This is a genomic window from Amycolatopsis sp. NPDC006131 (genome assembly GCF_040614175.1).
Lineage (GTDB): Bacteria > Actinomycetota > Actinomycetes > Mycobacteriales > Pseudonocardiaceae > Amycolatopsis_E > Amycolatopsis_E tucumanensis.
Map to the genome: position 1 here is coordinate 220,830 of NZ_JBEXTX010000002.1, position 54,994 is coordinate 275,823.

Annotated in this window: 53 protein-coding genes and 2 tRNA genes; 33 read left to right on the forward strand and 22 right to left on the reverse strand. The window is 71.0% G+C overall.

The window, feature by feature from the left end:
- Positions 1 to 775: 775 nt before the first annotated feature.
- From ABZ215_RS02175 to ABZ215_RS02195, 5 genes are all read left to right on the forward strand, one after another.
- Complete coding sequence (locus ABZ215_RS02175; protein WP_354947113.1) at positions 776 to 2,581, forward strand: rhodanese-like domain-containing protein; 1,806 nt, start codon at positions 776 to 778, stop codon at positions 2,579 to 2,581.
- Positions 2,582 to 2,714: 133 nt separating this feature from the next.
- Positions 2,715 to 5,012, forward strand: coding sequence for a molybdopterin-dependent oxidoreductase (locus ABZ215_RS02180; RefSeq protein ID WP_354947115.1), 2,298 nt, complete (start codon positions 2,715 to 2,717; stop codon positions 5,010 to 5,012).
- A gap of 183 nt (positions 5,013 to 5,195) precedes the next feature.
- Entirely contained in the window at positions 5,196 to 6,443 is a 1,248-nt protein-coding gene (locus tag ABZ215_RS02185; RefSeq protein WP_354947117.1) for a histidine kinase, read from the forward strand.
- The gene (locus ABZ215_RS02190; protein WP_354947119.1) at positions 6,440 to 7,090 is read left to right on the forward strand and encodes a response regulator transcription factor; all 651 of its coding nucleotides are present in this window, start codon (positions 6,440 to 6,442) and stop codon (positions 7,088 to 7,090) included. Before ABZ215_RS02185 ends, ABZ215_RS02190 begins: the two co-directional genes overlap by 4 nt.
- A gap of 256 nt (positions 7,091 to 7,346) precedes the next feature.
- The gene (locus ABZ215_RS02195; RefSeq protein ID WP_354947121.1) at positions 7,347 to 8,033 is read left to right on the forward strand and encodes a hypothetical protein; all 687 of its coding nucleotides are present in this window, start codon (positions 7,347 to 7,349) and stop codon (positions 8,031 to 8,033) included.
- A 794-nt stretch (positions 8,034 to 8,827) separates the two neighbouring features.
- On the opposite strand, the gene ABZ215_RS02200 is transcribed toward ABZ215_RS02195, so the two are convergent.
- The 3 genes from ABZ215_RS02200 to ABZ215_RS02210 form a co-directional block, all read right to left on the reverse strand.
- The gene (locus tag ABZ215_RS02200; protein WP_020416486.1) at positions 8,828 to 9,232 is read right to left on the reverse strand and encodes an SsgA family sporulation/cell division regulator; all 405 of its coding nucleotides are present in this window, start codon (positions 9,230 to 9,232) and stop codon (positions 8,828 to 8,830) included.
- Between the two features lie 152 nt (positions 9,233 to 9,384).
- Positions 9,385 to 9,861: an Lrp/AsnC family transcriptional regulator gene (locus ABZ215_RS02205; RefSeq protein WP_027935626.1), complete on the reverse strand. Its 477-nt coding sequence runs from the start codon at positions 9,859 to 9,861 to the stop codon at positions 9,385 to 9,387.
- A gap of 37 nt (positions 9,862 to 9,898) precedes the next feature.
- Positions 9,899 to 11,008, reverse strand: coding sequence for a winged helix DNA-binding domain-containing protein (locus tag ABZ215_RS02210; RefSeq protein WP_237338248.1), 1,110 nt, complete (start codon positions 11,006 to 11,008; stop codon positions 9,899 to 9,901).
- 120 nt (positions 11,009 to 11,128) lie between these two features.
- Between ABZ215_RS02210 and ABZ215_RS02215 the strand changes: the two genes are divergently transcribed.
- Complete coding sequence (locus tag ABZ215_RS02215) at positions 11,129 to 12,136, forward strand: beta-ketoacyl-ACP synthase III (RefSeq protein ID WP_237338247.1); 1,008 nt, start codon at positions 11,129 to 11,131, stop codon at positions 12,134 to 12,136.
- Here the strand turns inward: ABZ215_RS02215 and ABZ215_RS02220 are convergent.
- The 6 genes from ABZ215_RS02220 to ABZ215_RS02245 form a co-directional block, all read right to left on the reverse strand.
- Positions 12,133 to 13,614 carry an adenylate/guanylate cyclase domain-containing protein gene (locus ABZ215_RS02220; RefSeq protein WP_020416490.1) on the reverse strand — a complete coding sequence of 494 codons (1,482 nt, stop codon included), beginning with the start codon at positions 13,612 to 13,614 and terminating at the stop codon, positions 12,133 to 12,135. The two genes, ABZ215_RS02215 and ABZ215_RS02220, sit on opposite strands and share 4 nt — an antisense overlap.
- 567 nt (positions 13,615 to 14,181) lie before the next feature.
- Entirely contained in the window at positions 14,182 to 15,171 is a 990-nt protein-coding gene (locus tag ABZ215_RS02225; protein ID WP_020416491.1) for a Ku protein, read from the reverse strand.
- Positions 15,171 to 16,112 (reverse strand): non-homologous end-joining DNA ligase, encoded by a 942-nt coding sequence (gene ligD, locus ABZ215_RS02230; RefSeq protein ID WP_237338245.1) that lies wholly within the window; start codon positions 16,110 to 16,112, stop codon positions 15,171 to 15,173. Before ligD ends, ABZ215_RS02225 begins: the two co-directional genes overlap by 1 nt.
- 41 nt (positions 16,113 to 16,153) lie before the next feature.
- Complete coding sequence (locus tag ABZ215_RS02235; RefSeq protein ID WP_354947124.1) at positions 16,154 to 16,960, reverse strand: SigB/SigF/SigG family RNA polymerase sigma factor; 807 nt, start codon at positions 16,958 to 16,960, stop codon at positions 16,154 to 16,156.
- Positions 16,957 to 17,391 (reverse strand): ATP-binding protein, encoded by a 435-nt coding sequence (locus ABZ215_RS02240; protein ID WP_354947126.1) that lies wholly within the window; start codon positions 17,389 to 17,391, stop codon positions 16,957 to 16,959. Before ABZ215_RS02240 ends, ABZ215_RS02235 begins: the two co-directional genes overlap by 4 nt.
- 118 nt (positions 17,392 to 17,509) lie before the next feature.
- The gene (locus tag ABZ215_RS02245) at positions 17,510 to 18,565 is read right to left on the reverse strand and encodes a Vms1/Ankzf1 family peptidyl-tRNA hydrolase (RefSeq protein WP_354947128.1); all 1,056 of its coding nucleotides are present in this window, start codon (positions 18,563 to 18,565) and stop codon (positions 17,510 to 17,512) included.
- 54 nt (positions 18,566 to 18,619) lie between these two features.
- Between ABZ215_RS02245 and ABZ215_RS02250 the strand changes: the two genes are divergently transcribed.
- The gene (locus tag ABZ215_RS02250; protein ID WP_354947130.1) at positions 18,620 to 19,384 is read left to right on the forward strand and encodes a sulfite exporter TauE/SafE family protein; all 765 of its coding nucleotides are present in this window, start codon (positions 18,620 to 18,622) and stop codon (positions 19,382 to 19,384) included.
- On the opposite strand, the gene hisC is transcribed toward ABZ215_RS02250, so the two are convergent.
- Positions 19,374 to 20,426 (reverse strand): histidinol-phosphate transaminase, encoded by a 1,053-nt coding sequence (gene hisC / locus ABZ215_RS02255; protein WP_354947132.1) that lies wholly within the window; start codon positions 20,424 to 20,426, stop codon positions 19,374 to 19,376. The genes ABZ215_RS02250 and hisC overlap by 11 nt on opposite strands.
- A 104-nt stretch (positions 20,427 to 20,530) precedes the next feature.
- Here hisC and ABZ215_RS02260 point away from each other — a divergent pair, with 104 nt between their 5' ends.
- The 7 genes from ABZ215_RS02260 (at position 20,531) to ABZ215_RS02290 (ending at position 26,543) form a co-directional block, all read left to right on the forward strand.
- Complete coding sequence (locus ABZ215_RS02260; protein WP_020416498.1) at positions 20,531 to 21,157, forward strand: dienelactone hydrolase family protein; 627 nt, start codon at positions 20,531 to 20,533, stop codon at positions 21,155 to 21,157.
- Positions 21,158 to 21,169: 12 nt separating this feature from the next.
- Complete coding sequence (locus ABZ215_RS02265; RefSeq protein WP_354947134.1) at positions 21,170 to 23,137, forward strand: acetoacetate--CoA ligase; 1,968 nt, start codon at positions 21,170 to 21,172, stop codon at positions 23,135 to 23,137.
- Between the two features lie 24 nt (positions 23,138 to 23,161).
- The gene (locus ABZ215_RS02270) at positions 23,162 to 24,868 is read left to right on the forward strand and encodes a phosphatidylglycerol lysyltransferase domain-containing protein (protein WP_354947136.1); all 1,707 of its coding nucleotides are present in this window, start codon (positions 23,162 to 23,164) and stop codon (positions 24,866 to 24,868) included.
- A 62-nt stretch (positions 24,869 to 24,930) separates the two neighbouring features.
- Positions 24,931 to 25,020 (forward strand) — tRNA-Ser (locus tag ABZ215_RS02275).
- 42 nt (positions 25,021 to 25,062) lie between these two features.
- Positions 25,063 to 25,135: transfer RNA gene (locus ABZ215_RS02280), tRNA-Arg, on the forward strand.
- 211 nt (positions 25,136 to 25,346) lie between these two features.
- Positions 25,347 to 25,730 carry a hypothetical protein gene (locus ABZ215_RS02285; RefSeq protein ID WP_354947138.1) on the forward strand — a complete coding sequence of 128 codons (384 nt, stop codon included), beginning with the start codon at positions 25,347 to 25,349 and terminating at the stop codon, positions 25,728 to 25,730.
- 300 nt (positions 25,731 to 26,030) lie between these two features.
- A complete protein-coding gene (locus ABZ215_RS02290) occupies positions 26,031 to 26,543 on the forward strand; it encodes a lysyl oxidase family protein (RefSeq protein ID WP_354947140.1) in 513 nt (170 codons plus the stop codon).
- A 4-nt stretch (positions 26,544 to 26,547) separates the two neighbouring features.
- Here the strand turns inward: ABZ215_RS02290 and ABZ215_RS02295 are convergent, their stop codons facing one another.
- A complete protein-coding gene (locus tag ABZ215_RS02295) occupies positions 26,548 to 27,138 on the reverse strand; it encodes a hypothetical protein (protein ID WP_354947142.1) in 591 nt (196 codons plus the stop codon).
- A 143-nt stretch (positions 27,139 to 27,281) separates the two neighbouring features.
- On the opposite strand from ABZ215_RS02295, the gene ABZ215_RS02300 reads away from it, so the two are divergent.
- Complete coding sequence (locus ABZ215_RS02300; RefSeq protein ID WP_354947144.1) at positions 27,282 to 27,902, forward strand: hypothetical protein; 621 nt, start codon at positions 27,282 to 27,284, stop codon at positions 27,900 to 27,902.
- Positions 27,903 to 27,906: 4 nt separating this feature from the next.
- Here the strand turns inward: ABZ215_RS02300 and ABZ215_RS02305 are convergent, their stop codons facing one another.
- The 3 genes from ABZ215_RS02305 to ABZ215_RS02315 form a co-directional block, all read right to left on the reverse strand.
- A complete protein-coding gene (locus ABZ215_RS02305) occupies positions 27,907 to 29,478 on the reverse strand; it encodes an AMP-binding protein (RefSeq protein ID WP_354947146.1) in 1,572 nt (523 codons plus the stop codon).
- A 66-nt stretch (positions 29,479 to 29,544) separates the two neighbouring features.
- Complete coding sequence (locus ABZ215_RS02310; protein ID WP_354947148.1) at positions 29,545 to 30,585, reverse strand: LLM class flavin-dependent oxidoreductase; 1,041 nt, start codon at positions 30,583 to 30,585, stop codon at positions 29,545 to 29,547.
- A gap of 32 nt (positions 30,586 to 30,617) precedes the next feature.
- Positions 30,618 to 31,757 (reverse strand): cytochrome P450, encoded by a 1,140-nt coding sequence (locus ABZ215_RS02315; RefSeq protein ID WP_354947150.1) that lies wholly within the window; start codon positions 31,755 to 31,757, stop codon positions 30,618 to 30,620.
- Positions 31,758 to 31,846: 89 nt separating this feature from the next.
- Here ABZ215_RS02315 and ABZ215_RS02320 point away from each other — a divergent pair, with 89 nt between their 5' ends.
- The 7 genes from ABZ215_RS02320 (at position 31,847) to ABZ215_RS02350 (ending at position 37,602) form a co-directional block, all read left to right on the forward strand.
- Positions 31,847 to 32,926, forward strand: a complete 1,080-nt coding sequence (locus tag ABZ215_RS02320) for a helix-turn-helix domain-containing protein (RefSeq protein WP_354947152.1) — start codon at positions 31,847 to 31,849, stop codon at positions 32,924 to 32,926.
- Positions 32,923 to 34,413: a DHA2 family efflux MFS transporter permease subunit gene (locus ABZ215_RS02325; RefSeq protein WP_354947154.1), complete on the forward strand. Its 1,491-nt coding sequence runs from the start codon at positions 32,923 to 32,925 to the stop codon at positions 34,411 to 34,413. Before ABZ215_RS02320 ends, ABZ215_RS02325 begins: the two co-directional genes overlap by 4 nt.
- Positions 34,414 to 34,437: 24 nt before the next feature.
- On the forward strand, positions 34,438 to 34,560 hold the full coding sequence (locus ABZ215_RS02330; RefSeq protein WP_020416524.1) for a ribosomal protein bL36: 123 nt from the start codon (positions 34,438 to 34,440) through the stop codon (positions 34,558 to 34,560).
- A gap of 77 nt (positions 34,561 to 34,637) precedes the next feature.
- Positions 34,638 to 35,330 (forward strand): SDR family oxidoreductase, encoded by a 693-nt coding sequence (locus ABZ215_RS02335; protein ID WP_027935633.1) that lies wholly within the window; start codon positions 34,638 to 34,640, stop codon positions 35,328 to 35,330.
- 37 nt (positions 35,331 to 35,367) lie between these two features.
- On the forward strand, positions 35,368 to 35,697 hold the full coding sequence (locus ABZ215_RS02340; RefSeq protein ID WP_020416526.1) for an antibiotic biosynthesis monooxygenase family protein: 330 nt from the start codon (positions 35,368 to 35,370) through the stop codon (positions 35,695 to 35,697).
- Entirely contained in the window at positions 35,694 to 36,875 is a 1,182-nt protein-coding gene (locus tag ABZ215_RS02345; RefSeq protein ID WP_020416527.1) for a CaiB/BaiF CoA-transferase family protein, read from the forward strand. The genes ABZ215_RS02340 and ABZ215_RS02345 overlap by 4 nt, the downstream gene beginning before the upstream one ends.
- 226 nt (positions 36,876 to 37,101) lie before the next feature.
- Positions 37,102 to 37,602: a hypothetical protein gene (locus ABZ215_RS02350; protein WP_237338214.1), complete on the forward strand. Its 501-nt coding sequence runs from the start codon at positions 37,102 to 37,104 to the stop codon at positions 37,600 to 37,602.
- A 152-nt stretch (positions 37,603 to 37,754) separates the two neighbouring features.
- Here the strand turns inward: ABZ215_RS02350 and ABZ215_RS02355 are convergent, their stop codons facing one another.
- Both ABZ215_RS02355 and ABZ215_RS02360 read right to left on the reverse strand, forming a co-directional pair.
- The gene (locus ABZ215_RS02355) at positions 37,755 to 38,345 is read right to left on the reverse strand and encodes an ImmA/IrrE family metallo-endopeptidase (protein ID WP_237338213.1); all 591 of its coding nucleotides are present in this window, start codon (positions 38,343 to 38,345) and stop codon (positions 37,755 to 37,757) included.
- Positions 38,342 to 38,716, reverse strand: a complete 375-nt coding sequence (locus ABZ215_RS02360) for a helix-turn-helix transcriptional regulator (RefSeq protein ID WP_017986264.1) — start codon at positions 38,714 to 38,716, stop codon at positions 38,342 to 38,344. The genes ABZ215_RS02355 and ABZ215_RS02360 overlap by 4 nt, the downstream gene beginning before the upstream one ends.
- A gap of 119 nt (positions 38,717 to 38,835) precedes the next feature.
- Here ABZ215_RS02360 and ABZ215_RS02365 point away from each other — a divergent pair, with 119 nt between their 5' ends.
- Positions 38,836 to 39,057 (forward strand): DUF2188 domain-containing protein, encoded by a 222-nt coding sequence (locus tag ABZ215_RS02365; protein WP_020416530.1) that lies wholly within the window; start codon positions 38,836 to 38,838, stop codon positions 39,055 to 39,057.
- Positions 39,058 to 39,153: 96 nt separating this feature from the next.
- On the opposite strand, the gene ABZ215_RS02370 is transcribed toward ABZ215_RS02365, so the two are convergent.
- Positions 39,154 to 39,765: an SIS domain-containing protein gene (locus ABZ215_RS02370; protein ID WP_354709182.1), complete on the reverse strand. Its 612-nt coding sequence runs from the start codon at positions 39,763 to 39,765 to the stop codon at positions 39,154 to 39,156.
- Positions 39,766 to 39,787: 22 nt separating this feature from the next.
- Complete coding sequence (locus ABZ215_RS02375; protein WP_354947157.1) at positions 39,788 to 40,948, reverse strand: MFS transporter; 1,161 nt, start codon at positions 40,946 to 40,948, stop codon at positions 39,788 to 39,790.
- A gap of 83 nt (positions 40,949 to 41,031) precedes the next feature.
- On the opposite strand from ABZ215_RS02375, the gene ABZ215_RS02380 reads away from it, so the two are divergent.
- Positions 41,032 to 41,571: a TetR/AcrR family transcriptional regulator gene (locus ABZ215_RS02380; protein WP_237338210.1), complete on the forward strand. Its 540-nt coding sequence runs from the start codon at positions 41,032 to 41,034 to the stop codon at positions 41,569 to 41,571.
- Positions 41,572 to 42,107: 536 nt separating this feature from the next.
- On the opposite strand, the gene ABZ215_RS02385 is transcribed toward ABZ215_RS02380, so the two are convergent.
- On the reverse strand, positions 42,108 to 42,389 hold the full coding sequence (locus ABZ215_RS02385; RefSeq protein WP_017986268.1) for a metal-sensitive transcriptional regulator: 282 nt from the start codon (positions 42,387 to 42,389) through the stop codon (positions 42,108 to 42,110).
- Positions 42,390 to 42,543: 154 nt separating this feature from the next.
- Between ABZ215_RS02385 and ABZ215_RS02390 the strand changes: the two genes are divergently transcribed.
- From ABZ215_RS02390 to ABZ215_RS02410, 5 genes are all read left to right on the forward strand, one after another.
- The gene (locus ABZ215_RS02390) at positions 42,544 to 43,608 is read left to right on the forward strand and encodes a HoxN/HupN/NixA family nickel/cobalt transporter (RefSeq protein WP_354947192.1); all 1,065 of its coding nucleotides are present in this window, start codon (positions 42,544 to 42,546) and stop codon (positions 43,606 to 43,608) included.
- Positions 43,601 to 43,810, forward strand: a complete 210-nt coding sequence (locus tag ABZ215_RS02395; RefSeq protein WP_017986270.1) for a heavy-metal-associated domain-containing protein — start codon at positions 43,601 to 43,603, stop codon at positions 43,808 to 43,810. Before ABZ215_RS02390 ends, ABZ215_RS02395 begins: the two co-directional genes overlap by 8 nt.
- A 4-nt stretch (positions 43,811 to 43,814) precedes the next feature.
- A complete protein-coding gene (locus tag ABZ215_RS02400; protein ID WP_354947159.1) occupies positions 43,815 to 46,010 on the forward strand; it encodes a heavy metal translocating P-type ATPase in 2,196 nt (731 codons plus the stop codon).
- 66 nt (positions 46,011 to 46,076) lie between these two features.
- Positions 46,077 to 47,105 (forward strand): NAD(P)/FAD-dependent oxidoreductase, encoded by a 1,029-nt coding sequence (locus tag ABZ215_RS02405; RefSeq protein ID WP_354709178.1) that lies wholly within the window; start codon positions 46,077 to 46,079, stop codon positions 47,103 to 47,105.
- Positions 47,106 to 47,115: 10 nt separating this feature from the next.
- Positions 47,116 to 48,258, forward strand: coding sequence for a CoA transferase (locus ABZ215_RS02410; RefSeq protein ID WP_354947161.1), 1,143 nt, complete (start codon positions 47,116 to 47,118; stop codon positions 48,256 to 48,258).
- Here ABZ215_RS02410 and ABZ215_RS02415 read toward each other — a convergent pair.
- Positions 48,255 to 50,042, reverse strand: a complete 1,788-nt coding sequence (locus ABZ215_RS02415) for a thiamine pyrophosphate-requiring protein (protein WP_237338413.1) — start codon at positions 50,040 to 50,042, stop codon at positions 48,255 to 48,257. The genes ABZ215_RS02410 and ABZ215_RS02415 overlap by 4 nt on opposite strands.
- Before the next feature lie 10 nt (positions 50,043 to 50,052).
- Complete coding sequence (locus tag ABZ215_RS02420) at positions 50,053 to 51,081, reverse strand: Ppx/GppA phosphatase family protein (protein WP_354947164.1); 1,029 nt, start codon at positions 51,079 to 51,081, stop codon at positions 50,053 to 50,055.
- A 52-nt stretch (positions 51,082 to 51,133) separates the two neighbouring features.
- Here ABZ215_RS02420 and ABZ215_RS02425 point away from each other — a divergent pair, with 52 nt between their 5' ends.
- From ABZ215_RS02425 to ABZ215_RS02440, 4 genes are all read left to right on the forward strand, one after another.
- A complete protein-coding gene (locus ABZ215_RS02425) occupies positions 51,134 to 51,496 on the forward strand; it encodes a hypothetical protein (protein WP_020416541.1) in 363 nt (120 codons plus the stop codon).
- 27 nt (positions 51,497 to 51,523) lie between these two features.
- Complete coding sequence (gene cutA, locus ABZ215_RS02430; RefSeq protein WP_020416542.1) at positions 51,524 to 51,847, forward strand: divalent-cation tolerance protein CutA; 324 nt, start codon at positions 51,524 to 51,526, stop codon at positions 51,845 to 51,847.
- A gap of 88 nt (positions 51,848 to 51,935) precedes the next feature.
- Positions 51,936 to 53,195: a family 1 glycosylhydrolase gene (locus ABZ215_RS02435; protein ID WP_354947194.1), complete on the forward strand. Its 1,260-nt coding sequence runs from the start codon at positions 51,936 to 51,938 to the stop codon at positions 53,193 to 53,195.
- Between the two features lie 10 nt (positions 53,196 to 53,205).
- Entirely contained in the window at positions 53,206 to 54,285 is a 1,080-nt protein-coding gene (locus tag ABZ215_RS02440; protein WP_237338411.1) for an MBL fold metallo-hydrolase, read from the forward strand.
- Positions 54,286 to 54,418: 133 nt separating this feature from the next.
- Here ABZ215_RS02440 and ABZ215_RS02445 read toward each other — a convergent pair whose 3' ends face one another.
- Positions 54,419 to 54,964, reverse strand: a complete 546-nt coding sequence (locus tag ABZ215_RS02445; RefSeq protein WP_020416545.1) for a hypothetical protein — start codon at positions 54,962 to 54,964, stop codon at positions 54,419 to 54,421.
- Positions 54,965 to 54,994: the final 30 nt, after the last annotated feature.

Genomic DNA, 54,994 nt, shown 5'->3' on the forward strand with positions numbered 1-54,994 from the left:
GTCCCTGTCCCTGTCCCTGTCCCTGTCCCTGTCCCTGTCCCTGTCCCTGTCCCTGTCCCTGTCCCTGTCCCTGTCCCTGTCCCTGTCCCTGTCCCAGCCTCTGCCCCTGCCCCCGCCCCCGCCACCGGCCACCTGCCTCAGCCCAGCCACCGACCCCGGCGCCAGCCCGCAACCGACCCCGGCGCCAGCCCGCAACCGACCCCGGCGCCAGCCCGCAACCGGCCCCGGCCGCATCCCCAGCCCCGGCCACCGGCCACCCACCGGCCGCATCCCCAGCCCCGGCCACCGGCCCCGGCCCTGTCTCCGCCTGTTCCGGTGCCTCCGTCTCTGCGTCTGCTTCTGCCCGTACCTCCCTGGCCAGCGTCCGTGCGTGCGCCCTGCACTGGGCACCCACGCCTCATGCTCACGCCGCGCCCAGCGTCGGCGCGGAGCCCAGCGGCCCGCGGCCCGCGGCCGTGCGCTGCGCCGTGCACCTTGTGCCCAATGCCCGGGCCCCCGCGCCCGCACCCAGGGTTCGGCGCTGGGCTCCACACCCGCGCCCGCACCCAGCGGCCGCGCCCAGCGTGCGGCGCCCGCCCCAATGCACCCCACCGGCGCCCCAAGCCCGCCCCATGACTCGCGCCCGGCGCCTCGCATCCACGTCCCACGACCAGCGTCCCGTGCCCACGCCCCAGTCCTCAGGGCAGAGTCCCGGCCTCCAGGCGCGTCCTCGGCGCGAGTCCCAACCCGCGGAAGCACCGAGACCCTCAGCCCGCCGCTCGGGCACGATGGCCCCATGCGCTACGTCATCATCGGAGCGGGCGCGGTCGGCTCGACCGTCGCCGCTCAGCTGCAACTCGCCGGCCTTCCGGTCGTGCTCATCGCGCGCGGCGAGCACGGCGCCAAGATCCGCGAACAGGGGCTGCGGTACTTCCGGCCCACCGGCGAGCAGCTCGTGCGGGTACCCGTCGCCGGGAGCGCCGCCGACGTCGAACTGACCTCGTCGGACGTCCTCGTCGTGGCCACCAAGACCCAGGACACCGAGTCGGTCCTCCAAGAGTGGTCGTGGCGCCCGGCCGGCTCCGGCCTCGCCGCCGACCTGCCGGTCGTGATGCTGCAGAACGGCCTCGAGAACGAGCGCGCGGCACTGCGTCGTTTCGCCACCGTGTTCGGCGCGTCGCTGTGGATGCCGGTGTCCTACATCGACCCGGGTGAGGTGAGCGCCCAGGGCGCTGAACTGCCGGGCATCCTGTGGCTGGGGCAGTTCCCGTCCGGTGACGACCCGCGCCTCAGCGCGATCGCGGCCGACCTGCGCACAGCCGGCTTCGGCGTCCAGCTCGTGCCGGACCTGCTGCGCTGGAAGGCCGGCAAGCTCCTCGCCAACCTCGGCAACGCCGTCGACGCGCTCTTCGGGCACGACGAGCGCACCGCGTCGTTGAGCCGGGACCTGCGAGCCGAGGGACGTCGAGTGCTGGCCGCCGCAGGGATCGAACCGGTCGATCTACGCGAAGCGTCCGAAATAGACGCCTCAGCCGCGGACGCGGCCGAGATCCCTGGACGTCCACGCGCCGGCAGCTCCACCCGCCAGAGCCTGGCCCGAGGCGCCGGATCCGTCGAAGGCGATTACCTCAACGGCGAGATCGTCCTGCTCGGACGGTTGCACGGCGTCCCAACACCGTTCAACGCCGCGGTGCAGCGCCGCCTCGCGCTGGCCGCCTCGCGTGGCGAAGCGCCGGGTTCGGCCGACCCGGCGGAACTCGACCTGCCGCGGCCACCGGTCCTGATCACCGCCGACGAACTCCAGCGGCAGCTCGACTCGTCCGCCCCACCCGTCCTGCTGGACGTGCGCTGGGCTTTGGGCGACCCGAACGGGCACCGCCACTACCTCGACGGCCACCTGCCGGGCGCGGTGTACGTGGACCTCGACACCGAACTGGCCGCGCCGCCGTCCCCCGCAGAGGGACGCCACCCCCTGCCAGACCTCGACGCGCTCCAAGCCGCCGCCCGCCGCTGGGGTATTCGCGAGGGCTCGTCCGTCGTCGTCTACGACAACAGCGGGAACCTGGCCGCCGCACGCGCCTGGTGGCTGCTCCGCTGGGCGGGCGTCGCGGACGTCCGGCTCCTCGACGGCGGGCTCGCCGCGTGGGGCGACCGGCCTCTGGAAACCGGTTTCGGCCGGAACCCTGAGCCGGGCGACATCGTCCTCAAACCCGGTCACCTGCCCGTCCTCACCATCGACGAAGCAGCCGCGCTGCCTGGTAAGGGCACGCTGTTCGACGCCCGCGCCGGCGAGCGCTACCGGGGCGAGCAGGAGCCGATCGACCCCCGCGCCGGCCACGTCCCCGGTGCCATCAGCGCGCCGACCGGCGAGAACCTCACCACCGAGGGTCGGTTCCGCTCGCCCGAGCAGCTCGCCGCCCGCTTCCGCGAGCTCGGCGCAGCCGAAGGCCCGGTCGGGGTGTACTGCGGCTCTGGTGTGACGGCGGCTCACGAGATCGCGGCCCTCGCGATCGCCGGCATCGACGCGGCCTTGTACCCCGGTTCGTGGTCGCAGTGGTCGAACCAGCCCGACCGTCCCGCGGCGACCGGCCCGAACCCGTAGCGAAGCGACCACGTGCTGCCCGGGTCGGTTGCTTCACGCAGGGAGCCCAGCCCGGGCAGCGCGTGCCCGGACATGTCCACGCTCACTTCTCACCACACGGTCGCGCACCTTCCTTCCTGGTAGTTGTAGACGTATGCGCTTGCGGCCGAGCACCTCGCACTGGGGAGCCTTCTCAGCCGGACTAGACGAAAACGGGCACCTTCAGGTCGCCGCGCACCCAGAAGACCCGGCGCCGTCACCGTTACTCGGCAACCTGCCGAGCGCCCTGACGGACCCCAACCGGATTGCGGCGCCGGCAATCCGACGGGGGTGGTTGGAGCGCGGGCCGGGGCCGGATCCGAAACGCGGTCACGAGGACTTCGTCGAGGTCAGCTGGGACGAGGCCCTTGATCTGCTTTCCGCCGAGCTCCGACGGGTCCGGGCCGACCACGGGAACGAGGCGATCTACGGCGGCTCCTACGGCTGGGCGAGTGCTGGCCGCTTTCACCACGCCCAGAGCCAGTTGCACCGGTTCCTCAACGCCTTCGGTGGTTTCACCTCCTCTCGCAACACCTACAGCAACGGCACCAGCTCGGTGGTGCTGCCGCACATCGTCGGCACCGCCAACGATGTCCTCCGCAATGGTTCGAGCTGGCCGACGATCGTGGCGAACACCGAACTACTCGTGGCGTTCGGCGGAGTCCCCGAGAAGAACGTCTTCGTCACACCCGGCGGAGTCACCCGGCACCACACACCCGGGTTCCTCGCCCAGCTCGCCGACCGCGACGTCGAGGTCGCCCTGATCAGCCCACTCCGCGCTGATCTCCCCCAGCGGCTGGCCGCGCGGTGGTATCCCATCCGCCCCGCGACGGACACCGCACTCATGCTCGCGCTCGCGCACACCCTCGCCGCGGAAGGGTTGCACGACCGCCACTTCCTCGACCGCTATTGCACCGGCTACGACGCGTTCGAGCGCTACCTCTTCGGCGCCGACGACGGAACTGTCAAGGATGCCGCCTGGGCCAGTGCCCTGACCGGCATCTCGGGCGCGGACATCGTCGACCTCGCCAAGCGCATGGCCACCCACCGCACCTTCATCACCGTCACCTGGAGCCTCCAGCGCATCGAGCACGGTGAGCAACCCGTGTGGGCCGCCATCGCCCTCGCCGCCATGCTCGGCCAGATCGGGCTGCCCGGGGGCGGCTTCGGGCACGGATACGGCTCCATGGGAGACAGCGGCGACATCGGCCCGAACTTCCAGGTGCCCTACCTGTCCCAGGGGATCAACCCGGTCAAGCAGTTCATCCCGGTTGCCCGGATCGCGGACATGCTCCTCAATCCCGGCACCCCCTACCAGTACGACGGCACCGAACGCACCTATCCGGACATCCGTCTCGTGTACTGGGCCGGTGGCAACCCCTTCCACCACCACCAGGACCTGAACCGCCTACGAAAAGCGTTCGCCCGTCCTGACACCGTCGTCGTGCACGAACCCTTCTGGACCGCCACCGCACGGCACGCCGACATCGTTCTGCCTACCACGACAGCACTGGAGCGTGAAGACTTCGGCTCCGGCCGCCGTGACACCCACCTCGTCGCGATGCACCGGATCGCCGAACCCCGCGGGCAGGCCAGGGACGACTACGCGATCCTCGCCGGACTGGCTGCCCGGCTGGGGATCGAGGAGCGGTTCACCGAGGGCCGCACGGCGCGCGAGTGGCTTGAGCACCTCTACGGCACCTGGCGGCAGCGCCTGGCCGGCAAGGGAATCTTCGTGCCGTCCTTCGAGGAATTCTGGGAAGAGGGCGGCTTCCGGTTGCCGAACACGGAGACCGACCGGACGCTCTGGGCCGACTTCCGGGCCGACCCCATAGCCAACCGGCTCGCGACCCCGACCGGCCGAATCGAGATCGTCTCCGAGAAAGTGGCTTCGTTCGGTTACGACGACTGTCCTGGTCATCCAGCCTGGCTGGAACCCGTCGAGTGGTCCGGCGGTGAGCGGGCCGCTCGTTTCCCGTTGGTCCTCATCGCCAATCAGCCCCACACCCGGCTGCACGGTCAGCTCGACGGCGGTGCGGTCAGCCAGGCGGCGAAGGTCGCCGGCCGGGAGGCCGTCCGCCTGCACCCGGACGACGCGGGTCCGCGGGGAATCAGCGACGGAGACGTGGTCCGCATATTCAACGACCGCGGCGCTTGTCTGGCTGGGGCCGTGCTCAGCACCGATCTTCGCCCTGGCGTGGCACAGCTGCCGACCGGCGCCTGGTTCGATCCGGCGGGATCCCTGTGCGTGCACGGCAACCCCAACGTGCTCACCGCGGACGTCCCGTCGTCACGACTGTCCCAAGGGTGCACGGGGCAGCACGTGCTGGTCGAAATCGAGCGCTTCGCGGGTGAACCACCTGGCATTGTCGTGAATCGACCACCGGTCACCTCGCGCACACGCGAGGTGTAGCTGGAGATGGTGGGCAGGGCGTAGCGCATGGAAGCTCCTTGTCCTCGATTTTGCTTGCACCGCAGCAGATCCGGTGGTCTCGCGGTCTGCGGTGTCTTCGACAGTACACCAGAATCGAATTCAGTCTCTAACCCAATCGATCTAATCGTTCTCGCGATCCCGACAATATCTTCCTTTTGGTAGATGGTGCTCGCGAACCAGTTCGTGCATTCTCCTATCACCGCCACTTCCGAACGAGGAGAAGACATGAGCACCACGACCGGCGTCGGCCGAAGGATCAAGGCAGAACTGGGCTGGCCTGTCCCAGTTCTCGGGGCGGTGTGCACGGTGCTCGTGGCGATGCCCGTCGGCACCGTGCTCGCCACCGCGTCTTCGTTGGCGGTTCTCCTTGCCGCGCTGGGCATCGCGATGCAACGCACCCGCAGGTCCACGGTCATTGCTGCGGCGTCCGGGGTTGCAGCCGTGAGCTCGCTGATGGCGACGTTCTGCGACGGCGAAGCGGCGGATCAGAGCCTCGCTTCGTGGCTGCTGTTGGAGACCGCTTTCCTGCTGTGCGTCCTCGTGCAGGTGGTCCGACAGGCGAAGGGGCGGGGTGCGCCGTTCTCCGCCGGGTTGCTCATGAGCGCGGTGGTTCTGGCGCCACTGCGACTCACGGCCGGTTCGCGTGCGTCTCCGCCGACTGGTTCGGCAAGCGAGTGGTGCTTCGGCTGGGCGTTGTTGGCAGCATGTGCTGTGGCGGTTGGTCTGTACCTGAGGTCTCTCGACCAGAAGCGCGAGGAGTCCGTTCGCGCCGCGCGCCGCGAGCAGCGCATGCAACTGGCGAGCGACTTGCACGACTGGCTGGGGCACGAGGTGACCGGGCTGGTGCTGGAGGCTCAGGCTGCGCGGGTTCCCGGCCGTGCCCCGGGCGATGCGCATCGTGCGCTGGAGCGCATCGAAGAGGCTGGCGTTCGCGTGCTCGACTCGATTGACAAGGCGCTGTGCTGGCTTCGACATGGCGAGAACGCGCCCGGAATGGCCGACGTTGAGCGGTCACGCTGGCCCCCAGACCTGCCAGCCCTGGTGCAACGGTTCGAGGCGCTCGGACCCATCCGGGTGCGGCTGGAGTTGGATGAGCGAGCGGAGGAAGCGCGGCCTGAGATCGCGGGCACGATCCGCCGCGTGGTGCTGGAAGCTCTCACAAACGTACGGCGCCATGCTCCAGAGGCGCGTCAGGTGTCGGTGGCGGTACGCCGCAACGGTGCGCACCTGCTCGTCCGAGTGGTCAACGACGGTGTGCGAAGGCAGGGATTGCTCAAGCGGGCTCGCGCCGGTGGGTCGGGCTTGCGCGGCTTGGCAGAACGAGTCGTCGCGCTCGGCGGGACAGCGTGGGCGGGTCCGGTGGGGCAGGCGGGCTGGGCCGTTCACGTGGTGATCCCGGTGGTCTCGTGACGACGACCCGGATTCTCATCGCAGACGATCAGGAGGTGGTCCGACGCACTCTGCGCCAGATCTTCGAGGCTGAGGACGATCTCGAGGTGGTCGGCGAGGTGGCTGATGGGGAATCGGCCGTGCAACGGGCTCGTGAGTTGAGGCCGGACGTGGTGCTGGTCGACGTCCGGATGCCGGGACGCGACGGGTTGTCGGTGACCCAGGAACTTGCTGGACCGAAGGTGGCGGATCCACTACGGGTCATCGTGATCACGACGTTCGAACTCGACGAGTACGCGCGAGTTGCGCTCCAGAACGGTGCTTGCGGGTTCCTGTTGAAGCGGTCCGGGCCTGGGTTGCTGGTCGAAGGTGTTCGCGCTGCCGTGTCGGGCGACATGCTGATCAGTCCACAGATGACCATGCGCCTCTTCCGGCAGATGGGCCTACCGGCCGTCGGTGGTCGCCGGCCGGCGGTGTTGACCGACCGGGAATGGGAGATAGCGCGTCTCGTCGCGGAGGCGAAGACGAACCTGGAGATCGCCGAGGCTCTGGGAATCACGGCAGGGACGGTGAAAACGCACTTGAGGAGCATCCAGCGGAAGCTGGGCCTGTGTAATCGGGTCGCGATCGCCGCTTGGGCGTGGGAAACCAGCGCTGAGGGGAGGTGAATGGTCAGAAGGTAACGACAGGTCGAGCGAGCAGGAGAGGGCGGTGACTACGGACCGCAGGATTGTGCACTTGATCATCACCCGATGGAGTTATCTTTCTCCATGATCAGGGAAAGTGAGAGTCTCTCGGCATCGATGAACTCATCGCGCTGGTAGCTTTTCCCGAGCCGCAGCTGGTTCTGTGGGGTGGTCGAGTGACGCCCGGCGAGCGGCGAAGTAGTGGGGACAGTCCACGCCGTGCCGATGGAGGGTGTTGATGGCGCGCACGATCCTGCGTGACAGGTCGGATGACCTCGTGTGGAGCGTGCAACTGGCGGACCGTACGGGAATCGTTGCGGCGAGCGCGCCCAAGCCAGTCGAAGACGACGAGCCCACGGTTGCCGACTTCCCGCCGGTGTCCGGCGAGCTCGCCCTCGCCCCGGTGGTGGTTGATCTGCCCGGCGCCGTGGAGAAGCGGCGGTTGCTCCGGCAGGTCCGTCGCAACCTGCTGGTCGCAGCTGCGGCTGTTGTCCTCGTGGGTGTGGGCTGGATCGCGGGTGGCGCCTTCGGTCCCGGCCAGGATGCGGAGACTGCACCCGCGGTGGCCGCTGGGGTCGTGCCGAACGCGGGTGTCAATCAGCCGGTGCAACCGGCTCCGAACACGAGTTCCGTTCCCCAGGTGCCGGTGACCACCGCACCGCCAGTGGCGCCGCCGACGGCCAAGACCTCTGCGCCGGTGCAGAAGAAGCCGACCACAACCAAGAAAACGGCCACCGACCGCGGCGAGGCGCGTACCGGTCCGGTCGAGGAGACCACGGAGCAGGGCAAGCCGCTCGGCCAGACGCTCGACGAGCAGATCAAGCAGCTGTTCGAGGTTTGGACGTGGAACCAGATCGACCCGCGCGGTGACTTCGACGAGGAGCAGGACCGGTCTCCGAGGTCCTTCGGGCCGCTCGGTCGCTGACGCTCTCGGTCGGTGCCGGCCAAGGAATCGTCGGCGAAGCTGCCGGCTGGGTACTGGGCGTTGACCCGATGGGCAGGTGGGCCGGGGCCAGGATTGGCTGCGCAGGCTTGAGGCGGCTGTTCCCCGTGGGCGGGCTGGTGGCGGAATCAGGTCGGCCGGAGCGCCGACGTGCCGAGATGTCGAGTCGAGTGACGCGCCGGATGCTGAGTTGCTGAGTCACCGACTGCAGGGTGTCGAGGCGACGCAGGGTGTCGAGGCGACGACGTGGAGGGGAGCCGAGGCGGCGCCACGCTGCGGTTCCGAGGCGGCGACCTGCTGAGGTGCCGGGTTGTGTCGACGTGCGGAGAGCTGCCGTGTCGAGTGCAGGGGGCCCGGGCGGCGTCCCGCTCTGGTGCCGAGGCGGCGTCCCGCTTTGATGCCGAGGTGTCGGCCTGCTGTGGTCCGAGCCGGTGCCCTGCTGTGGTGGCGAGCCGGCGCCCTGCTGTGGTGGCGAGGTGTCGGCGTGCGGGGAGCCGTTGTGTCGAAAACGCCCAGCCGCCGAGTAGCCGAGGTGCCGGCTTGCCGACGGGTCGAGCTGGCGGGCTGTCGACGCGTCGGCTTCTCGAGACGTCGACGTGCCAATGCGTCGGCGGTGCCGGGTGTCGGCTTGGTGACGTGTCGAGCCGTCGGGTGTCCCACCCGCTGAGCTGGTCGCGTGGGCCAGCCGAGCGCTGGGGGTGGCGTTGGGGTGCGTCAGCCTCGTGCCTGGCGTCCGCCGGGGGTGACCCCGGCGCCGCGAGGTTGCGGTGCCAGGGTCAGACGTTCGTGATCTCGTCGATGAAGGCGTCCACGTCGAAGCGGTCGCTCTCCGTGCCCAGCGGGACGAGTTCCGTAGCGGCGTCCAGGAAGCGCTCGACGTCCTCGCGCTCGATTTCCACCAGCGCGTAGCCGTCGGGGGACTCGATCTCCAGGATGAGGATGCCCTCGTCGGTCGACAGGTCGGGGCGGACTCGCACGTCGCCGATGCCGGAGGGCTCGCGCAGGCCCGTGACGAGCAGCTCCCGGGCGAAGGTCCACTCCACCCAACGGCCACGCTCCGTCCGGAAGGCGATGTTCACGGCGAACGGCTCGCTCGCGACGTACGACAGTCGAGACAGGACTGGAGCACTGGAGCCGTTGAGTGACACGAACTGGCTCTGGGTGACGGTATCGGTGTTCACGTGCCACCTCTCGCGGTCTTGTTCGCGCTCCCGGCGCGAACGGGTCGGACAGCGATGAGATGTAAGCGGAGCCCGAAAATGATGCGTCGCGGGCGACTTTCACGCGATCGGTTGCAAAATCTTCGAACCTGTAACACGCGGGACCGTCGTGATCAGCCGCCGTTCAGGGGAACGGTCAGGCCCACCTTGACGCGGTCCATCGCGACGCTCGTCGTGAAGTGCCGCACCTCGCCGTTGTCGAAGAACATCCGCCGCGTGAACGCCTCGAACTCCCCCATGTCCCGGCACTGCACCACCAGGATGAAGTCCGCCGACCCCGTAACGTAGTAGCACTGTTGCACAGCGGAATCAGCCAGCACCTGCTTCCGGAACGCGTCCAGCACCTCCAGCCGCTCGCGCTCCATCTCCACCATCACGATGAACGTCATGTGGACCCCGACCGACGGCGGATCGATCACCGCGACCTCGCGCGAGATCACGCCGGCGTGCCGCAACCGCTTGATGCGGCGCTGCACCGCGGCAGCCGACAGGCCCACCTCGGCGCCGATCGTCTCGGCGATCGTCCGCGAGTCGTCCTGCAGGCGTCGCAAAATCTCGTAGTCGAGTTTGTCCAGGTCAACGGCGGGCACCACCGCATCGTAACCAAAACCGGGTGTGCGACGCGGCTCACGCAAGGGGTGCGAAGCGGATGTCGCAGGCATCTTCGCCGACAGCGAAACGCACCAGCCGCGCCCCCGCGCTCTCCAGCGCCTCCCGGTCCTTTTTGGAGACACGCCCGTACGGCTCGATCTCCAGCGCCGCCCCAGCTTGCGACCGCGTGATCCGCCAGCTGCCGCGCACCAGCCCGTCGACCAGGACCGTTCCGGGGAACACCCCGTTCGGCACCCCGAACACCCGCTTGCGCGCGTCCTCCGGCAGCACCCGGGTCCGGTCGGCGTGCGACAACAGCAGGTTGTCGAACTCGGCGATGAACCGCGGCGGCGCGGGCGTGGCCGGGTCCGGGCGCGGCGCATCGGGCAGGTCGAACACCTCGCGGCCCTGCTCGGTCCGGAACACCCGCAGCCGCGGGCGCAGCCGGTCCACCACCTCGCCGAGCCGCGTCAGCCCGCTCCACGTCTGCACGTCCGCGACGCTCGCCGGCCCGAACGCCGCCAAGTAGCGCAGCACCAGGTCGTCCAGCGAGGCGTTCCGCTCCAGCGGGCGCCCGAGCCAGTCCTCCGCCGTCGCGAGAGTCGTCCGCCCGCTGCGACCCCACACCGCGCGCGGCGGGACCTGCACGAGCGGGAGCAAGCCGCGGGCGGCGTGCGCGAGCGCCGACGCGGGCGTGTCCGGCCACACCCGCGCAAGCTGTTCGCCCAGCGCGGCCGGGGTGCGCGGCTCCTCCGCCAGCAACGCACGCGCCTGCTCCGCGACCGCGCTCAAGTCCACGGGGGCAAGCGATTTCTTGTAGGCGGCGTTGGTGCGCAGGTCGCGGTCGAACAACGGCTGCAGGAGCGGGCGCAGCCACCGGCAGTCGTCCGCTGTCACCAGGTGCACGGTGCCCCGCATCAACGCGATCCGCACCACCTGCCGGTCGAGCAGGAGCTGTCCGAGCTGTTCCGGCCGGAAACCGTGCAGGCGCGACCACAACCCGTAGTAGGGCGGGAACGGTGCCTGCGCCTGGAGCCCGCAGAGGTGCCGGACGGCTTCCAGCGGTGTGAGCTTCGTCCTGCGCAACAGCAGCTGACGGGCGAGCAGAGCCCGGTTCAGCGCGCGCTGCCCCAGCGTGTCCGGCATGGCCGAACCCTAGAACCTATCGGTGACAGTTCCGGTCCGCGTAGTCCTTTCGTGGCCGCGTTTTGTGACCTGGAACACAACTCACCGGTCTACCCAGGGGTAGCCCCTACAAGTGGTTCCATGCATGACGGACACCACGCGGTCCTTGCCGGGCTGGGAGCCTGGCTGCCGCCGCGGGTGGTGGACAACGACGACCTCGCCCAGCACCTGAACACCTCCGACGAATGGATTCGCGCGCGCACCGGCATCGGCGAGCGCCGCATCGCCGACCCCGACGTGTCCACTGTGGACATGGCGATCGCCGCGGGACGCAACGCCTTGCGCAGCGCCGGGTCCGACGCGATCGACGCGGTGGTGCTCGCGACGGCGACGCCCGACTACCTCTGCCCGGCCAGCGCACCGCAGGTCGCCTCGGGGCTCGGGCTCAGCGGGGTCGCCGCCTTCGACGTCAACGCCGTCTGCAGCGGCTTCATCTACGCGCTGGCCACGGCCGCGGGCATGATCGCCGGCGGCGTCGCGGGCCGCGTGCTCGTCGTCGGCGCGGACGCGTTCAGCCGCTACTGCGACCCGGCCGACCGCACCACCGTCCCGATCTTCGGTGACGGCGCGGGCGCCGTCGTGCTGCGTGCCGGGACCGCCGACGAGCCGGGCGCGCTCGGCGCGTTCGACCTGCACAGCGAGGGCGAGAACGCGGACCTGCTGATCGTCCCGGCCGGTGGCGCGAAGCAGCGCCAGTCGGCCAACCCGCACGACCACTACCTGACCATGCAGGGCACCGCAGTGTTCCGGCACGCCTGTGCGCGCATGGCCGAATCCGCCCGTGCCGTGCTGGAGCGGTCCGGGCTCGGCGTCGGCGACGTCGACCGGTTCGTCGGCCACCAGGCGAACATCCGAATCCTGCAGGCCACCGCCAAACAGCTGGGCATGCCGAACGACCGGGTGGTGGCGAACATCGAGCGCGTCGGCAACACCAGCGCCGCCTCGATCCCGCTCGCGCTGGCCGACGCCTGCGACGACGGCGAGCTCCAGCCCGGCCACCGGGTGCTGCTGACCGCGTTCGGCGCCGGGCTGACTTGGGGTTCGACCCTGCTGACCTGGCCCGACGTCAAGCCGGGCGGCGAGGCCTAGTTCGTCCAGGTCTTCGTGGGCGTGTCCCGCCCGCGCAGCTGAACCGTCTCGTGGCGGGACCACCGGGTTTGCTCGCCCGACGCGGCCTGCGACCAGAGGGTGTCGCTGGCGAGGATGCGGCCGGGCACGTGCTTCGCGTGCTCGGTCAGGCGTGCCGCTTCGTTCACCGCGTCGCCGATGACCGTGTACTCGAGCCGGCTGCGGCTGCCCAGTTGCCCCGCGAACACCGGTCCCCACGCGACGCCGATGCCCAGATCCAGCTCGCCTTCCTCGCGAACCGCGTCCCGGATGGCGCGCGCCGCGGACATCGCCGCGGTCGCCGGGTCGGCCAGCCGGGTGGGCGCCCCGAAGACGCACAACGCGGCGTCGCCCTGGAACTTGTTGACCAGCCCGCCGCGCGCGTCGACCGCCGAGACCACGCTGTCGAACAACCGGTTCAGCTTGCGCACGATCTCCTCGGGCGGCAGCCGGTAGGCCAGGGCAGTCGAGTCCACGACGTCGACGAACAACGCGGCGACCTCCCGCACGTCACCGCTCAGCGACACGCCGTGCTCCAGTGCGTGCCGGGCGACGTCGATGCCCACGTGCCTGCCGAACAGGTCCCGCAGCCGGTCCTGCTCGCGCAGCCCGGCGACCATGCTGTTCACCGACACCTGGAGCGAGCCGATCTCACTGGCGTCGTCGACGCGCACCGAAACGTCCTTGCGGCCGCGGGTGACGAGGCCGACCGCCATCCGCAACCGGCGCAACGGCGCGGCGACTGCCCGAGCGAGGAGCGCGGTGCCGATCGCGCCGCTGACCAGCCCGACGATCGACAGCATGATCAGGCTGGAGGTCTCGTCGGCTCTGCCGATGTTCGGCGGCGCAGCGACGATCAGCACGCCGAGCAGCGGAACCCCGCTCGCCACGGCCCACGTGATCGCGAGCCGGGACAGGACGCTGACCGACACCGCGTTGCGCGGCGGGCTCACTTCCAGCGCGAGGATCAGGATCGGCCGCGCGACCCACTCCGCGGCCAGGTACATCAGGCCGACGGTGAGCAGCCCGCCGAGCCCGACGGCGAGGGTGACGCCGAGGGCGTCGAGCGCGGAGCCCAGGATGCTGGTGAGGGTGCCGAGGATGATCGTGCCGCCGAGCCAGAGGGTGCCGCTGACCAGCGCGAGGTCGCGGGGCAGGCGGAGCGCGCGGCGGGCTTCCGGCGGCGTCGGGCGGCGGCCCTGGGCGAACCAGACGGCGGTGCGGCGGTGCAGGATCGCCGACCACGCCGAGCCGACGAGCACCGAGAGCAGGACGTACGCGCCCGCGCAGGTGAGCAGGATCCAGCTGCGGTCGCCCATGTCGGCGGGGATGCCCTGGAGGAACAACAGCAGCCAGACGGCCGCCGCGCCGCACACGCTCGACCCGACGCCGAGGACGACGAACCCCAGCCCGGTGCGCAGCACCACGCGGAACTTCGCGAGCTGGGCGAACTTCGGCACGGAGTGATCGTATTGCCAGCGGCGGGGGTAGGGCGCGTTGTCGCGGTGAGTGGATCGGTGGGGCGAGGAGGCCGGGGGAGGTGTTGGCGCGGCGGGGGCTGATGGCGGGTGTGACCGGGGGGAGGTGATGCGGTGGGGTGGGCTTGCGGCGAGGAGTGGCGGAGGGGGATGGGAGGGGTTGGTGCGGCCGGGAGTGGGCGAGCGGGGTGGGGAGGGGTTGTTGCGGCGGGGTGGGTGTGCGGCGGGGAGTGGGCGAGAGGTGTGGGGAGGGGTTGTTGCGGCGGGGTGGGTGTGCGGCGGGGAGTGGGCGAGAGGTGTGGGGAGGGATTGTTGCGGCGGGCTGGGCTTGCGGCGGGGAGTGACCGAGCGAGGTGGGGAGGGATTGTTGCTGCGGGGTGGGTGTGCGGCGGGGAGGTGACCAAGGGAGGCGTTGCTGCGGCGGGCGGGGGCTGGCCGAGCGGCGGGCGGTGTTGCGGCGGGTGGCGTGGTGGGGCCGAGTCCGCAGGGTGTGGGAAGGCGTTGCGTCCGCGAGTCGATCGGCGGGCGGGGTTGTTCCGGCGGGCCCGGTCAGGAAGCGCGTTTCCGCGAACGGGCCGGCCGCGCCTCCCGGATGGCCTTCTCCAGCTCGGCGCGGTTGAGTTTCGATCGGCCCTTGATGTCGAGCTCCCGTGCCATCTTGTCCAGCTCCGCCTTGCTCAGCTCGGACAGGTCCGGCTCCGCGGCCTTGCGGGACTTCTTCGGGGCGCTCGAAGCGGCCTTCTCCGACTTCCCGCCGGCGCCCTTGCGTCGCTCGACGCTGCGGGACAGCGCTTCGAACAGGTCGACCACCTTGGTCGGCTCGCCGGGCTCGTCCTCGACCGTCACCGTGCGCCCGGCCTTCTTGTCGTCGATCAGCTTAAGGACGCGCTCGTTGTACTGGTCGTGGTAGTCGTCGGGACGCCAGTCGTCCGCCATGGAGTCCACCAGCGCGACCGCCATCTCCAGTTCCCGGCCCCGCGGCTCCGCCTTCTCCGGCAGCTTCTTCAGCTCCTTCGCCGGGTTCCGCACGTCCTCGGCGAACAGCAGCGTGTCCAGCACCAGCACACCATCACCGGCGCGGACCGCGGCGATGTGCTCCTTGCCGCGCATCACGAAGCGTGCGATGCCGGCCTTGTTGGTCTCCGCCATGGCCTGCATGAGCAGCCCGTACGCGCGCCCGAACTCCTCCTTCGTCGGCGCCAGCCAGTAGCTCTTCTGGAAGTACAGCGGGTCGATCTCGCCGAGGTCGACGAACGACTCGATGTCGATGGACCGGGACCGGCCTGGCGCGATCTGGTCCAGCTCCTCCTGCTCGACCAGCACGTAGTCGCCGTCGCCGAGGTCGTAGCCCTTCACGATGTCCTCGTAGGCCACCTCCTCGCCGGTCCGCTCGTTCACGCGCTTGTACCGGATCCGGTCCGACGTGCCGCGCTCGAACTGCCGGAAGTGCACGGTGTGGTCCTCGGTCGCGGAGTACAGCTCGACCGGCACCGTCACCAGGCCGAAGTTGATCGCACCGCTCCAGATCGCTCGCGCCATCACGCCTCCCGGACCACTTCGGTAGCCGACTTGTCGACACGCACGCCCGTGAACCGAGGATGCCGCAGCTTGCCGTCGCCGGTCCACTCCGAAAACCGCACCTGCACGACCACCTCCGGCTCGACCCAGCGCGGCCCGCGCTCGGGCACCGGCTCGTCGAACGGCGACCGGCGGCGCTCCAGCCCCGTCAGCGTGCCGGTCAGCTCACGCAGCGTGGCCTCGCTGTAGCCGGCGCCGACCTTCCCCGCGTACCGCAACCGGCCGCGGTCGTAGTAGCCGACCAGCAACGCGCCGAACCCGGTCCGCGCCCCGCCCGGCGCGCTGAACCCGCCGACGACGAACTCCTGCTCCTTGACGCACTTGAACTTCAGCCAGTCGGTCGTCCGCCCGGACCGGTACGGCGCGTCCGCCCGCTTGGCGATCACGCCCTCCCAGCCACGCGCGCACGCGTGGGCGAAGTACTCCTCGCCGGTGGTGTTGCGGTGCGTGGCGTACCGCAACACCCCGCCCCAGTCGAAAGCCTTGCGCAGCAACTGCTTCCGCTGCCGCAGCGGCAGCCCGGTGGTGTCGTGGCCGTCGAAGGCCAGCAGGTCGAACAGGTACAGGTACACCGCGACGCCGGTGGCCTCGATGCGCCGCCGGTCGGTCAGGTGGATGCGCTGCTGCAGCCGGGCGAAGCTGGTCTGGTTGCCGTCGAACGCGACGATCTCGCCGTCGGCGACGAAGGAGGAGGCGCCCGATCCGGCGAGCGCCTCCCCGAGTTCCGGATACCCGGCGCTGATGTCGTTGTGGTTGCGCGACCACAGCACGGGCGGGCCGCCGTCGCGCGAGCAGATGGCGCGGACCCCGTCGAGCTTGCGCTCGAACAGCCAGTTCTCCCTGGAGAACGGCTGCTGGGTCAGCGTCGCCAGCATCGGCGCGCGCCACCCGGGATCAGCCATGATCGGCGGTTACCCTGCGAAGCGCTCCGCAAAACCGCTGGTCACAGCTCTCCGTCCTGCTCGGTGAGCCCGTCGCGCAGCCGTTGCAGCGTCCGCGCGAGCAGCCGCGACACGTGCATCTGCGAAACACCGATCCGCTCCGCGATCTGGGTCTGCGTCATGTTGTGCACGAACCGCAGGCCGAGGATCTTGCGCTCGCGCTCGGGCAGCTCCTGGATCAGCGGCAGCAGCGCCTCGTGGTTCTCGACGCCCTCCAGCCCGGCGTCCTCCTCGCCCAGCGTGTCGCCGAGCGCGAGGTTCTCGGTGTCGCCGGACAGCACCTCGTCCAGCGACATCGAGTGGTAGGCGTTGCCCGCTTCCAGGCCCTCGTAGACCTCGTCCTGGCTCACGCCGAGGTGGCTCGCGATCTCGCTCGGCGTCGGCGCGCGGCCCAGCCGCTGCGCGAGCTCGGTGCTCGCGCTGGAGATCGACAGGTGAAGCTCCTTGAGCCGGCGCGGCACCCGCACCAGCCAGCCGGTGTCCCGGAAGTGGCGGCGCACCTCACCCATCACCGTGGGCACGGCGAAGGACAGGAAGTCCGAGCCGCGGCTGGGGTCGAACCGGTCCACCGCGTTGATCAACCCGACGGTGGCGACCTGGACCAAGTCCTCCTTCGCCACCCCGCGCCCGGAGAACCGCTGCGCGATGTGCTCGGCCAGGGGCAGGTGCCCCGTCACGAGCTCGTCGCGCAGGGCGGCGCGGCGGGGGTCGTCGGCCGGCAGGCTCGCCAGCTCGTCGAACAGCGGGGCCAGGTGGCCGTACTCGTTCGACGATGTGGGTTGTGTCGGCTCGGTCCGGGAACCGGTCACGCGCCTGCCCCTGGGACGTCCACGACGACACGTCGCTTGGCGAGTTCGATGTCCACCTGGTGGCCCTGGCCGTTCGACTTCACGTGCGCGTCGACGGAGTCCGTGAGCGTGCTCAGGACCCGCCAGCCGAAGGACTTGGTGCTCGGCGCGCTGTCGCTGTCCGACAGCACCGTGCCCTGGAACCGCAGTTCGTCGTCATGGACGGCGAACCGGCAGCGCATGGTGGAGCCCGGCAGTGCCCGGGTGATCAGCGTCGAGCACGCTTCGTCCACTGCGAGCCGCAGATCGGCGATCGAGTCCAGGTCGAAGTCGGCACGAGTGGCGAGCGTCGCCACCACCGACCGGACGATCGGCAGGTGTGCCAGGTCGGCACCGAGCCAGAGTTCGATCTCGTTCTGCGCGCGCAAGGACGGTGGCTCCCAGTCCGTCACGTTCACCTCACCGTCGTTCGAGTGTTGCTTCGGAACCATCATGCCTCGAACGAGGGAAGTTCGCTCGGTCCGGTTACCGTTCGGAAGCATTCCGTAGCTGCTGTTATGGCTGTACTCCTCACCGATGGCGCAAGATCGCGCCGAACCCCTCGACGAGCTCCTCGTCGACGTGCACCAGGTCCGCGTCCACGGCGATCGCCGCGGCCGGGACCGCCTCGTCGGCCCGGCACCGGTGGATCTCCGTGGCGCCGTAGGCCTTGAGTTCTTCCTCACCGAGCGCGATCTGCGCCGGGCTCGGTCCCGTGCACACGACGTCCTCGCCCGGATCGCCGACGAGCAGAGTCTCCACATTGGCCTCGCGCAGCGCGGCTGTCACCGCTTCGAGCCCTTGCACCGCAAGGCCGTCCGGCTGGTTCAGCGCGCCGCGGAACTGCTGGACGACGTCGTTCAAGCGGCTCTGCCGGACCGCTTCGGCCAGCTCGTCGGCGACGTCGGAGTGCGTGGCCTCGCGCGCGATCGACTTGGCGGCCGCGGGCAGCTCGTCGATCACGGCCTTGCGGCCCTGCACCTCGCCGGCCACCACGATCAGCTGCGCGTTCGCCTGCTCGGCAAGGCGGGCGATCACGCCCGCGATGTCGGAGACGTTGTGGCGCTTCACCTCTTCGGTGCGGTGCTGCATGCGGTGGTGCGCCTCACCGCCGCCGCGCGTGTGGTGCACCGGGTGTTCCTGGCCGCTGACCTCCTCCGCGGCCATCTCGTCGCCGTGCTCGTCGAAGGCCTTGACGGTCGCGCTCACCTGGTCGACCTCGGCGACCACGTGCGGCAGCGCCAGCTCGCCGTACCGCGCCAGCGGCAGCAGGTAGGGCAGGTCGGACACCCGGGCGATGGTGCTCGCGGGCGGGCTCGGCAGGTGCTCGTCGACCACGACCCGCTCGCCCGCGGCCAGCAGCGCCCGGCCACTGCGGCCGCTCGCGCGCGGGCCGTCCAGGATCGCGCTCTCCAGCGCGCTCAGCGCGCCGTCCGGGGCGTGCTGCGCGGTCAGCGCGTCCTTCAGCTCACGCCACTTCAGCTCGAGCTGTTTCTCGGCGTCCGCCGTGTCGTGCGAGTCCTCGAAGTAGACGGACGTGAACGGACCCGTCGCGGTCACCAGCGGGCGCAAGGTCGTCGTGTCCATGCCCGCTTCTTACCCGTCGGTTCCCGCCGCGAAACGCCACGGTTTGATGGGGGCATGGAGTGGTGGGAGGCGCTGGTCGTGTTCCTGGCCGGGGTGTGGGCGGGCACGATCAACACGGTCGTCGGGTCCGGCACGCTCGTCACGTTCCCGGTGCTGGTCGCGCTCGGCTACTCGCCGGTGACCGCGACGACCTCGAACGCGATCGGGCTCGCGCCGGGCACGATCAGCGGCGCGATCGGCTACCGGCACGAGCTGACCGGCCAGGGCAGGCGGGTCGCGCGGTACGCGGTGCCCTCGGCGATCGGCGCGGTGTGCGGCACGGTGCTGCTGCTTTCCCTCCCGCCCAACGCGTTCGAGACGGTCGTGCCGGTGCTGGTCGGGCTCGCCGTGGTGCTGGTGATCATCCAGCCGCGGGTGTCCGTGTGGGTGGCGCGCCGCCGCGAGGCCGGCAAGGGCGGCGGCTCGCGGGGCGGGCTCGTGTTGTTCCTGATCTTCCTGGTCGGCATCTACGGCGGGTACTTCACCGCGGCGCAGGGCGTCATGCTGATGGCGTTCATGGGCATGCTGCTCACCGACCCGCTGCAGCGGCTCAACGGGATCAAGAACGTCCTCGCCGCCGTGGTCAACGTGGTCGCCGGGGTCGTCTACGCGTTCATCGCCCCGGTCAGCTGGCCGGTGGTGGCGCTGCTCGCCGTCGGGTCCACCCTCGGCGGGCAGCTCGGCGCCAAGATCGGGCGCCGGCTGCCCGCGCCGGTGCTGCGCGGCGTGATCGTCGTGGTCGGCATCGCCGCGATCGTGCAGCTGGTGGTCAACGGCTGAAGCCGCGCGCCGCCTGCAGGAAGGCGTCGTTCTCCTCGCGGGTGCTGATCGTGACGCGCACGCCGTCGCCCGCGAACGCCCGCACGACCACCTTGTTCGCCAGCGAGTGCTCGGCGAACTCGAGCGCGCGGTCGCCCAGCGGCAGCCACACGAAGTTGGCGTGCGTCTCGGGCACCTCGTAGCCGAGGGCGAGCAGTTCGTCGGCGACGCGCTGCCGCTCGGTGACGATCGCCGCGCACCGCTCACGCATCTCGTCCTCGGCGTCGAGCGAGGCCAGCGCGGCGATCTGCGCCAGCGAGTTCACGCTGAACGGGATGTAGACCTTGCGCACCACCTCGGCCAGCTCGGCGGGGCCGACCAGGTAGCCGACGCGCAGCCCGGCCAGGCCGTAGGCCTTGGAGAAGGTCCGCAGCACCACCACGTTGTCGCGGGTGCGCGCGAACTCCATGCCGTCCGGCACGTCCGGGTCGGTGACGAACTCGCGGTAGGCCTCGTCCAGCGCGACGACCACGTGCGGCGGCACCTGGTCGAGGAAGCGCACCAGCTCCTCGTGGCGGTTCGCGGTGCCCGTCGGGTTGTTCGGGTTGCAGACGAAGACCAGCTTCGTGTTCGGCGTGATGGCGGCGAGCATCGCGTCCAGGTCGTGCGTGTGCGTGGCGTCCAGCGGCACCTTCACCGACGTCGCGCCCGCGATCTGCGTGACGATCGGGTACGCCTCGAACGAGCGCCACGCGAACACGACCTCGTCACCGGGCGCGCACAGGGCCTGCGTGAGCTGCTGGCACAGCGCGACCGAACCGCAGCCGACCGCGATCTGCTCCACCGGGAAGTCGTACTTGCGCGCCAGCCGGTTCGCCAGCGCGGTCACGCCCATGTCCGGGTAGCGGTGCACGTCCGCGGCGGCGTCGGCGATCGCGGTGCGCACGCTCGGCAGCGGGCCGCCCGGCACCTCGTTGCTGGCGAGCTTGATCGCGCCCGGCACCGTCCGCCCGGCAACGTAGGCGGGCAGCGAGCCGAGATCGGGACGGGTACGCACGGACATGGCGGGCACTCCTTCGGGTCGAACGCGCTGCTGCCACGTTATCCCGAACACTTGATCGCGATCGGTGTTGACTCCCGTTCACCCGGGGATGGTTGAGTAGTGCGATGACGCAGACGCACACCTCGCACTACGAGCGGACCGACGGCCGGGCGATCGAGCTGACCTACGCCGAACCCGAGAACGTCGTCCGCGGTGGGCTCGTGGTGCTGCACGAGGTCGGCGGGATCACCGACGGGGTGCGGTTGCTGATCTCGAGCCTGGCCGCGGAGGGCTGGCTGGCCGCCGCGCCGCACATCGAGGACGCGCCGACGCCGGACAGCGTCCTGGCCGCCACCGACATCGCGCTGGCCTGGCTGGTCGAGCGCGGCGTGCAGGCCGACCTCCTCGGCGTCGTCGGCTTCGACCTGGGCGGCACGGCCGCGCTGCTGGTCGCCGCCAACCGGAAGCTGGGCGCGGCGGTCAGCGTCGGCGGGCACCGCGTCGCCGAGAAGCCGGGGCTGGTCGACATCGCGCGCGAGCTGGTCAGCCCGTGGCTCGGCCTGTACGGCGACGCCGGCGACGAGCTGGGCGCCGCCGAGGTCGAGAAGCTCCGCGAGGCCGCCGCCGAAGCCCGGGTGGCCACGAACGTGGTCCGCTACCCGGGGGCCAACCACCGCTTCGACGCCGACCCGAAGGCCGCCGTCGAGGCCTGGCAGCGGACTTTGAGCTGGTTCGACGCCCACTTGCGCTAATACGCTCCCGGGGTGACCACCGACGTTGCTGACACCCCGGAAGTGTTGTGGCGGCCGGACCCGGAGCGGGTCGCCGCGAGCAGGATCCAGGCGTTCCGCGACTGGCTGCGTGCGGAGCGCGACGTGTCCCTCGACGACTACGACGAGTTGTGGCGGTTTTCCGTCGACCGGCCCGCGGAGTTCTGGGGCGCGGCGGCGGAGTTCCTCGGCATCCGCTGGCACGCCGAGCCGAGCGCGGTCCTCGGCGACGCGCGCATGCCGGGCGCGCAGTGGTTCCCCGGCGGGACCCTCAACTACACCGAGCACGCCCTGACCGGCGCCGACGGCGACCTCGCGGTGATCTTCCGCCGCGAGGACGGGCTGTCCGCCCGGTTGAGTTACGGCGAGCTGCGCGAGCAGGTGGCCGCGGCGCGGGCGGCGCTGGTCGAGCTCGGCGTCGGCCGCGGTGACCGCGTGGTCGCGCTCGCGCCGAACTGCCCGCAGACGCTCGTCGCGTTCCTGGCGACCGCGAGCCTCGGCGCGATCTGGTCGTCCTGCTCGCCGGACTTCGGCGTCCGCGCGATCAGCGACCGGTTCACCCAGATCGAGCCGAAGGTCCTGGTCGCGATCAACGGATACGTCTACAACGGACGGTCCTTCGACGTCCGGCCGACGGTCGAGGAGCTGCGCACCCGGATCCCGTCGCTGACGGCCACCGTGCTGGTGGACTACGCCGGCGGCGGCACGGTCGACGGCGCGCTCGCCTGGGACGAGCTGCTCGCCCGGCACGCCGGCGCGGAGATGGCCTACGAGCCGGTGCCGTTCGACCACCCGCTGTGGGTGCTGTACTCGTCCGGCACCACCGGGCTGCCGAAGGGCATCGTGCAGGGGCACGGCGGGATCGTGCTGGAGCACCTCAAGGCGACGGTGCTGCAGATGGACCTCGGGCCCGGCGAGAAATTCTTCTGGTTCACCACCACCGGCTGGATGATGTGGAACTTCCTGATCGCCGGGCTGCTCGCCCGCTCGACGATCGTGATGTTCGACGGCAGCCCTGGGCACCCCGACCTGAACACGCTGTGGCGGCTGGCGGCCGAGGAGCGGATCACGTACTTCGGCACGTCCGCGCCGTTCGTGCAGAGCTGCCTCAAGGCCCGGGTCCGCCCGTCCGCTTCGTTCGACCTGTCCGCGTTGCGGGCACTGGGGTCGACCGGCGCGCCGCTGTCCGACGACGGCTTCCGCTGGATCGCCGACGAGGTCGGCCGGTCGGTGCAGATCTGCTCGGTGTCCGGCGGCACCGACCTGTGCGCCGCGTTCGTCGCGGCCGCTCCGGACGTGCCGGTGTGGCTCGGCGAGCTGTCCTGCCGGGCGCTCGGAGCCGCGGTGACGGCGTTCGACGAGGACGGCCGCGAGGTGGTCGACGAGGTCGGCGAGCTCGTGGTGACCAAGCCGATGCCGTCGATGCCGGTGTTCTTCTGGAACGACGAGGACGGGTCGCGACTGCGCGAGGCGTACTTCGACATGTACCCGGGCGTGTGGCGGCACGGCGACTGGATCCGGATCACGCCCCGCGGGTCGGCGGTGATCTACGGCCGCAGCGACTCGACGCTCAACCGCGGCGGCGTCCGGATGGGCACCGCCGAGTTCTACCGCATCGTCGAGGGCTTCGACGAGATCGCCGACTCGCTCGTCATCGACACCACGCGAGCCGGGAATACCGACGGCGAGCTGCTGTGTTTCGTCGTGATGGCGCCCGGGGCGGATCTTGCCGCGGTCGAGCCGGAGCTGCGCGCCCAGTTGCGGCGCGGCCTCTCACCGCGACACGTACCCGATCGGTTCATCGAGGTGGCGGAGGTGCCGCGGACGCTGAACGGTAAGAAGTGCGAGGTGCCGGTCAAGAAGATCCTGACCGGGATGGCGCCGGAACGGGCGGTCAGCCGGGACGCGCTCGCCAACCCGGGGGCGCTCGAACCGTTCGTCGACATGGCCAGGGGAAGTTAGGGGACAGGGGTGTCCGGGAGGACGTTGACCGGGGAGCGGCCGGCCGTCTGGCGCGTCACGGGCGCGGCATCGGTCGCGGCGATCACCTGGGTGACCAGGCTGGTCGGGCTGCTGGCGGTGATCTCGGTCGTCCTGCCGGCCGGGCGGCGCGGCATGCGCGGGCACGTCGCGGTGTGGCTCGGGCTGCCCCAAGAGGCGACGACGGCCGCGGCCGCCGTCGTGCTGGCCGTCGGGGTGCTGCTGATCATGCTCGCGTCCGGGCTGAAGCGGCGCAAGCGCCGGGCGTGGCAGCTCGCGCTCGCCGCCAGCGTCGTGCTGGCGGTGTCGCACCTGGGGATGCAGCACGTGTTCGGGGCCGGGGTGGTGGCGGTCGCGCTGGCCGTGACGCTGGTGCTGAACCGGCGGCACTTCGTCGCGCTGCCCGACCCGGTGACCGGGAAGTGGGTCGCGCTGCGGGTGTTCCTGCAGCTGCTGGTGGCCGGGTTCGTGATCAACGTCGCGCTGCTGTCGGTGGCGCCGTCGCGGTTCATGGCGCCGTTGTCGTTCCCGGACCGGATGGCCGAGGCGGGGCTGGCGCTGTTCGGGGTCAGCGGCCCGGCCGAGTTCCACGTCGAGTGGATGGACGACCTGACCGCCACGGTCGGGCTGCTGTTCGGGCTGGGCGCGGTGCTGCTCGCCGCGTACTTCCTGCTGCGCTCGGCCGAGCCGGCGCCGCACCTGAGCGAGGACGAGAAGGCCCGGCTGAAGGCACTGCTGGACAAGCACGGCGCCCGCGACTCGCTCGGGTACTTCGCGCTGCGCGACGACAAGTTCGTGGTGTTCTCCAAGACCGGCAAGGCGGCCGTGACGTACCGGGTGATCGCCGGCGCGGCGATCGCGTCGGCCGATCCGCTCGGCGACAACGAGGCCTGGCCGGGTGCGATCGAGGAGTTCCTGGCGGAGTGCCGCCGGCACGGCTGGGTCCCGGCGGCGATGGGGTGCTCCGAGCTGGGCGCGACCGCGTGGGCCCGGTACGACCTGGACGTGCTGGAGATCGGCGACGAGGCGGTCGTCGATGCCGCCACGTTCACGCTCGAGGGCCGCGTGATGCGCGGGGTGCGCCAGGCGGTGGCGAAGACGAAGCGGGCCGGGTACGCGGTGCGCGTGCGGCGGTCGGAGGAGCTGGCCGAGGGTGAGCTGGCCGAGCTGGAGGCGCTGGCGGCGAAGTGGCGCGGGAGCGACACCGAGCGCGGGTTCTCGATGGCGCTGGGCCGGATGGGCGATCCCGGGTCGGTGCTGGTGACCGCCGAGCAGGACGGCGTGGTGCGGGGGCTGCTGCAGTTCGTGCCGTGGGGCAGCGACGGGCTGTCGCTGGACGTGATGCGCCGCGACCGGACCGCGGACAACGGCATCAACGAGCTGATGATCTCGGAGCTGCTGCTGGCCGCGAAGGACCACGGTGTGAGGTACGTCTCGCTGAACTTCGCCGCGTTCCGGAAGCTGCTGGAGCAGGGCAGGCGGATCGGGGCGGGCCCGGTGGCCCGCGCCTCGGCGAAGGTCCTGGGATGGATGTCACACTGGGTGCAGATCGAGACGCTGTACCGGTTCAACGCCAAGTTCCAGCCGGCGTGGGTGCCCAGGTACCTGGTGTACCCGGGCGTGCGCGAGCTGCCACGGGTCGGGGTGGCCGTCTTCGAGGCCGAGGGGTTGGCCGGACGTTCCCCCAGGTTGCGGCGGTTGTTGCGGAGATGAGGGGGTCCTTTGCCGTGGCTTCGAGGGGCTGTGTACGCTATCTCAGCAGTGGTCGTGATCCGGGAGGCTTCGCCTAGTCTGGTCTATGGCGCCGCACTGCTAATGCGGTTGGGGGTAACCCCCCCTCCCGGGTTCAAATCCCGGAGCCTCCGCAAGGCACTCGGACCCCGAGTGCTAGAGTGAAAACTGAACAAGCGCCCGTAGCTCAACGGATAGAGCATCTGACTACGGATCAGAAGGTTAGGGGTTCGAATCCCTTCGGGCGCGCGTCTGGTTGAGACAGCAAGACCACGAAGCCCCTCTGGCAACAGAGGGGCTTCGTGCTGTTCAGGGTGGTTCGAGGACGCGACCGGCGCTGGGTGGTATGACCCCAGTGGGGGATTCCTCCTCTTCGGGTGCAACTGGGGCTGGGGCGGCCGCGACCAACCAGCACCGTTGTCGCGCCGCTCGAGGAGGAGCCGTGACGAAAGTCTTCTGATTGCTCGTGGTCGGCCTGATGTTCGCCGTGGCCGGTGTGCTCGGCTCGGCCACCGCGTCCGCTGCCTCGGTCACCCCGGTCTTCATCAGTGGCAACCCGTCCTGCGACGGTGGCATCAAGATCGACCCCGTCGTCAGTGGCACCTACGGTCCGGTTCGGATCGTCGTGAGTGGATCGTCGTTCAGCTTCTACACCGTCGGTGACGCCGTGGTGAGCGACGTGATCGTCAAGGGCGGCCCGAACGCGAACTGGTACCACTACGACCCGCCGGTCACGTCGGACACCGGCCTCACCGCCCCGCTCAACCCGAACAGCGGCAAGCCCTACGGCCTGAGCCACCTGTGCATCTCCGTCGACGACAAGAAGTTCCCCGACCCCAAGTGAACACCGTCAGCGGCCGGGCACGATCACACGGAGCGTGCCCGGCCCGCCCTCGCCGGCGGTGCCCGTGATCCGTCGTCTCGCGCCGGCCGTCCTGGCGGCCGCGCTCCTCACCCAGGTCCCCGGCATCGCGTCCGCCGCGGAGCCACTGCAGCCCGACCTCGGCATGGCGCGCATCAGTGACCTCAAGATCGCCACAACCGCCTCGGGCAACGGCAGCTCCGCTTCTCGGCGACGATCGTCAACGTCGGGCGCGGGCCGTTCGGGCTCGTCGCGGACTGGGCGTCCGAGGCGTCGTCCTTCGTGGTCTCCCAATGGGTTCCGCAGTCGGACGGCTCCCGCCTTTCGGTCGGTGTCCCGGCGAGCCTGGTGTACGGCGGGGACGGCCACGGCCACTGGCACGTGCGTGACCTGGAGAGCTACCAGCTCGTGCGGCTCGACAACGGCAGCAAGGTCGGCACCTCGTCGAAGGGCGGCTTCTGCTTCTTCGACACCGACGCCTACCGCCTCACGTTGCCGGGCGCGCCGCAGTCCTCTGTGTACTCGCCGGAGACCTGCGGGCATCTCGACTCGCTGACGGTGTCGATGGGCCTGTCCGTCGGCTGGGGCGACCGGTACCCGTGGACGCTGCCCGACCAGTACATCGACATCACCGGCCTCGCCAACGGCCAGTACCGGCTCATCGCCACCGCCGACGCCCAGGGCCTGTTCGTGGAAAGCAACCGCGCCAACAACTCGACGTGGGTGGACATCGCCGTGACGAGCCGCAAGAGCGGGACGTCGGTGAAGATCGTCGGCTACGGCCCGGCGGCCTGAGCCGTCAGCGGGACTGGAGCGCGTCCAGCGCCACGGCCTGCGCGAGCACCAGCCGGCGGTCCAGCGACGGGTCGGCGACGCGCACCAGGTAGTGGTCGCGGAACCGGGTCTTCTTCTCGAAGCTGCCGACCAGCTGGCCGTCGCGGACGAAGTCGAAGTGGTACTTCCACGGGAACGGGATGTCGCCGACCCATGGGAGGAAGTCCCAGACGCGGCGGAACAGCGCCAGGGCCATGCTGCGCTCGCTGATCTCCACCGGCGGCAGGCCCGGCTGCTCCAGCCGCCACGTCGACCGCAGCAGCGACTTGCCGAACTGCTTGCCGAACACACCGATCGGCTGCCCGTCGCCGGTCGTCACGTCGTAGCCGCTCGCCAGGTCGATCACCTTGCGGGCACGGAACGCGGCGAGCACGTGTTGCTTGCTCTCGTCCGCGTAAAGGGTGACCTGCTCGCGGAAGGTCATCCGCTTCTGCTCGACGAACGCGACCAGCGCGCCGGGCCCGCCGTTGCCGTCGTCGGTGAACACCTCGTAGCGGTTCACCATCATGGTGACCCGCTGGTGGACGTGGAACTGGTCGTGCTGCTGCAGGTTCACGGATCTCCCCAGGTCGGCTGTCTGCGCGGCGTGCCTCGACCGTGGCCACTCTAAGCGGTCCGGGGGTGAAAATCACCGGGCTTACCAGGCGGCGCGCGGGCGGGTTGGCTCGGGGAACACCAACCGGAGGTGAGCCGCGTCGCATGTCGCAGAATCTGGTCGTCCTGGGAGCCGGGGGTCTGGCACGTCAGATCGTGGGGGTGGTCGAGGACATCGAGGACATCAACCTCCTCGGGTTGCTCGGCGAGCCCGACGAACACAGCCGGGAGAACGACACCCCGGTTCTGGGCGGTGACGACGTGCTCAAGGGCCTGGACACCGACTACGTCCTCGGTGTCAGCAACGTCCTGGTGCGGCGCAAGCTCGACGAGTTCGCGACCGAACTCGGCAAGGAACCCGGCACGGTCCTCCACCCCAACACGCGGGTGGAGAAGCGCGTCGCGATCGCGCCGGGTGGTGTTTTCATGCCCGGCGTCAACCTCCAGGAGGGCGCCTCGGTCGGGCGGCACGTCCTGGCGAACGTGAACGTCCTGATCGGCCACGAGGCCGTGGTGGGTCCGCAGGTCACCGCGAGCCCGCACGCCGTGATCGGAGCCCGCAGCCGGATCGGGGCCGGAACCACCATCGGCATCGGGGGCATCGTCCTGCCCGACGTGACGGTCGGTGAAGACGTCGTGATCGGCGCCGGCGCGGTGGTCACCAAGGACGTCCCGCCGCAGACCACCGTCGTGGGCGTACCCGCCCGGGCCCTGCGGCCAAGGTGAGCGGTCAGCTCGGCTGAGCCGCGTGCCGCCTCCGCACGTCCACCGCGCCGTTCGTTGATGCGCGCAGCGGGGCCTTTTGCAGCTTGCCCGTCGCGGTCTTCGGCAACTCGGTCATCAGCTTGACGAAGCCGGGAACCATGTGTTTCGGCATGCGCTCGCGGCAGAACTCGGTCAGCGCGGACGGGTCGATCTCCGCTCCGGGGTCCGGCACGACGCAGATCATGACCTCGTCCTCGCCGCCGGCGTCGTCGGTCTTCACGCCCACCGCGGCGCACTCCGCGATCCCCGGGTAGTGCAACACGGCCTGCTCGACCTCGTACGACGAGATGTTCTCGCCGCGGCGGCGGATGCAGTCCTTGATGCGGTCCACGAAGTGCAGCCGCGACTGCTCGTCCAGGAAACCGGCGTCCCCGGTGTGGAACCACAGGTCACGCCAGGCCTCGACGGTCTTGTCCGGCATCTTGAAGTACCCGGCCATGAACGCGCCGGGAATCCGGGGGCGCACAACTATCTCGCCGACGGTGCCTGCCGGGAGCAGCTGCCCCGTCTCCGCATCGGCGATGGCCAGCTCGAACGCGTTCAGTGCCTTACCGGAGTTCCGGCCCGAGGTCGAGTACGCCACCATGTTGCACTCGGTCATGCCGAATCCGTGGAGCACCTCGACGCCGAAGCGCCGTTCGAACTCCGGGGCGCCCTCGTCGGAGACCGGGATCGACAGCACCGCCCGCAGCCCGTGGTCCAGGTCGGCGTCCGAAGGCGGCTGGTGCAGCACGAAATCGGCCATCACGCCAAGCAGGTGGGTGATCGTCGCGCCGGTGCGGCGGACGTCCGGGAGCCACCCCGACGCGCTGAACCGCTTCGCCAGGTAGAACTGGGCGCCCGCGAACAGCGCCGCGCCGACCTGCATGAACAGGCCGTTCGCGTGGAAGAGCGGCAGGGCGACGTACTCCTTGTCCGCCGGGGTCATCCGCAGGTGCGTCGCGATCCCGGCGCCGAAGAGCACGCAGTGCGCGTGCGGGAGGAGCACGCCCTTCGCCGGCCCGGTGGTGCCGGACGTGTAGAGGATCGTGGAGATGTCCGATGGCGCCAGCTCGGCGGGCTCGGCGATCGGGGCGTGCGCCACGACCTCGTCCCACCGCGGCTCGCCGAAGACCACGACTTCGCGGACCGAACCGGGCAGCCCCGCATCCCGCACCGTCTCCAGCAGGTCGGCCTGGACGAACACCACGGACGGCTCCGAGTTCGCCAGCTGGTGGCCCAGGAACTGCCCCTTCAGCTCCGGGTTGAGCGGCACGAAGATGGCGCCGATCAGGTTGGCGCCGAACAGCACCGCGAGGATCTCGGGCCGGTTCCCGGTGACGCACACGACGCGATCGCCCTTGCCGCAGCCGGCCGCGGACAGCCAGCCGGCGACCGCGGCCGCCTTGTCCCACACCTCCCGGTAGGTCCAGGTCGTGCCGTCGAAGGACTCCACGAACACCTGCTCCGGCTGCGCGGCGGCGTGCTTGCGCAGCCGGCTCGGCAGGTCCGTCCGGACGGCGTTCACCAGTGGCGTGCGGGAGCTGGCCGAAGTCACGAGTCTCGTCCTCCTGGCGCGGGGCGTCGGTGACCGCGTTCCGGCAGACGATACCTCAGTTTCAATTCACTTGGTAGGGCCGAACTCCGCCTGTACCTGGGGCAGCACCTCGGTGCCCAGCAGTTCGATCGCCGTCATCACGTGCTTCTGCGGCACCCCCGACCAGTCCATCTGCATTCCGTACCGGTCCGCGCCCACGAGCTTCCCGACCGTGATCAGCCGGTCCGCGACCTCGTTCGGGCTGCCGGTGAACAGCGACGACGCCCCGGCGGTGTACGCGTCGTACTCGGCGCGGGTCGGGACCGCCCAGCCGCGGGCCCGCGCGCCGTACTTCATCGTTTCCAGCCAGTACGGGTAGAACGTGTCCTTCGCGTCCTGCGACTTCCGCGCCACCAGCCCGATCGCGCTCATCGTCACGTGCTGCGTCGCCGGGTCGTTGCCGGACACCTCGCTCGCCCGGCGGTACAGCTCCACCAGCGGCGCGAACCGCTCCGGGCGGCCGCCGATGATCGCGTACACGACGGGCAGCCCGAGCGCGCCGGCGCGGATCGAGGAGTCCTGGTTGCCTCCGGTGCCGACCGAGATGCGCAGGTGCTCGCCGTACGGCCGCGGCAGCACCCGCGCACCTCGCAGCGGCGCGCGGAACTTGCCCGACCACGTCACCGGGTCCTCGCGGTCCAGCGCCAGCAACAGGTCGAGCTTCTCCTCGAACAGCGCGTCGTAGTCCTCCAGGTCCGCGCCGTACAGCGGGAACGACTCGATGAACGACCCGCGCCCCACCAGCAGCTCGGCCCGGCCGCCGCTGAGCTGGTCGAGCGTCGTGAACTGCTGGTAGAGCCGCACCGGGTCCTCGGTGCTCAGCACGGACACAGCGGTCGACAACGTGATCTTCGAGGTCACGCTCGCCGCGGCCGCCAGCACCGTGGCCGGGTTGGAGATCGCGTACGAGTCGAGGTGGTGCTCGCCGAGGCCGTAGAACCCCAAGCCGAGCTCGTCGGCCAGCTTCATCCGCTCCAGCGTGTTCGCCAGCGCCGCCGAGACGGACAGCTGTTCGCCGGTGACCGGGTCGGCCGGGCGGTCACCGAAGCTGTAGATGCCGAGTTCCATGCCTCCCAAGGTAACCAGCGGATGATGACACGTCAACCAAATCGGACGACGAGGCTCGACAGCCGCCAGGTCCCCGGGTCCGGCATGCGCTCGACCTTCACCGGTTCGAACTCCCGGGCCAGCAGCGCGGTCAGCGCCACCTCGGTCTGCACCCGGGCCAGCGCGGCGCCGAGGCAGAAGTGCGGGCCGTGCCCGAAGCCGAGGTGCCCGCCGCCGGGCCGGGTCACGTCGAAGCGGTCCGGATCCTCGAAGGCGCGCGGATCCCGGTTGGCCGCCGCGACCGCCGCGACGATCGCCTCGCCCTCGCGGATCAGCACGCCCTCCAGTTCGACGTCCTCGCGCGCGTACCGCGGGATCGTCATCAGCGTCGGCCCGCACCAGCGGATCAACTCGTCCACCGCGCGCGGCATCAGTCCCGGGTCGGCACGCAGTGCGGCGAGCTGGTCCGGGTGCTCCAGCAGGGCGGCCACGGCGTTCGCGACGAGGTTCGACGGCGTCTGCCCGGCCAGCACCAGGTGCCACACGAGCGTGACCATCTCGGTGTCGCTGAGCCGGTCCTCGGCCCGGATCAGGTCGGCGAGCACGTCGTCACCCGGCTCCTCCCGGCGGCGGGCGATGGCGGCCTGCGCGCCGGCCATGACGCTGGGGATCGCGGCGGCGAACGCCGGGCCGTGGCCGCTCGCGACCGCCATGCCGTACTCGCGCCACTGCGGGCGGTCCTCGCCGGGGATGCCGACCAGCTCGCAGATCACGTCCATCGGCAGCGGACGGGCGAAGTCCCGCAGCAGGTCGGCCTCCGCGGGCAGGTCGTCGAGCAGCCGTCCGACGAGCGGTTCGACGCGTGGCCAGAAGTCCAGCGCGCGGCGCGCGGAGAACGCGGGGGACACCAGGCGGCGCAGCCTGGCGTGCTCCGGACCCTCCACTTCGGACATCGTGCGCATGTACGCGCGGCAGTGTTCGGGCACGTCCGGGCGCTGGTAGCTGTTCGAGGTCAGCTCGAAGCGGGGATCGGACAGGACCGCTCGCGCGGTCTCGTGGCAGGTCGCGGCCCACACCGGGCCGAAGCCGGGCGCGCCGACGCGGGCCAGCGGCGACTGCTCCCGTGCGCGGCCGTAGGCGGTGAACGGGTCGGTCAGCACTTCGGGATCGGTCAGGGAGATCTCGGGAATCACTCGCACTCCAGATGTTGAGTTCAGATGTTCACGTCATCTGAATGGGCACGATATCTTGGTCTTCGTCCGGATGGCAACGAGGAGGCTTCGTGGCGCGGCTGACCAGGGCGGAGACGCAGGAGCGCAACCGCGCGAGAGTGCTGGTCGCGGCCCGGGACGAGTTCGCGGAGCGGGGGTTCCGGGACGCCAAGGTGGACGTCATCGCCGAGCGGGCGGAGCTCACGCGCGGCGCGGTCTACTCGAACTTCCCCGGCAAGCGGGCCTTGTACTTCGCGGTCCTGGCCGACCTCGCGGCCCGCGCGGAGCCGTCCCCGCACAGCAGGCCCGGCACCGACGCCCGGTCCGCGGTCGGCTCGTTCGCCCGCGACTGGATCGTGCGGGACGCCGGCCTGGCCCGCGACCTGCCCGCCGAGGTGATGGCCGACGAGCGGGTGCGGCTGCCGTACGCGCAGCTCATGGAACTCGGCGCGCTGCTGCTCGCGCTGGCGGTGGAACGGCTCGACCCGCCGGAGTCCCCGCCGGGCGCGCCGCCCGCGCGGTACGTGCGCCGGGCGCGGGCGGTGCTGACGTCGCTGCACGGCGCGCGTCAGCTCACCGTCGCGGCGCCCGGGTTCGTCGAGCCGTTCGACGTGATCAGCACCTGTGAACAGCTCGCCGACCTGCCGTTCAACGACTGGTGGGCCCCGCCGCAGGTGTCCCCGCACCCGCGCCCCGCCGACGAGCCGTGGTCGCCCGGCGAGGCCGTCGACCTGGTGCGTGGCGAGCCGGTCCGGCTCCCGTCCGACGGCGTCGTCGCGGTCCTCGGCCTGCACCGGCTCGCCGTCGTGGAGGAAGCCGTCCGGGCGGGGCTGGATGTCACGCTCGTGGCGGTCACCGGGGAACCGGCCGAGCTGGGGCCGCTCGCGCGCCTGGTGATCACCGAGGTCGCCGCGTGCCTGCGGCAGGCGTTCCCCGAGGCCGCGTGGCCGCGCCTGCGGGTCGTGTGCGACGAGCGGGGCGAGCTGGCCGCGGCGGCCGGGGTGGCGGCGGTCAGCGATGCGACCGAGGTGGCAGTGCGCGTGGCCGGCGGCCGGATCGTCGCACGCGCGGACGGGTTCGGCGCCTGCCATGCGGTGTCCGCGGGGAAACTTGCGCCCGCCGCCACCGCCAACCACGATCGGTCCTCGTGACTACGGCGGAAACCTCGCTCCGGTACGGCCAGGCCGCCGGGCGCTGGGTCCTGTTCGCCACCGTTCTCGGGTCCGGTGTCACGTTCCTGGACGCCACGGTCGTGAACATCGCGCTGCCCAAGATCGGCAGCGACCTCGAGGCGAGCACGGCCGGTCTGCAGTGGACGATCAACGGCTACACGCTCAGCCTCGCCGCGCTGATCCTGCTCGGCGGCTCCCTCGGCGACCGCTTCGGGCGGCGGCGGATCTTCGTGCTCGGCGTCGCGTGGTTCGCGATCGCGTCGCTGCTCTGCGGGCTCGCGCCGGACGTCTGGACGCTGGTCGCCGCCCGGGTGCTGCAGGGCGTCGGCGGCGCCCTGCTCACGCCCGGGTCGCTGGCGATCCTGGAGGCCTCGTTCCACCCCGACGACCGAGCGAAGGCGATCGGCGCGTGGTCCGGGCTCGGCGGGATCGCCGGGGCGCTCGGACCGTTCCTCGGCGGCTGGCTGGTCGAGGTGGCGAGCTGGCGGCTGGTGTTCCTGATCAACGTGCCGCTCGCGGCGATAGTCGTGCTGGTCGCGCTCCGGCACGTCCCGGAGACCCGCAACCCGGAGGCCGCGCGGCAGCTGGACTTCACCGGCGCGGCGATGGGCGCGCTCGGGCTGGCCGGGCTGAGCTACGGCTTCACGGCGTGGCCGGCGCTCGGCGCGGGCTCGCCGACGGTGCTGGCGGCGCTCGGCGTGGGGGTCGCCGGGATCGCGGCGTTCGTGCTGACCGAGCGGCGGTCGCGGCACCCGATGCTGCCGCTCGGCGTGTTCGCGTCGCGGGCGTTCACCGCGGCGAACCTGGTGACGTTCGCGGTGTACGCCGCGCTGGGCGGCGTGTTCTTCCTGGTCGTGCTGAACCTGCAGGTCGTCGGCGGGTACTCGCCGGTCGCGGCGGGTTCGGCGATGCTGCCGGTGACCGCGCTGATGCTCGTGCTGTCGGCGCGCGCCGGGGCGCTCGGGCAGCGGACCGGGCCGCGGCTGCCGATGACCGCAGGGCCGGTCGTGTGCGCGGTGGCTCTCGTGCTGCTGTCCCGGATCTCGGCGAGCCCGTCGTACCTGACCGAGGTGCTGCCCGCGGTCGTGGTGCTCGGGCTCGGCCTGTCGCTGACGGTCGCGCCGCTGACCGCGACCGCGCTCGGCGCGCTCGACGACCGGTACGCGGGGGTGGCAAGTGGCGCGAACAACGCGATCGCCCGCACCGCCGGGCTGCTCGCGGTCGCGGTGCTGCCGCTGGTCGCGGGCATCGGCACGGGCAGCCTGACCGATCCCGCGGCGCTCGCGCCCGCCTACCGCACGGCGATGCTGGTGTGCGCCGGACTGCTCGTCGCGGGCGCGTTGATCGCGTTCGCGTTCGTGCCCGGCCGCCCGAAGCCGGCGCCGGTCAGCCCGGTGAAGGTGCACTGCGCGGTGGCCGGCACACCGCTGCACCCCGCGGAATGCCGCGAGCCCTGGGAACGTTGACCGGTGTGCGAGGAAGGAGCGGGTATGAAGAGCAGGAATTCGCTCAGGTCGCTCAAGCGTCAGCCGGGCTCGATCGTGGTCCGGCGCCGGGGGCGTTCGTTCGTCATCAACAAGAACAACCCCCGGGTGAACGCCCGTCAAGGCTGAATTGTCCGGAAACAGGGTCCGTCCAGAGTCGACGGACCCTGTTCTTTTGTGTCGCGTGCCGTTTATCGTGTCGATCGATGAACGTGCGTGGAACTGCCGTCGTGGTCGGCGCTACCGGCGGGATCGGTGCGGAAGTGGCCGCCGCCCTGGCCGACCGGTACACCGTATGGGTCGCCGGGCGGGACGAGACCGCGTTGAAGGAATTGGCCGGAACGTTACCGGACGCGCATTGCTGGACCGTCGACCTCGCGGCTGATCCGGACATTTCCGATAATTGTCCGGAATTGTCGTCGGTCGACGTGGTCGTGCATTGTGCGGGTGTTTTCCAACTGGGTTCGGTCGCGGACACCGATCTCGACGTGTGGCGTGAGCTGTTCGCCGTGAACCTGTTCGGCGTCATCGGGACGACCCGGCGGCTGCTGCCCGCGCTGCGAGCCGCGCGGGGCCGGGTGATCCTGGTGAACTCGACGGCCGTCCTCGGCTCACCCGCCCACCGGTCCGCCTACGCCGCCAGCAAGACGGCGCTGCGGGTGTTCGCCGAGGCGCTGCGCCGCGAGGAGCTCCCGAACGGGGTCCGCGTCACGAGCATCTACCCGGGACGCGTCGCGACGCCGATGCAGCAGACGGTCCGCCGGATGGAGGGCGGGCCCTACGAGCCCGAGCGGTACCTCGACCCGGCGTCGATCGCGGACGCGGTGCGATCCGTGCTGGACGCGCCGCCGAACACGCATCCGACCGAACTCGTGATCGAGCCCGAATGGCGTCCGTGACCTTGCGGTCGCGGCCCGCATCCGGTGGTATGGCGGCATGAACCAGACGGACGCTGTCGTCGTGATCGCGACCATCGAGGCCGCGGAAGGCAAGGAGGCCCAGGTCGAGGAGGCGCTGCGGACCGCGGTGCGGGCGGTGCACTCCGAGCCGGGCTGCGAACGCTACGCGCTGCACCGCGACGCGAAGTCGCCGACGACGTTCGTGATGGTGGAGAAGTGGGCGTCCGGCCCGGCGCTCGGCGCCCACGGCAAGGGCGCGGCCCTCGCCGAACTGGGCGCGGCCCTCGACGGGCTGCTCGCGAAGCCGATGGACGTGCGGCTGCTGACCCCGCTGCCGGACGGGGACGGCAAGCTGGGCGCGCTGTGAACCTGCCGCTCGCCGGGATCACCGTCGTCAGCCTGGAGCAGGCCGTCGCGGCGCCGTTCGCGACGCGCCAGCTCGCCGATCTGGGTGCCCGGGTGATCAAGGTGGAACGTCCCGGTGGCGGCGATTTCGCGCGGCGCTACGACACGACCGTGCACGGCCAGTCCAGCTACTTCGTCTGGCTCAACCGGTCCAAGGAGTCGCTGACCCTCAACCTCAAGGACCCCCGTGGCCGGGAGGTCCTGGCCGGCCTGCTCGCCGGCGCGGACGTGTTCGTGCAGAACCTCGCGCCCGGCGCGGCGGCCCGCCTGGAGCTGGATCCGGCGACGCTCGCGCAGCGGTACCCGTCGTTGATCCCGTGCACGATCAGCGGGTACGGCACGGACGGGCCGTGGGCGGAGCGGAAGGCCTACGACCTGCTCGTCCAGTGCCAGACCGGCCTGGTGTCGCTGACCGGGACGCCGGAGGGCGCGGCGCGGGCGGGGGTGTCGGTCGCGGACATCGCGGGCGGCATGTACGCCTACTCGGGCATCCTGACGGCCCTGTTCACGCGGGCCACGACCGGCCGGGCGGAGCCGGTGGAGGTGTCGTTGTTCGACGCGCTGTCCGAGTGGATGGGACAGCCGGCCTACTACACGCGCTACGGCGGCACGCAGCCGCCGCGGGTGGGCACCCAGCACGCGACGATCGCGCCCTACGGGGCGTACACCGCGGCCGACGGCAAGGACGTGCTGTTCTCGATCCAAAACGAGCCGGAGTGGGTCGCGCTGTGCTCGCGGTTCCTGCAGCGGCCCGAGCTGGTCGACGACCCGCGGTTCGCGACCGGTTCCGCACGGGTGGCGCACCGGGACGAGCTGAACGAGATCGTGGCGGCGCGGTTCCGCGAGCTGGACAGCGACAAGATCATGGCCCTGCTGGACGACATCGGCGTGGCGAACGCGGGGGTGAACTCGGTGCACGAGTTCCTGGCGCACCCGGTGCTCGCCGAGCGCGACCGGTGGCGCACGGTGCCGATCCCCGGCGGGACGGTGGAGGCGCTGCTCCCGCCGGTGATCATGGGCGGGTTCGAGCCGCGGATGGGGCCGGTGCCCGAGGTGGGCGCGCACACCTCCGCGATCCTCCAGGAACTCGGCCACGACGAGGCCGCCGTGGAGCGACTGCGGGCGGAGGGTGTGGTCTGACCCGCGGGGTTGGCGGGGGTTGTTCTCATAGTCGAGTGGCCTTGCGGTTGGGCGACGATGCGCCTGCCGAGCGGTTTTGGGGTTGCAGGGGTGGTCTGATCCTGGCCCGCCGGTGCCGCCTCCTGCTGGGGCAATGGGTGCTGGTCCGGTGGAAGTAGAGCCCGCAGCGCGTCGGGGGGCTGGGGTGACCTGGATTGAGCCCCTCGTTCGTGGGGTACTCCCCAGTATGCGTCGCACGTTGCTCGGGATTTACCTGAACGACCATGTGGCCGTGGTGACGGCCGGGGTGGAGCTGGCCAGGCGCTTCGCCCGCGCCGAGGCCGACTGGGCGGGCAACGGCAAGCTCGACCGCCTCGCCGAGGAGATGGCAGAGGACCGCGACGCCCTCGTCGACATGATGCGCGCTCTCGGCGAACCCTCCCGCCCCACCGGGCACTGGGCCGGGTGGCTCCTGGAGAAGGCGGGCCGGCTCAAGTTCAACGGCCGCCTGCTGAACCGTTCGCCGCTCAGCCGCGTCGTCGAACTCGAGGGGCTCCGGCTCGGCGTCGAGGGCAAGGTCGCGGCCTGGCGCACCCTGCGTGCCCGCGCCGCCGTCGACCCGCGGCTGGACGCCGACCGGCTCGACGAGCTGATCGCGAACGGGCGCAGTCAGGCGACGCGGCTCGAACGCCTGCGGGCACGCGCGGTGGCCGAGCTGTTCGGTGAGGAAACCGACCAGGCCGCCTGACGACACCGGTTCGCGCGCCAGGATCCACGAGTTCTTCCCTGTGGTTAACCCGTTTCGTCGCGTCGTGTGTTAGGCGTCTCCCATCAGTCCGCAATGGACAGTCGAGTTGTCCACAGATCCGTCCACCTGTGGATCGGTTTGTGGACAACCGCTCAGGCGGGTGTGGCGTACCGGGCTTCGGCTTTGAACCGCGTTCGCGCGGCGATCCGGCGGGCGCCGCTCATGTTCATGCGCCACGTGGCCATCGCGACGCTGACCCGGAAGTGGTTGGCCACCGAGTGATCCGACCAGCCCTTGAACGCGGCGATCCGCGCGGCGTCGGTGGGGATGAGGAGCTCGCCGGACAGTTCGGCGGCCTCCTCCTCGATGCCCGCGACGGCCGAGCGGCAGCCGTTCTCGTCGGTCAGCGTTGGGCCGAACGGGTGCTCCAGGAGCACGTGCGCCATCTCGTGCGCGATCGTGGATCGCCTGCGGCGCATGGGGTGCACGTGGTTCTCGATGATCACGGCACCGCTCGGGTCGAGCGGGACCAGCGCCGCGGAGAACACGTGCGGGCGTTCTTCCGTCAGGTGCCGCACCGACTCCGCAGGCAGGAACGGGCTGCGCAGGTCGAACACCTCGATCCCGTACAGCTCGGCCAGCGCCCACGGGTCCAGCGGGGCGAAGACCTCGGTCCCCAGCTCGGCCCGCACCTCGAGGGCGAGTTCCCTGGCCTCCTTCTTGAAACCACGGCGGAGGGTCATTTCGACTCCTTGTTCTTGGCGCGGATGTGTCGCATCGTCAGGCCGACCACGTCCAGCAGGTGCTGCTGGTCGGACTCGCTGAGTTCTTCCTCGGCCCGGAGCAGCGGCGCGAGCTGCGCTTCGAGCGAGGGCCGGCGGCGCCCGTCGGGCTGGCCCTCCGGCCACACCATGAACGTCTCGGCGGGCATCCCGAGCCACTGGACGAGCGCGATGAACCCGTCCAGGTCCGGCCGATGACCGTTGCCCATCCGGCTGACCAGGGACGCGCTCACCCCGGCCTCGGCCGCGAGCTGCCGCCACGACAATCCGCGTGACTCGCGCTCCGCGTCGAGGGCCGCATAGAGCCTCCCCGTGTCCAGCCGTCCGCCCATGTGGCACACCTCCGCTTTCCGTTCCGTCGCAGTTTTGCCGAACCGTTGCGGAGGTGCAACGGTGATGTACTATAGGGACAGTGTTGCTCCAGTGCAACACTCGAGGAGGGAGAGGGATCATGTCGCGGACGGTGTACTGGGTCTCGCCGATGCTGGGCAGCTGGGATGTGAAGCGGGGCGAGGCCGTGCTGTCGCACCACGAACGCAAGCGGGACGCGGTGCGCGCGGCCGCGAAGCTGGCGCGCGCCGACCGCCCGAGCGTGCTCAGAATCCAGCGGCGCGACGGGTCGATCGAGAGCAGACGGCTCTACGGCAACGATCCGCTGCCTGCTCCGGGTTGACTTCTCCCGCGGCCTGCCGCCGGGGGTGGGGTGGGTGGGCATGGGGTGGACGATAGGGGTGGGGTCTGACAATTCGGGGCGCTTCGTCCCGGCGCCTCAGGAGGCCCTCCGCCCGGCGTCCCCTGTGGACAGTGCGGTTTCCACCTCCGCGCACAGGATGTGGACCGCCACGAGGTGGGCTTCCTGCACGGTCGCCGCCGTGCCGGGCAGGCACAGGGCGTCTTCGACGACGTTCGCCAGCGGATTCGGGCTCGGCCCGGTCAGCGCCCACACGTTCGCCCCCGCCCGCACACCCTCCTCGGCCGCGCGCGTCAGGTTGCGGCTGCGGCCGTTCGCCGACAGCAGCAGGAGGATGTCGCGCGGCCGGGCGTGCGCGCGCACCTGCCGCGCGAAGACCTCGGCGTGGTCGTACTCGTACTCGTCGCCCACCGCGATGAGGCTGGAGGCGTCGGCGTGCAAGGCGATCGCGGAGAACGGCGGGTGGTCGTCGTGGTAGCGGCCCAGCAGGTCCGCGGTCAGTTGCCTGGCCTCGGCCGCGGACCCGCCGTTGCCCGCGGCGAGCAGCCGGCCGCCCTCGCTCAACCGCTCGGCGAGCACGCGGCCCCATCGCGTGAGGCGCCCCGTCTGCCGACGGAGCGCGCTCAGCGTCTCGTCCAGGGTGTCCAGGTGTCCGCGCGCCACGTTCGGCAGTGTGGTGGTCGCGCTCATGTGGAGGAGGTTTGCCTGCTGTTCAACGTTTAAACTTCTCCGCCGCCCACGCGGCGGCCAGCCCGGCGAGGAGGAAGAACGCCGCGAGCCACGGCAGGAAAGCGCCACGCACCACCTCGAGCGCGGCGGCGCCCAGCACCCCGGCCAGGGACACCGCGAGGTAGATCGCCGACGCGTTCAGCGACACCACCAGCGACGGCGTCGTGGGCGCGGCGGCGATCAGCTGGTGCTGCTGCGGCACCATCACCGACCACGAGGCCAGCCCGTAGGCGACGACGGCGATCAACGCGCCGGCGAACGTCGCCGTCGTCCACGGCATGAGCGCGAAGTCGAGCGCGCCCAGCGCCATCGCGGCGGTGATGACCCGCATCGGGCCGACGCGGTCGGTCCACCCGCCGGTCACGACGTTGCTGACCGTGCCGGCGACCCCGGCGGCGAACAGCAGGGCGGTGAGGCGGACGCCGTCGCCCGCGGTCGCCTGCTCGACGATCACGCTGAGGTAGATCGTGACCAGGTAGATCCCGACGAACATGGCCACGGTCGCGGTCAGGATCAGCAGCACGGTCCGGTCCCGCAGCGGGGCCAGGCGCGCCCGCAGGGTGGTGGCAGGCGGGTTCGGCACCGGCGGCAGCCAGAGCGCGACGCCCGCCGCAGCCACCAGGCCGAGGGCGGCGACCAGCCACATCGTCTGGCGCCAGCTCGCCACCGAGCCGAGCAGCGTCCCGATCGGCACGCCCAACGCGGTCGACGACACCAGGCCCAGCGTGACCAGCGACATCGCGCGGCCACGCCGTTCCGGTGGCGCCAGGGCGGCCGCGGCGGTGGAGGCGGTCGGCGTGATGGCGGCGGCACCGGCCGCGGCGATCACCCGCGACGCCAGGGCGAGGCCGTAGTCCGGCGCGAGGGCGGTGACGGCGTTGCCCAGCACGAAGACGCCGAGCGCGGCCAGTAGGACGGTGCGCCGCGGCCAGTTCCCGGTCGCGGCGGCGAGCACCGGGGACAGCACGGCGTAGGCGATCGCGAAGACGGACACGAGCTGGCCGGCCTCGCCGACGCTGACGTCCAGCGAGCGGGCCAGTTCGGGCAGGACGCCGTTGACGACGAAGGCGTCCGTGCCGACCGCGAACGTCGCGATCGTCAGGACGCCGATCCGGGCTGGCAGGCGGTGAGTGGTGGTGACCATGGCTCCTCAAACGGTACTGATCGGTTCCGTTTGAACGGTACTGATCGGTTCCGTTTCTCGTCAAGATCCGATACCGTGGAGTCATGCCGACTCGAGCCCGTGAACGTCTCGTGCAGAGCGCCGAGGACCTGTTCTACGCGGAGGGCATCCGCGCGGTGGGGGTCGAGCGGCTGCTGGAGGTGTCCGGCGTCGGGCGCGCGTCGTTCTACCGGCACTTCGCGAGCAAGGACGACCTGGTCGAGACGGTCCTGACCGAGCGCGACCAGCAGTGGCGGCAGGCGCTGGCGGAGGGCGTCGCCGCGCGCGGCGACCACCCGCTGGCGGTGTTCGACTTCCTCGCCGAGCGGTTCGCGCGGGCGGACTACCGGGGCTGCGCGTTCATCAACGCGATGGCCGAGGTGGGCGACGCGGACGCGGCGGTGTACCGGCTGGCGCGGGCCCACAAGGGGGCGGTGACGGACTACCTGGCCGGGCTGCTGGAGAAGGCCGGGTACGCCTCGAGCGCGACGCTCGCGAAGCAGCTGATGCTGCTGGTGGACGGCGCGCTGGTCACGGCGCTACGCGAGCGCAGCGCGGAGCCGGCCTTGAGGGCTAAGGCGATCGCGGCGGCGTTGCTGGGCTGACGGGTGGTGCGGCGTTGGTCGGCGCGGTGGCTGAGGGCGCAGGGGTCGGGTGGGGTGGAAGCCGAGACTCCGCGATGCGGGCGGTGGTGCGCTTTGTGGGCGCGGCGCGGAGCCGGCCTTGAGGGTGAAGGCGATTGCGGCGGCGTTGTTGGGCTGACGGGCGGTGGGCCGCTGGCCGGCGCGGTGGCTGAGGGCGCAGGGGTCGGGTGGGGTGGAAGCCGAGACTCCGCGATGTGGGCGGTGGTGGCGCTTGGCGGGCGCGGCGCGGAGCCGGCCTTGAGGGTGAAGGCGATTGCGGCGGCGTTGCTGGGCTGACGGGCGGTGGGGCCGTTCGCGGGCGCGGTGGCTGAGGGTCGCGGGGTGCGGCGGCCGGGGTGGGTGCCCGCTTGCGCCGGTGCTGTCACGCGCGAGGATCGGGCGGCTGGGTGGCGATGGCCGCAGCCGCCGATTTGTGGGACGAGCTCGGTGCGGCGGCGCTGTGGGTGCTGGTGAGTGCGAGGTTGCCCGGACTTCGAGGCGCGAGGCGAAAAGCCAGGTCAGGACTTCACGAGGCGTGCGATGGCGTCGCTCGCTTCGCGGACCTTGACTTCCGCTTCGCGGCCGCCGGCGCGGGCCGCGTCCACCACGCAGCTCGACAGGTGCTCGTCGAGCAGTTCGAGCGAGAACGACTGCAGCGCCTTCGTCGCGGCGGAGACCTGCGTCAGGATGTCGATGCAGTACTTGTCCTCTTCGACCATCCGCTGCAGGCCGCGGATCTGGCCCTCGATCCGGCGCAGTCGCTTGAGGTAGGCGTCCTTGTCTCCGCTGTAGCTCGCCATGTCCGCCTCCGCTCTCGAAAAACTCCCGCCATCATACCCGCTCCCCGTATCCGCACCCTTGCGTCCGATCGGGCCGTCTGTTCATCTGATTACCTGAACAGGTGATGGAGGTTATCCCGTGGGTGATCGGACTCCGCTCGGCAGGCGGGAACGGATGTCGGTGGCGGGCATGGTGGGCGTCATCCTCGCGCTCAACGTCGCCGGCTGGGGGGTCCTGCTCCTGCTGGTCGTGCCGAAGCACTTCGAGATCGGCGCGTCCGGGGTGTTCGGCGTCGGTCTCGGCGTCACGGCCTTCACCCTCGGCATGCGGCACGCGTTCGACGCCGACCACATCGCCGCGATCGACAACACCACCCGCAAACTCATCGCCGACGGGCAGCGGCCGCTCACCGTCGGTTTCTGGTTCTCCCTCGGGCATTCCACGATCGTGTTCGGGTTGTGCCTGCTGTTGTCACTCGGCGTGCGCGCGCTCGCCGGGGAGGTCGAGGACGACTCCTCCACGCTGCACGACGTCACCGGCGTGATCGGCCTGTCCGTGTCCGGCACGTTCCTGTGCCTGCTCGGCGTGATCAACCTGGTCGTGCTGGTCGGCATCCTCCGCGTCGCCCGCGACATGCGCCGCGGGCAGTTCGACGAGACCGAACTCGAAGCGAAGCTCGCCAGCCGCGGCCTGCTCAACCGCATCCTCGGCAAGGCCACCGCCGCCGTGCGCAAACCCTGGCACATCTACCCGGTAGGGGTACTGTTCGGCCTCGGATTCGACACCGCGACCGAGGTCGGCCTGCTGGTCCTGGCCGGCGGCGCGGCGGCGTTCGCCCTGCCCTGGTACGCCGTCCTCGTGCTGCCGATCCTGTTCGCGGCAGGCATGACCCTGTTCGACGCCGCCGACGGCTACTTCATGAACTACGCCTACGGCTGGGCCTTCGCGCGGCCGGTGCGCAAGATCTTCTACAACATCACCGTGACCGCCCTCTCCGTCGTGGTCGCCCTGGTCATCGGCGTGATCGAGCTGATCTCCGTGCTCGTCGACCAGGCGGGGATCACGAGTGGCCTGCTGGCCTGGATCGCCGAAATAAACCTCGACCACGCGGGGTTCGTGATCGTGGGTTTGTTCGTCCTGACCTGGGTAGTCGCCTGGTCGGTGTGGCGCTTCGGCCGCATCGAGGAACGCTGGGTTACGCCCGGTACGGGTAGGGGGTATAGTCCGGAACATGACTGAGACCGTCTACACCGTCACCGGGATGACCTGCCAGCACTGCGTCGCCTCCGTCACCGAGGAGGTCACGAAGATCGAGGGCGTCCAGGACGTCAAGGTCGATCTGCCGACCGGTTCGGTCACCGTCGTGAGCGCCGCCGAGCTGAGCGATGACGCGATCCGCGCTGCCATCGACGAGGCCGGGTACGAGCTCGCCTCCCGGTGACGCGATGACCGCCGCCCCCGAGCGCGCCGAGGTCGAACTGGCCATCGGCGGCATGACCTGCGCTTCGTGCGCGAACCGGATCGAGCGCAAGCTGAACAAGCTCGACGGGGTCACCGCCACGGTCAACTACGCCACCGAGAAGGCGAAGGTCAGCTTCCCGTCGGGCGTGGACCCGCAGAAGCTGGTCGACACGGTCGTGGCCGCCGGGTACTCGGCCACGCTGCCGCAACCGGCCGAGGACGAGGAAGACCACGTCACCGGCCTGCGGGACCGCGTGCTCGCGGCGGCGGTCCTGTCGCTGCCAGTGGTCGTGCTGGCGATGGTCCCGGCCTGGCAGGTCGACTACTGGCAGTGGATCTCCCTCGCGCTGGCGACGCCGGTGGTGTTCGGCGCCGGCCTGCCGTTCCACGTGGCGGCGTGGACGAACCTCAAGCACCGCGCCGCGACGATGGACACGCTGATCTCGGTCGGCACCCTCGCGGCCTACCTGTGGTCGGTGTACGCGCTGGTGTTCACCGACGCCGGCGAGATCGGGCTGCGGCACCCGTTCGAGCTCACCATCGAGCGCAGCAGCGAAAGCCGCATCTACCTCGAGGTCGCCACGGCGGTGACCACGTTCATCCTGGCCGGGCGCTACTTCGAGGCCCGTGCGAAGCGCCGCGCCGGCGCCGCCCTGCGTGCGCTGCTCGAGCTGGGGGCCAAGGACGTCGCGGTGCTGCGGGACGGCGCCGAGGTGCGGATCCCGGCGTCGCAGCTGGTCGTGGGGGACCGGTTCGTGGTCCGGCCGGGCGAGAAGATCGCCACCGACGGCGAGGTCGAGGAGGGCTCGTCGGCGGTCGACGTGAGCATGCTGACCGGCGAGTCGGTGCCGGTCGAGGTCGGTCGGGGCGACGCGGTCGTCGGCGCCACCGTCAACGCGGGCGGGCGGCTCGTCGTGCGCGCCACCCGCGTCGGCTCGGACACGCAGCTCGCGCAGATGGCGAAGCTCGTCGAGGAGGCGCAGACCGGGAAGGCGCAGGTCCAGCGCCTGGCCGACCGCGTGTCCGGGATCTTCGTGCCGATCGTGCTGGTGCTCGCGCTGGGCACCCTGGTCACCTGGCTCGCGCTCGGCGAGCCCACCACCTCGGCCTTCACCGCGGCGGTCGCGGTGCTGATCATCGCCTGCCCGTGCGCGCTCGGGCTCGCCACGCCGACCGCACTGCTGGTCGGCACCGGCCGGGGCGCGCAGCTCGGAATCCTGATCAAGGGCCCGGAGGCGCTGGAGTCGACCCGCCGGATCGACACGGTCGTGCTGGACAAGACCGGCACGGTCACCACCGGCCGCATGTCGCTGGTCGACGTGCGGGTCGCCGACGGCGAGGACCGCGACGAGCTGCTGCGGATGGCCGGCTCGCTGGAGCACGCGTCCGAGCACCCGGTCGCCAAGGCCATCGCCGCGGCCGTGGACGAGCACGCGCCCGTCGAGGAGTTCCGCAACGTCGAGGGCCTCGGCGTGCAGGGTGTGGTCGACGGCCGCGCGGTCGTGGTCGGGCGCGCCGCGCTGCTCGCCGACTGGGGCCTGCACCTGCCGGACGCGCTCGCGCGGGCCAAGACCGAGGCGGAGGAGCTGGGCCGAACGGTCGTCGCGGCGGGCTGGGACGGCCGGGTGCGCGGCCTGCTGGTGGTGGCCGACACGGTCAAGCCCACGTCCGCCGAAGCGGTGCGCCGGCTCACGGCGCTGGGGCTGCGGCCGGTCCTGCTGACCGGGGACAACGAGACCGTCGCTAAGGCGGTGGCCCGCGAGGTCGGCATCACCGAGGTGATCGCCGAGGTGCTGCCCGCCGACAAGGTCGACGCGGTGAAACGCCTGCAGGACAAGGGGAACCGGGTCGCGATGGTCGGCGACGGCGTCAACGACGCGGCCGCGCTCGCGCAGGCCGACCTCGGCCTGGCGATGGGCACCGGCACCGACGTCGCGATCGAGGCGAGCGACCTGACCCTGGTGCGTGGGGATCTGGGCGCGGCGGTCGACGCGATCCGGCTCGCGCGCCGCACGCTCGGCACCATCAAGAGCAACCTGTTCTGGGCGTTCGCCTACAACGTGGCGGCGCTCCCGCTGGCCGCGCTCGGCCTGCTCAACCCGATGATCGCCGGGGCCGCGATGGCGCTGAGCTCGGTGTTCGTGGTGAGCAACTCGCTGCGGCTGCGCGCGTTCTCGTAGAAAGTAACAACTTCGCGCCTCCCCGGGAGCCGACTACCGTAGCGGTTTCGGACCTGGGGAGGCGTGATGCCCGACGCGATCGTGATCGGTGGCGGCCAGTCCGGGCTCGCCGCGGCCAACGCGCTGCGGGAGGCCGGGCTGAAGCCGGTGGTGCTGGAGGCGGGTGCGGAGCCGGTCGGCTCCTGGCCGCGCTATTACGACAGCCTGACGTTGTTCTCGCCCGCGGGCTACAGTTCCTTGCCGGGCAAGCGTTTTCCCGGCGATCCGCGGCACTACCCGGTGCGCGACGAGGTGGTCGCCTACCTGCGCGACTACGCGGCCGGCCTGGACGTGGACATCCGCACTGGGCACCGCGTGGAATCCGTGCGCCGCAACGGGAACTTCGTCGTGCGGGCCGGGGAGGAGTTCGAGGCGCCGGTCGTCGTGGCCGCCAGCGGGTGGTTCGGCAAGCCGCACACGCCGGCGTTGCCCGGGCTCGATTCCTTCGCGGGCAAGGTGATCCACGCGGCGGACTACCGCGAGCCGAGCGCGTTCGCCGGGCAGCGGATCGTCGTGGTCGGCGCGGGCAACTCGGGCGTGCAGATCGCCGCGGAGCTGGCCGAGGTGTCGTCGGTGACGCTCGCGACCCGCAAGCCGGTGCGGTACGCGCCGCAACGACCGCTGGGCAAGGACCTGCAGTTCTGGTTCTCGGTCACCGGCGTCGCGTACCTGCCGCGCCGCATCAAGGGCGACCCGCCGACCGTGCCGGTGATCGACACCGGCCACTACCGCGGGCTGATCCGCGCCGGGCGGCCGGACCGCCGCCCGATGTTCACCCGGCTCGACGGCAACCACGTCGTGTGGTCCGACGGCCGCCGCGAACCCGTCGACACGCTTCTGCTCGCCACCGGGTACCGGCCGGACATGCCCTACCTCGGCGGCCTCGGCGCGCTGGACGAGCGCGGCATGCCGAAGCACCGGCGCGGGGTGTCCACGTCGGTGCCCGGCCTCGGGTACGTCGGGCTGGAGTGGCAGAGCACGCTGGTGTCCGCGAGCCTGCGCGGCGTCGGCCGCGACGCGCGGTACGTGGTCCGGAAGCTGGCCGCGATGAGGTAGAAGGGACGGTGTGACCGATCGAACCGGGGCGCTGTCCGGCGTCGTCATCGCCGACTTCAGCCGGGTGCTCGCCGCGCCGTACGCGACCATGCTGCTCGCCGACCTCGGCGCCGAGGTGATCAAAGTCGAGCGTCCCGGCGGCGGGGACGACACCCGCGCGTGGGGCCCGCCGCACGCCGACGGGGAGGCCGTCTACTTCCGGTCGGTCAACCGCAACAAGCGCTCGATCACCCTCGACCTCGCCGACCCGGACGACCTGGCCGCGGCGAAGGCGCTGGCGGACCGCGCCGACGTGGTGGTCGAGAACTTCCGCCCGGGCACGATGGCCCGTTACGGCCTGGGCTACGAGGACCTCGCGGCGGACAACCCGGGCCTGGTGTACTGCTCGATTTCCGGCTTCGGCAGCGGCGCGGGCGCGGCGCTGCCCGGCTACGACCTGCTGCTGCAGGCCGTGGGCGGGCTGATGAGCGTCACCGGCCCCGCACCGGGCGAGCCGACCAAGGTGGGCGTCGCGCTGGTGGACGTCCTGACCGGGCTGCACGCGGCCGTCGGCATCCTGTCCGCGCTGCGCCACCGGGATGCGACCGGCGAGGGGCAGCTGATCGAGGTCAGCCTGCTCGGCTCGCTGCTGTCGAGCATGGTCAACCAGAGCGCGAACCACGTGATGGCCGATGTCGTGCCGGGCATTCTCGGCAACCGGCACCCGTCGGTCGCGCCGTACGAGGTGTTCCAGGCCGCCGACCGGCCGATCGTCATCGCCGTCGGCAACGACCGCCAGTTCGCGGCGCTCACCGAGGCGCTCGGCCTGCCGGAACTGGCTGCGGACGAGCGCTTCACGACCAACGGGCAGCGGGTCGCGCACGTGGTCGAGCTGGCCGAGCTCCTCGGCGCCCGGCTGCGCACGCGACCGGCGGACGAGTGGTTCGAGCTGCTCACGCCCCTCGGGGTGCCGTGCGGGCCGGTCAACGACCTCGCCGAGGCGTTCCAGCTCGCCGACCGGCTCGGGCTCACGCCGCGCGTGCCGCTGGGCGGTCTGGACGTGGTGCGCAACCCGATCGGCTTGACGAAGACGCCGCCGGCCTACCGCCAGCCGCCGCCGAAGCTCGGCGAGCACAGCGACGAGATCCGCAGCTGGCTCAAGGACACCGACTAGCGGTTCGGCAGCAGCTCCTGGGCCTTGGTCTTGAGGCCCTCGACCAGGATGTGCCACGCGTCGCGGTCGCCCTTGAGCATTGCTTCGGTCGTGCTCTTGATCTGCTCGAACGTGGCGTGCGGCGGGATCGGCGGCACCTCCGGGTCGCAGCGCACGTCCAGCAGCGCGGGCCGGTCCGCGGACAGCACCCGGTCCCACGCCGGGCCCAGCTGGTCCGGCGAATCCACCGCGACCGCCTCGAAGCCGAGCGACCGGGCGAACTCGGCGTAGGAGAACTCCGGCAGCGACTGCGACTCCTCGAACTTCGGCGCGCCGCCCATCGCCCGCAGCTCCCACGTGACCTGGTTCAGGTCGTTGTTGTGGAACACGCACACCACCAGCCGCGGGTCGGCCCACAGGTGGTGATAGCGCTGGATCGTGAGCAGCTCGGCCATGCCGTTCATCTGCATCGCGCCGTCGCCCTCCAGCGCGATCACCGGCCGGTCGGGGCAGGCGAACTTCGCGCCGATCGCGTACGGCACGCCCGGTCCCATCGTCGCCAGCGTGCCGGACAGCGTGCCGCGCATCCGGCCGCGCATCCGCAGGTTGCGGGCGTACCAGTTGGTCGACGAGCCGGAGTCGGCGGTGACGATCGCGTCCTCCGGGATCCGCTGCGACAGCTCGTGCACGACCCGCATCGGGTTGACCGGGTCCGCCTCGACCATCGCCTGCTGCTCGACGGTCTCCCACCAGGACGCGACGTTCTTCTCGATCTTGTCCCGCCAGGCGCGGTCCTCCCTGCGCCGCACCATCGGCAGCAGCGCCCGCAGCGTGCCCTTCGCCTCGCCGACCAGGTTCACCTCGGTCGGGTAACGCATGCCGATCATGCTGCCGTCGATGTCGATCTGGATCGCGCGCGCCTTGCCGTACTCGGGCAGGAACTGGCTGTACGGGAAGTTCGAGCCGACGATCAGCAGCGTGTCGCAGTCCCGCATCATCTCGTAGCTCGGCCGCGTGCCGAGCAGCCCGATCGAGCCGGTCACGTACGGCAGGTCGTCGGGCAGGACGTCCTTGCCCAGCAACGCCTTCGCGACCCCGGCGCCGGTCAGCTCGGCGATCTCGCGGACCTCGGCGGCGGCGTTGCGCGCGCCCTGCCCGATCAGGATCGCGACCTTCTCGCCTTCGTTGAGGATGTCCGCCGCGCGCCCCAGCTCGTCCTCGGGCGGGATGACCACGGGGTGCGGGAAGCCGGGCGGGCTGGACGGCACGTGCTTGAACGCGTGCTTCGGCGGCGAGTACGGCTCTTCCTGCAGGTCGTTCGGGATGATCACGGCCGTCGGCGCGCGCTTGGCCAGTGCGGTCCGGATGGCGCGGTCGAGAGCGTTCGGCAGCTGCTCGGCGACGTTGACCTCGACGAGGTACTCGCTGGCCACGTCCTTGAACAGCGGCTGCAGGTCCACTTCCTGCTGGTAGGAGCCGCCCATCGCGCTGCGCGCGGTCTGCCCGACGATCGCGACCACCGGCACGTGGTCGAGCTTGGCGTCGTACAACCCGTTGAGGAGGTGGATGGCTCCCGGCCCCGAGGTCGCCATGCACACCCCGACGTGCCCGCTGAACTTGGCGTACCCCACCGCCTCGAACGCGGCCATCTCCTCGTGACGGGCCTGGACGAAGCGAGGTTCGTTGTCCGCCTTGCCGAACGCGGCGACGATCCCGTTGATCCCGTCGCCGGGGTAGGCGAAGACCTGCTCGACGCCCCACTCCCGCAGACGCTTCAGCAGGTGGTCACCGACCGTTTCCGACATGGAAGACTCCTCACGCTCCTCGGCTCAGTCCCACCAGTGACTTACCCGGGCCGCCGCGGCCCGACACCTCGGGCACGGCGGTGCTGATCGCCTGCAGCGGCAGGCCGTCGTAGACCTGCAGGGTCTGCAGGTGGTGCAGCATGATCCCCTCGCGCAACGCCCACGGGCACACGTCGACCTTGCGGATGTCGAGGGTGTCCATGGTCGCCTTGGCGACGATCGCGCCGGCCAGGATCTGCCGCGCGCGCGGCGCGGACACCCCGCGCAGGCGAGCCCGTTCGGACGTCTTCATCTCGGCCAGCCGGGGGATCCACGCGTTGAGCGCGTCGACGGTGAGGGTGCGCCGCACGAACGGGCCGCGCCGCTGCGGCGGCGCCCCGGCCAGCCGGGCGAGCTGCTTGAACGTCTTCGACGTGGCGACGGCGCGGGCGGGCACGCCCTCCCATCTCAGCCGGTCGGCGACCTCGCGCAGCATGTCCCGCACGTGCCGCCGCATCGCCTTGACCTGTTTGACCGACGGCGGGTCGTCCGGCAGGAACATCCGCGTGAGCCTGCCCGCGCCGAGCGGCAGGGACAGCGTGAGCTGCGGTTCGGCGTCGCGGCCGAGGGCGATCTCCAGCGAGCCGCCGCCGATGTCGAGCAGCAGCAGGCGGCCGGCGGACCAGCCGTACCAGCGGTGCGCGGCGGCGTAGGTCAGCCGGGCCTCGTCCTCGCCGGTGAGGAACTGCGGCCGCACGCCGGTGCGCTCCTCGATCCGGTTGATGATCTCGTCCCGGTTCGTCGCGTCCCGGATCGCCGAGGTCGCGAACAGGAACAACTGCTCGACGCGGTGCAGGCGGGCCGCGGCGAGGGCGGACTCGACCGCGTCCACCGCCCGGCAGACGCCCTCCTCCGCGATCGCCCCGCTCTCGTCGATCTGCTCGGCGAGGCGTGTGGGCTCTTTCACAGCCAGTGCGGGCAATGGCGGGGCGCCCGGGTGGGCATCCACGATCTGGAGCTGCGCGGAGTTCGATCCGATGTCCAGCACGCCGAGTCGCATAAGGGCCTAGGTACCCCGTTTAGCCCTGCGCCACACGGCTATCTCCGACCTCATGGAGACGTTCAACTACACCGCGACCGCCGACCTGCCCGCCGACGAGGCGTTCGCGTTCATCTCCGACGCACCCAACCTGCCCCGGTTCCTGCCGCAGGACCTGGCCGAAGGCTGGTTGCGCGCGGACGCGGCGAGCAGACAACTGGCGTGGGGCACGGAGAGCGACGGCGACGATTGCGGTGAGTTGCGGGTGATCGAGCGCGGCCCGGCGCAGTGCGAGATCGCGATGACCGTGCACACCCGGCGCACCGACGGCAACCAGGTGCGCACGGAGATGGAGCAGGCCGTCGCCGCGCTGACCCACAAGGCGAGCGCCGACGCCGACGAGCAGCGTGAGGACCAGCAGGCGGGCTGGGTCTGAGCCCGGCGCAGTGCTCTAATCGGGCACATGCGCGAACACGTGATCGTGTCGTCCACCACCGACAGCGAGGCCACGGCCCGGGAGCTGGCGGCGCAGGCCGTCGAGGCGCGGCTTGGCGCGTGCGCCCAGATCGTCGGACCCATCCTGAGCGTCTACCGGTGGGACGGCGAGGTGCACGCCGATCCCGAGTGGCGGGTGGAGATCAAGACCGCGGCGGACCGGGTGGCGCCGCTGGTCGAGCTGATCAAGGAGCAGCACAACTACGAGGTGCCGGAGATCATCGCGACGCCCATCGAGGGCGGCAGCGCGGAGTACCTCGAGTGGCTGGTCAAGGAGACCAGGGCCGGTTGATCGTTGACGGCCACGCGCCGAAAACGTAAATTTCTTTCACATGTCGCGTCTGGCCCGGATAGCGCTCGTCGTCCTGTTCTGTGTTGCGATGGTCCCCGTGACGCCGGCATCCGCCGAGAACCGGTTCTACTGGGGAGTCGCCACCGCGGGCTTCCAGTCCGAAGGCAGCGCCCCGGACAGCAACTGGTCGCGCTACGTCGCCAAGGGCGGCGTCGACCCGTACGCCAACGCCACCGGCTTCCGGCACCGCTACGCCGAGGACATCCGGCTGGCGCAGGACCTCGGCGTCAACACCTTCCGGTTCAGCGTCGAATGGGCTCGCGTGCAGCCCGCGCCCGGCGTGTGGGACGAGGCCGAGCTGGCCTACTACGACGACGTGGTCCGGCACATCCGCGCCGCGGGCATGACCCCGATGATCACGCTGAGCCACTGGGTGTACCCGGGGTGGGTGGCCGACCAGGGCGGGTTCACCAGCGCCAAGACCGTCGACGACTTCCTCGCCTTCACCACGCGCATCGCGGAGCGCTACGACGACGTGCTGTGGGTGACGTTCAACGAGCCGGTCGCGTTCCTCACCCAGGAGCTGCGGATCGGCGCCGTCAACCCGTTCCAGGTGCCCGCCTGGCAGGCCAACGTGGTGCAGGCGCACCGCCGCGCCTACGACGAGATCCACCGGCTCGATCCGGGCGCCCAGGTGACCAGCAACCAGGCCTTCTACGCCGGCTTCAACCCGCTCACCGACCTGGTCGTGATGGACCGGATCAAGGACAAGGTCGACTTCGTCGGGCTGGACTACTACTACGGCATCAGCCTGACGAACCTGACGGCGATCTACGCGGCGTTCGAGCAGTTCTGGAAGGTGAAGCCGCAGCCGGAGGGCATCTACTACGCGCTGCGCTACTACCACGAGCGCTACCCGGACCTGCCGCTCTACATCGTGGAGAACGGCCTGCCCACGGACAACGGGAACCCGCGCGAGGACGGCTACACCCGCGCCGCGTCGATCCAGGACACGCTGTTCTGGGTGCAGCGCGCGAAGGCCAACGGCATGGACGTCATCGGCTACAACCACTGGAGCATCACCGACAACTACGAGTGGGGCAGCTACCGGCCGCGCTTCGGACTGTACGAAGTGGACGCACTCGGCGATCCGGCGCTGACCCGCAGGCCGACCGACGGCGTCGCGGCGTACCGGGACGTGATCGCGCGCGGCGGTGTCGGGCCGTCGTACCGCCTGGTCCAGGGGCCGGCGCTGTGCTCGCTGACCGCGCCACTGAGCAGTTGCCTGTCGCCCGCCGACCCGTCCGGGCCGCTCGCGCCGCTGGGAACATCCGGGGACCGTCCGTAGTTGTCCGGACATGGCGAAGACGTTGCGGTGGGCCCTGCCCGCGCTGCTCGGCACGGCGGTGGCGGCCCTGTGGGAAATCCCGGTCGCGTTCGGCGGGCGGCCCGACCCCGAGCGCATGCGGCGCTCCCCGCAGTTCCACGACGGCCGGTTCCGCAACCTCGCGCCGCCGCTCGTGCAGCCGGCCAGGGCACGCGACCTGGTCGGCGAGATGGTGTTCGGCAAGCAGCAACGCAAGCCGACCGGCCCGGTGCCGCTGGTGCGGCCTGCCGCGCCGGCCGATGAGGGGCTGCACATCACCTGGTACGGCCACGCGTCGTCGCTGATCGAGATCGACGGCCGGAAGGTTCTGGTGGACCCGGTGTGGGGCGAGCGGGTGTCGCCGTCCCGGTTCGTCGGCCCGAAGCGCATGCACCGGCCGCCGCACCAGCTGTCCGAGCTGCCGGAGCTGGACGTGATCATCGTGTCGCACGACCACTACGACCACCTGGACCGGCCGACGGTGGTGCGGCTCGCGAAGACGCAGAGCGCGCCGTTCGTGGTGCCGCTCGGAGTGGGCGCGCACCTGCGGCGGTGGCGGATTCCCGCGGAGCGGATCATCGAGCTGGACTGGGACGAGACGGTCTCGGTCGGCGGGGTGGACGTGACCGCGTCGGCGGCCCAGCACTTCTCCGGGCGGGCCTTCACGCGGAACAACACGCTGTGGGCGTCGTGGATCGTGGCGCGCTCCGGGCGGAAGGTGTTCTACACGGCGGACTCCGGCTACTTCGACGGCTACCGCACGATCGGCGAGAAGTACGGGCCGTTCGACGCCGCGATCGTGCAGATCGGCGCGTACCACCCGGCGTGGCCGGACATCCACATGACGCCCGAGGAGGGGGTCGCCGCGCACCTCGACGTCCGCGGCGGGCTGCTGATCCCGGTGCACTGGGGCACGTTCCGCCTGGCGATGCACGGCTGGGCCGAGCCGGCGGAGCGGGTCTGGCGGGAAGCGAAGGCCCACGACGTGGAGCTGGCGGTGCCGCGCCCAGGCGAGCGGATCGACGTGGACGCCCCGAAGCCGGTCGACCCCTGGTGGCAGCCGATCGGCTGAGCCAGGCAGCTTGAACCAAACCCGAGCTGGGCCGAGGGGCTTTTCTGTCATCCCGGAGCCTGCCCGTCCGGCGAGGACTCCCTTGATCCCTAGACCCGCCGCCTGACACGGCGACGCGCCCAGCCGCCCCAGATCAGACCCGCACCCTGCTCAGCCCGACGCGGTCCGCCGCGCGGCGGATCTTGAAGAACGTGTTCCGGAACCACGCCATCAACGTCGCGCGCGCGTCCGGGTCCAGCTGCTCCTCGCCGGCGGCCTTCACAGCCTTGTAGTGGTCGATGAGGGTGTGCAGCCACGCGTCCACGTCCCGGACGCTCTCCAGCTGCACCATCCCGCCGGTCTCCGGCAGCCGCCGCAGGAACTCCTCGTGCGTGTTGCGGACCCAGTGCGACAGCTTGAGGTCGATCTCGGGGATCACGACCGGCGGGTCCAGCTCGAACGCCAGCCGCGAGCGCCACCCGAGCAGCTCCCGCTCCACCGGGTGGTCCCAGCGGCCGGGGCGGCCCAGCTGGTGGCCGGCGATGCGGCGCTCGGCGAACCACAGGAAGTCCTCGGACCCCCGGCGCAGGGTGCTGATCATCGACGGCGCCAGCGCGCCGATCACGGTCCGGTCGACGACGTCCCACGTCGTGCCGCCCGCGAACGGACTGTCGATCTTGAGGGTCTTCGCGGTCCGCACTCTGAATTACTGCCTTATCTTCCCGTTTGT

Bases quoted from the DNA above. Each gene is read 5' to 3' on its own strand.
- ABZ215_RS02180 (WP_354947115.1), top strand. From the start codon at position 2,715: ATGCGCTTGCGGCCGAGCACCTCGCACTGGGGAGCCTTCTCAGCCGGA.
- ABZ215_RS02225 (WP_020416491.1), bottom strand. From the start codon at position 15,171: ATGGCGCGAGCGATCTGGAGCGGTGCGATCAACTTCGGCCTGGTGACG.
- ABZ215_RS02395 (WP_017986270.1), top strand. From the start codon at position 43,601: ATGACTGAGACCGTCTACACCGTCACCGGGATGACCTGCCAGCACTGC.
- ABZ215_RS02215 (WP_237338247.1), top strand. From the start codon at position 11,129: ATGCATGACGGACACCACGCGGTCCTTGCCGGGCTGGGAGCCTGGCTG.
- ABZ215_RS02365 (WP_020416530.1), top strand. From the start codon at position 38,836: ATGTCGCGGACGGTGTACTGGGTCTCGCCGATGCTGGGCAGCTGGGAT.
- ABZ215_RS02210 (WP_237338248.1), bottom strand. From the start codon at position 11,008: ATGCCGGACACGCTGGGGCAGCGCGCGCTGAACCGGGCTCTGCTCGCC.
- ABZ215_RS02435 (WP_354947194.1), top strand. From the start codon at position 51,936: ATGGTCCCCGTGACGCCGGCATCCGCCGAGAACCGGTTCTACTGGGGA.
- ABZ215_RS02370 (WP_354709182.1), bottom strand. From the start codon at position 39,765: ATGAGCGCGACCACCACACTGCCGAACGTGGCGCGCGGACACCTGGAC.
- ABZ215_RS02335 (WP_027935633.1), top strand. From the start codon at position 34,638: ATGAACGTGCGTGGAACTGCCGTCGTGGTCGGCGCTACCGGCGGGATC.
- ABZ215_RS02330 (WP_020416524.1), top strand. From the start codon at position 34,438: ATGAAGAGCAGGAATTCGCTCAGGTCGCTCAAGCGTCAGCCGGGCTCG.
- ABZ215_RS02300 (WP_354947144.1), top strand. From the start codon at position 27,282: ATGTCGCAGAATCTGGTCGTCCTGGGAGCCGGGGGTCTGGCACGTCAG.
- ABZ215_RS02425 (WP_020416541.1), top strand. From the start codon at position 51,134: ATGGAGACGTTCAACTACACCGCGACCGCCGACCTGCCCGCCGACGAG.
- ABZ215_RS02440 (WP_237338411.1), top strand. From the start codon at position 53,206: ATGGCGAAGACGTTGCGGTGGGCCCTGCCCGCGCTGCTCGGCACGGCG.
- ABZ215_RS02245 (WP_354947128.1), bottom strand. From the start codon at position 18,565: ATGGACACGACGACCTTGCGCCCGCTGGTGACCGCGACGGGTCCGTTC.
- ABZ215_RS02250 (WP_354947130.1), top strand. From the start codon at position 18,620: ATGGAGTGGTGGGAGGCGCTGGTCGTGTTCCTGGCCGGGGTGTGGGCG.
- ABZ215_RS02375 (WP_354947157.1), bottom strand. From the start codon at position 40,948: ATGGTCACCACCACTCACCGCCTGCCAGCCCGGATCGGCGTCCTGACG.
- ABZ215_RS02405 (WP_354709178.1), top strand. From the start codon at position 46,077: ATGCCCGACGCGATCGTGATCGGTGGCGGCCAGTCCGGGCTCGCCGCG.
- ABZ215_RS02350 (WP_237338214.1), top strand. From the start codon at position 37,102: ATGCGTCGCACGTTGCTCGGGATTTACCTGAACGACCATGTGGCCGTG.
- ABZ215_RS02390 (WP_354947192.1), top strand. From the start codon at position 42,544: ATGTCGGTGGCGGGCATGGTGGGCGTCATCCTCGCGCTCAACGTCGCC.
- ABZ215_RS02195 (WP_354947121.1), top strand. From the start codon at position 7,347: ATGGCGCGCACGATCCTGCGTGACAGGTCGGATGACCTCGTGTGGAGC.
- ABZ215_RS02360 (WP_017986264.1), bottom strand. From the start codon at position 38,716: ATGGGCGGACGGCTGGACACGGGGAGGCTCTATGCGGCCCTCGACGCG.
- ABZ215_RS02175 (WP_354947113.1), top strand. From the start codon at position 776: ATGCGCTACGTCATCATCGGAGCGGGCGCGGTCGGCTCGACCGTCGCC.
- ABZ215_RS02420 (WP_354947164.1), bottom strand. From the start codon at position 51,081: ATGCGACTCGGCGTGCTGGACATCGGATCGAACTCCGCGCAGCTCCAG.
- ABZ215_RS02185 (WP_354947117.1), top strand. From the start codon at position 5,196: ATGGTGCTCGCGAACCAGTTCGTGCATTCTCCTATCACCGCCACTTCC.
- hisC (WP_354947132.1), bottom strand. From the start codon at position 20,426: ATGTCCGTGCGTACCCGTCCCGATCTCGGCTCGCTGCCCGCCTACGTT.
- ABZ215_RS02415 (WP_237338413.1), bottom strand. From the start codon at position 50,042: ATGTCGGAAACGGTCGGTGACCACCTGCTGAAGCGTCTGCGGGAGTGG.
- ABZ215_RS02340 (WP_020416526.1), top strand. From the start codon at position 35,368: ATGAACCAGACGGACGCTGTCGTCGTGATCGCGACCATCGAGGCCGCG.
- ABZ215_RS02400 (WP_354947159.1), top strand. From the start codon at position 43,815: ATGACCGCCGCCCCCGAGCGCGCCGAGGTCGAACTGGCCATCGGCGGC.
- ABZ215_RS02260 (WP_020416498.1), top strand. From the start codon at position 20,531: ATGACGCAGACGCACACCTCGCACTACGAGCGGACCGACGGCCGGGCG.
- ABZ215_RS02385 (WP_017986268.1), bottom strand. From the start codon at position 42,389: ATGGCGAGCTACAGCGGAGACAAGGACGCCTACCTCAAGCGACTGCGC.
- cutA (WP_020416542.1), top strand. From the start codon at position 51,524: ATGCGCGAACACGTGATCGTGTCGTCCACCACCGACAGCGAGGCCACG.
- ABZ215_RS02355 (WP_237338213.1), bottom strand. From the start codon at position 38,345: ATGACCCTCCGCCGTGGTTTCAAGAAGGAGGCCAGGGAACTCGCCCTC.
- ABZ215_RS02380 (WP_237338210.1), top strand. From the start codon at position 41,032: ATGCCGACTCGAGCCCGTGAACGTCTCGTGCAGAGCGCCGAGGACCTG.
- ABZ215_RS02310 (WP_354947148.1), bottom strand. From the start codon at position 30,585: ATGGAACTCGGCATCTACAGCTTCGGTGACCGCCCGGCCGACCCGGTC.
- ligD (WP_237338245.1), bottom strand. From the start codon at position 16,112: ATGGCTGATCCCGGGTGGCGCGCGCCGATGCTGGCGACGCTGACCCAG.